Genomic DNA, 56,456 nt, shown 5'->3' on the forward strand with positions numbered 1-56,456 from the left:
ACCTCTTTCTGATTCAGCAGTCTTTTAAGGTTATCCTGCCATACTGCCATGGATCAACATCTCCATCATATCCTTCTCATGCGACTTTCTGGAAGCCTCTTTGCTTTTTTCTCCTTTAAGGCTGGTTTATTCCTGGGTCCTCCCTGGTTCCCTTCGAATTTTGTCCGGATACCATATTCCTGGAGTTTCTCTGAGAATTTGTCGAACTGTTCATAGCAGGCTCCATCTTCAGCTGAAAATGGTGATTCAACATCTATTCTGTCCATGGTAAGTGAAAAGCGCATCTTTCCCGCGGAATATGATTTCAGCTCATATATGAGGGGGCTGGATGGGTCCTTATCATCCTCAAGGTATGGTTCTGAAACTTCCTTCCAGCCCATCCTTTCAGCGACCTCTTTAACGGAAGAGAGGACATGCCTGCGCATCCTGTCGTTTGATTCGAGTTTCTCGGCTTCCTCGATGAGGTCTCTCAGTTCATCTTCAAGACCTGGAATCCTGGTTTCGGCCCCGCTGAAGTCCTCTCCTTTCACGGCCTCCATGGCCTTCTCAATCTTCTCCCTGAACCTCTCTGAATCCGAAGACTTCCACTTCTCAAGGAGTTCCCCTGCGCCCTTAAATGCTGCATCGATACTCTCAAGTTCTGAAATTAACTTTGCTTCCTTTGAAAGGGTCTCGGCTTCTTTAATGAGACTCTTTAATTCATGTTCAAGATCAGCGGCCCTGATTTCGCCCCCGCTGAAGTCTCCCCTTTTCACGGCCTCCATGGCCTTCTCAATCTTCTCCCTGAACCTCTCTGAATCTGAAGATTTCCACTTCTCAAGAAGGTCCTTTTTCCAATTAAATCCTGCATTGATACTCTCAAGTTTTAACATGACCCTCCTTTTCCTTCTGGCCTTAACCTTTATATCGACCACGGTCCCCAGCAGTTCCCTGGCCATCTTCTCAGTACGTTTGAGGTCACTCTCAATTTTCTGGAGTTCGTTGCTGTTCATCGTGCTGTCGATATATACATCCGTGGCCCCATTAATCCAGGATTTCACCCCTGCAATTTCAGGAGACCTCTTCCATGCCCCATCAGGAATTTCATCCAGGTTTCTCAGTATCTCCGACTTCAGACCCTCAATCCTGGTCCTTGAACTGGCTATACCCGATAATGCCATCTCCCTTGCCTGAATCTCCCTTTCAAACTCAACCGGCGAGAATTTAAGTCCACTCATAGAATCACCATAAATTAACTGAACCACATTATGGTATGATTATACTTTAATTGTTTTTAACTTTATTTATAAAATGATGATTAGTTAACTTTATTAGATGAATGAAATTTAATCTAATCATCACACTGTAAAAGTTGAGGGTGGTGTCTATGGAAGGAGAGGATACCTGCGCTGGTTGTCTATTTCTGATTGTAATCCTTTTTGTATCCTATCTAATAATATCATGGATAGGTGTGTGGGGTTATCTGGCCCTGATAGCCATCATTGTTCTCTTATTGTTCTTGGTAGGTATTTCAGGCTCCTCTGATCAGCAGGAGCCTTCCGGGACCCATGCTTCCGGTAAAACAGTGCCGCCCATAAGTGGTGATATGATCGCCCTGAATGGCTTGAGGGACGGGCTTGACCCTGAGAGCCCTGAATACGGGGATGTAATTAAAAAGATTACCGGATACCTCAGGGACTCCTCTGATCCAGAGGTGAGGGCCAGGGCCGCTGATTACCTTGGAGAGACAGGGGACGCCGTGGTCCTTGATGCACTGAGGGAAGCCCTCAACGACCCCCATGAAACTGTCAGGGTAGCTGCCAGGAGGGCCATCGAGAGACTGAAGAAGGCTCAGAGGCCCCTGAAGGATAATTACGGGACACTGATATGCGGGAGGGACCTCTTCAGACCAAAGAAGATCCGCACCCGGGAGGGCCAGTTCGTGGTCTGCCGTGTCTGCGGTCACTCAAAGTTCCTTGAGGATGGTGTAAAGGAGGTTGTGGGTATAATCGGTGATGCTGAATACTCATGGAGACAGGAAGACAGGTTATTCATCAGCATGTGGGATGAGAAAACAAAAAATGCGAGAAACGCAGACATCGACACCCTCTGGATCACCGAGGCAGATGACCTTAACTATGGCTGGGCCATAGATGCTGTATATCAGAAACTCCAAAATGATGTGACAAGGGCAAAGCCAATCAGCGAAATACCTGTGATCATAAAGGGTGTCCCTGAACTATCTGAAGAAGAAATTGAAATCCTCCAGAACTTTGGAGGAATAAAAAATGGGATCTGATGAGATTCAGGATCCCTACACGGGTGTCCTATCAGCTGTTTCTGATACCTTCTGGATTGGCTAGCATCTGCAGATGTAACGCCCTCCTTCCTGGCCATCTGATTCTTCAGGGTCTCAAAGTCCCTGCGGTAATAAGCTGATGGTGCGGTGATCTCTGCAGAAGCTCCATAGGCTGCAGCATCCCCTGAGATCCCGGTTTCTGGTGAAGGCACTCCCTGCATGACAAGATTTATATACTGTGTGGTACAATGTACTGTGTGCAGCACATAGATGTGCCATATCATGTGAGGGATCATCCAATGAGCAGTGTCTGTGAAAGATTTGAAAGGGAGCTGAGGCGTGGCGCAATACAGCTTGCAGTGATCTGTCTACTTGAAAATGAGAGATACGGATACGAAATTGTTAAAAAACTCAAAGAATCCGGATTTCGCGTCGAGGAAGGAACCCTATACCCCCTCCTTAGAAGACTTGAAGGGGAGGGGATCCTCAGCAGCAGGTGGAGCACAGACGACACACGACCAAGGAAATACTATACTGTGACAGATTACGGGAAGAGAGTCAGAAAAAAGTGGCTTGAACTCTTCAGATCAATAAACAGGTCCCTTGAAGACCTTACGGAGGTTGATCAATGAATAAGGTTGATGAATTCATAGCAGCTGTGACCAGAAGGATGCCCCCTGAGGAGAGGGAGGAGGTTGCACGTGAACTGGAAACACATATACTTGACAGCGCAGAGGCGATAGCAGCCAGCAGAAAAACCGGCGTGAATGAGGATGTGATCCTGGAGGCCATTTCACGTATGGGATCCCCCGAAAAACTTGCGAGAATGTACCCATCAATCAGGAAATGGAGACTGGAGGGAATCGTCGATGGTGGGATCTGTGCAAGGTGCGGGACCTGTGCAGTGATATGTCCCAACAACATCCTGACATTCAATGGCAGACCCGAACTAACAGATGAATGCCTGAGAAATGGTCACGGGATGTGTTTCGAGGTATGCCCCCGGGTGTCATCAGGCAAATACCAGATAGGGATACGGGAAAACTTCAGGGAGGAGATCCTCTACGGGAGGGGCACTGCCAGGGGGCAGGACGGTGGAGTGGTAACCTCCTTCCTGAGGTACCTCATGGAGAATGACCGGATAGACGGCGCCATAGTTGTGGGTCATGAAAAATGGAAACCAGTATCGCTGGTTGTCCAGAGCGCAGATGACCTCGAAGCAACGAGCGGTTCAAAGTACAGCATATCAACCCTTGAAGCACTTAAAACAGCATCAGAACTTGGCCTTGAGAGTGTGGCGGTTGTTGCGCTGCCATGCCAGATCAATGGACTGCGTAAGCTTCAGTACTTCCCATACCTTGCAAAGCATGACCCTGAACTTGGAAGGAGCGGCAGACCCGTGAAGCTCCCCGAGATAAGGTACCTCATAGGCCTCTTCTGCACAGAGAAATTCGAATACACTGACCTAAGGGAGGCACTCGTGGATGAGGGCATTGATATCAGCGACGTCAAAAAGTTCGACATCAGGAGGGGTGAAATGGTTGTCCATCTCGATGGAGGCGAACTCACCATTGAACTCAGCAGGATAGGGCTCTGTGATGGCTGCAGGCTCTGCAGGGACTTCGATGCTGAACTTGCAGACGTCTCCATAGGCTCTGCCGGAAGCCCTGATGGGTACTCAACCGTCATAATAAGGACAGATAGGGGTGCTGAAATCAGGGAGGCCCTGGATCTGCTGGAGGGCGCAGACCGGGAGGCCATCGAAAGGCTGAGGAAACTGAAGCTAAAAAGATTCAGAAGGGAAATTGAGAAAAGAAGAGAAAACGGTGATTACATATCCTTCTACTGGACCTCAGATCACCCCGGGGTCTCAGAGAGGGCTGATGGAACATACTTCATAAGGATAAGGGCACATCCAGCCGGATGGTACAGCCCCGACAGAATCAGGGACATCGTTCAGGTGGCAGAGAAATACGGTGCAAGGATCAAAATCACCAACAGGGGATCCTATGAACTCCACGGGATAAATGGCTTTGACGTTGAAGACGCCGTCAATGAACTGAACTCCGCAGGGCTCCTCACAGGTTCAGAGGGCCCCCTTGTAAGGGCAACCCTCGCATGTCCGGGTAAGGAGAACTGTGGAAGCGGGATCATAGACACAGAGGAGATCTGCACCGCAATCGAGGAAAGGTTCAGGGAGAGACCAGCCCCCTACAAATTCAAGATAGCTGTAAGCGGATGTCCTAACAAGTGCATGAGGCCCCAGATACATGACATTGGAGTGGTGGGTGTCGAATTTCCCGTAACCTCTGAGGATCTCTGCAATGGCTGCGGAAGATGTGAAGAGGTCTGCAAGGTTGAGGCAGTCAGCGTAAGGGGGGAGACATCCTACACCAGCTATGACCTCTGTGTGGGCTGCGGGAAGTGCATAAGATCATGTCCGCACAGCGCAAGGGAGGTTAAGGATAAGGGTTATGTGCTCTACATTGGCGGTAAAGCTGGAAGAGAACTCAGGGAGGGTCTGAGCATGCGCATTGATGATCCCGGTGAAATACTTGACTGCATAGATGCCGTCCTGGATGTGTACGGGAGGTACGCAGATAAGCCCCAGAGGGAGAGGCTTGCAGCCACAATGAAACGTCTGGGGGAGAATGAATTCATGTCGGAGGTCATGATGGTACTGAAACGGAAAAAATAAAAGAGAGGGTTTATGTTATCCTGACACTGCTGAGTATGGCCTCAAGGGTTGCAGTATCAGATAGTGGGCCCTCATACATGAAGGCATAGCCACTGGTCCTGCTGAGCTTCATGTAAACGAAGGTGGTGCGCGTTGTTGAGTCCGTGGCTGTTACCACTGCAGCGTTACGCCCTGCTATACTGCGTATCTCTGCAGATGTAACACCCTCATTTTTAGCCATCTGATTTTTTACTGTCTCGACGTCCTTGAGGTAGTAACCTGATCGTGCCGTGACCTTTGCAGCGGCAAAATCATGACTGCTGTTACCCACATAGACTATAACATCCTTTGAAATTCCGGGTTCCTTTGTGAAGGCACTCTGGGCATTCTCAGGGTTAAATGTCTCCCATGCCGCAGGATAGGTGAAGTTCAGTGTTCCGTCAGAGAAACTCTTATACTGGGGTTCCTCACTCACACAACCCTATACAAGCACCGTTGCGGCCACAAGAACCAGAAATAAAATCTTCTTCATGATTAACCTCCTTGATAATTAAGTTGTCAGTGACTGGATTTATAATTTTCGCGCAGGTTAACACGAGTGCTCCCATGTCCTATCAAGGCAGTAGCTGATGCCGGTCCCCCAATCAGAGACATGACATATCCCAATCAGAGACATGACATATAAACATAGGATGAGGCAGTTCCCGCAAACAGAGCCATAACATATAAACATATAAATACTCCTCCAGTGAAAGATTAGGAACTATAAAGGGTTAACCCCAAAGTATAAGCAACCCCATGATAAAAGATTCATGATCTGAAGAATTGATTTTAGGTTGATAACCATGAAGGTTAAGGAATGGTGTATGTTCTGTGGGGAATGTGCAGGTGTATGCCCACGGAACCTCATAGAGGTTAGGGAGACATCCCTCAAATTCAGAGAGGATGAGTGCATGGAATGCAACATATGCATACAGGTGTGCCCGGTCAGGGCCCTTGAGAGGTGATCATCATGGTGACTGAAGTGGATGTACTTGTAATCGGAGCCGGGCCAGCCGGTTCAACCGCAGCAAAACATGCAGCCCTTGGAGGAGCCGATGTGCTCCTTATAGACAAGAAATCAGAGATAGGAGCCCCGAAGAGGTGTGCTGAGGGTGTGTCCATAGGGGGCCTTGAGTCCCTGGGTATAGAGCCAAACCCCCGCTGGATCACAAAGAAACTTGACGGTGTCCGCATGGTTTCACCAAACGGCACCGATGTATGGTTAACATCCGATAAGGTCGAGCTCCCTGAGGCAGGTTACATCCTTGAGAGGAAGGTCTTCGACAAATTCATGGCCATGGACGCTGCAAGGGCCGGCTCCAGGATAATGGTGAAGACCATTGCAACCGGCATGGAGAGGACCGATGACGGCTACCTTGTAAGTGCCGAGTGCATGGGAGAGAAATTTGAGATAAAGGCCAGGATAGTCATCGCTGCAGATGGACCCGAATCAAGGGTTGCAAGGTGGGCCGGCCTCAACACAGCCACAAGGCCGAAGGATATGGAGTCAGCGGCCCAGTTTGAGATGGTCGGTGTTGAGATGGAGGACAACAACTGTATAGAGTTCTACTTTGGAAGCGTTGCTCCTGGCGGTTATGCCTGGATATTCCCGAAGGGCGATGACATCGCCAATGTTGGTCTTGGGGTTCTTTCAACAGAGACCGATAAGAGCGCCTATGAGCACCTCCTTGAGTTCGTTGAATCATGCCCTGCCACCAGGAATGCGCAGCCGGTTGAACTCAACATTGGAGGTGACCCGGTTGGTGGCATGCCAAAGAAACTGGTGGCCGACAGCCTCATGGTTGTGGGTGACGCCGCAGGTCAGGTCAACCCCCTCACAGGTGGAGGTATAATAAGCGGTATGAAGGGGGGTATGCTCGCAGGCCAGGTTGCAGCTGCAGCTGTCTCTGAGGGTGATGTAACTGCCAGGCGGCTCGGTGAGTATGAGAGGCTCTGCCGTGAAGAGATTGGGGATGAGATATCAAAGTATCTCAAGGTCAAGGAGTACCTGCTTACACTCAGTGACAGTGAGCTCGACTCAATTGCAGAGGCCTTCCAGGACGTTGAATTTGAGAAGGTGAGCACCACCGAGCTTGTGAAGAAGCTCATAAAGGTTTCGCCAAAGGCTCTGCTCAAACTCGGAAAACTCTTCTAATAAAATTCTAATTTTCTTCATTTAATGACAGGAACATGAGCTGCTGTTAGTATTTCGCTGGCTGATAAACTGATCGGTTCCATACCCCCATACCCATGAGGACCAGTTTTCATGAATCCGTTTTTTAAGATCCTGGGATCTCCTGTGAGATGAAAACTGCAGATATTAAATAATAGGAAATAGAGAATATTACTATTAACAATAAAGGGGGTGATTGAAGATGGCATTTATCATGGAACCGGTGCTTACCATTAATTTTATATTCTGCATGATAATCCTGGTAATGGGATACCTGGGCTTCAGGAAACTTGAAAGTCCGCTGCTCCTTTACATCGGAATAGCCTTCGGGTTATTTGGAGTATCACACCTGGCCCAGCTGGCAGGATACCCAAGTGGTGCGGTGGCACTTATAATAATCCGGATCATAGCTTACCTGCTGGTCATTTTCGGCATTTTTCAGGCAATAAAAAGTTGATTGAGCCGGGAATCTCAAAGGTTTAATAAGAGTGAGTTGCAGGGTTCCTCCAGACACCCGCATGCAAATTCTGCTGGGGGATCCTCAAGGAAATTTTCAGAGCGCATTTCACTGAATGAAGGGTTCTGAACTCTTCCAAATATTAGTTTTTTTGCATATCTGGCTGCAGATGAATTTCATCACCTCTCCAGAAAAATCAGGACCTTCCTGAATAGAGGGCTGGAGAGATAACCTTTAACGCCCACAACCCTGAAAATCCTGAATGATAATGAGGATCACCTCAGGAAGAGGAGCACCAGTATGCATATTATGTATATGGTCACAAGAACCCTGTGATAGATCACATCGGCCACCTCAACCATGCGCTCCCTGTCCCGGAAGTTTGAGAGATAGAGGGGTACCGTTGCAAGGAATGGTGGTACTATGACCAGGAGAATCTGGAGGATGCTGATATACCCCGAGAGGTAAGAGAGGGCGAGTAAAATGCAGAATGCCGTGGACACCAGAGTTGTGAGGCCACGCATCTCCTTGTACATGAGGTATGTCCCCATACCCGCCAGGTACATGAGCACATATACTGGTACAGGTACCATCAGGAGACCCCCTAGGAGTACAGCGGCAGATGCAAGTCTCAGGACGGTGTTTGTTGCGGTGCTTGCAAGGGGGGCGATGACAGTATCCTTAAGCCTTACAGGTGGCAGTGTGTACAGGAACTGGTTCAGGACCATCAGAAGGAGTATCAGACAGAATACCCTGTCCAGGAGACAGGCACCAGCAAGGGACACCAGAAGGAGGATGCCCACAAAGAGCAGCACCTTCCGGGGATCAACATGGTTCTCTATGAAGGGCCTCTTCCTCTTCATCCTGTCCCTTCTATCATTATCAATGTCTGTGAGGTCATTCAGTGAGTAAAGGGCCCCCCAGAGTAATGTGACAAGGAGTAGCCCGGCAAGGAATCTGAAGGGGTCTGCAGCCGATGCATAGGTGAGTGCAAGGAGGTACATGTGGATGTTCTTGGCGCCCCAGCTCATCCTTGTTGAACGAAGGAGTGTCCTCAGCATGATCTCAGCTTCTCCAGTATGATCCTTGGTCTGCAGCCGTAGAGGTCAATCAGTCTCTGGATCTCAGATTCATCAGCATCAAGGTGGGCCCTTATAATATTTAAGGTTTCCTTTCTGCTGTAATCTATTTTCACCGCCCTGAAGGGGATTGAAAGTGTATGAAACAGGAGAGAAGAAATAACCGGGATATCAGTGAAGAGGTCATACTTTTTACCCCTGAAGTAAAACCTCCATGCTGTCTGAAAGATGATGTTGACCTCCGCAAGGATCCTCCTGTTTTTGAGGTACTCCCCCGCACATTTAAGGTAAAACCTGAGTGGCTCCAGGCCCCCATTTCTGGTCCACTGGCTGAAACCGGAGAAGCTGGAGAATTCATGGCTGTCATGGAACCTGTCAGCGAAGAGCACGGCATCAAATTCCTTTAACCTCCTGTAGAGATCAGCCCCGGTATCTGCACCCAGCTCCTCCTTCATCCCCTCCATCACATGATGGAAAACGTCATCTGCACTCAGATCCGGGGATTCAAGTTTGCATGGAACCTCATATACGTGCAGCTCTGCCTCCCTTATGGCCCTGTAAATGTTGGCCGACTTACCTGTCCCCGGCGCCCCCACAACGTGGAGTATCTCACCCCGCACATCCTTCATTTGCCTGATGATCTCCAGGAGGCGCCGGTATGGTTCCGTCTCTATGAATATATTATTATCATCTGCCGAGTTAACCTTGTAATCCATAATAATAATTAACCCCCTCAAACATATAACTGTACGGTGATGGTATGAACCTCAAGACCCATGCATTCAATGACCGTGGAAGGATACCCTCAAGGTACACCTGCGATGGCGAAAACATTTCCCCACCCCTATCCTGGGATGGGGTTCCAGGGGAGGCCAAATCCCTTGCACTGATATGTGACGACCCGGATGCACCGTCAAAGGTCTGGACCCACTGGGTCATATTCAACATTCCCCCTGACTCCACCGGCCTGGAGGAGAATGTCCCGGATGCTGGAAGGCTCCCTGATGGTTCAGTCCAGGGCTACAATGATTCAGGGACCCTCGGATACAGGGGGCCGTGCCCGCCTTCAGGTGTTCACAGGTACTTCTTCAGGTTATACGCCCTTGATACCGTCCTTGACCTGGAGCCCGGGGCCAGTAAGGAGGATGTCCTGGAGGCCATGGAGGGCCATGTGCTGGGTGAGGCGAAGCTCATAGGGCTCTACCGGCGTGGTTAAATGGAGTTTCAGGTTAATCTGCAGAGAGACGGTGGCTGTAGATACAAGGAGTCCAAGACCTGTTTCAGTACTGCAGATGAACCTTAAAATAGAATCCAGAGTAAACATTTCTTTTTACTGAAGAACCATCAGCTCTAAATAGTTCATTTAATGGGCTGATGGTATCGAATCACAGGCCTCAGATGTTATTGGGGACCCTCAGCTTCGCCGGGAGGGCCTTTATACGTGCAGGTGCACCTATTGCAAGGGACCATGGTGGGACGTTTCTTGTTACCACCGCTCCAGCAGCCACCATGGCGCCCTCACCGACCTCAATCCTTGACAGGAAGGTGGAGTTCGCACCTATGGATGCACCCTGCCTTATTATTGGGCCCCTCAGCTTGTACTTGACCCTTATGGGGTAGCGGTCGTTGGTGAAGCATGCGCAGGGGCCTATGAACACATTGTCCTCTATGTAACTGTTCTTGGGCAGGTAAACATTCGACTGTATACTCACATTGCTACCTATCTTGGAATGACCCTCGATGACCGTGTTTGTACCTATGAGAACATCATCGCCTATGGTCGTTTTCTCCCTTATGAGGACATTGTGCCCCGTCCTGAGGTTATCGCCTATGGTGACATCATTGTATATGACGGTGTTTGAGCGGAGCAGGGGGTTCTTGCCTATAACAGGGGGTTTGCTGAACTTCTTATAGCCATAACCCACAATTATATTCTCACTTTCCCTTTTATAGCCCCATTCCTCTTCCTGGTCACCAAAAAGAAGACTTCTTATGTTTGGCATCTCAGCATTCATCCCCCGACGAGATTTTTCAGGTTGATCCGCTGCCTCAGTGGCAGTTTTTTCTTTACCAGCCGACATCCGGGTTTCCAGTCACTTACTGCACAATCCCTATATTAATATTGACAGCGCCCATAATATATTTTGTGTTGAACTGGAATCCTCCAGCTGATACTGTTAATGCGGGAAGTATGCTCATGGATGCAGATGAACTTGCAGGGATGATAAGGGATATCAGGAAGGATATAGGGCATGGAGATGCGGATATACGCATAGTGGATGTTGTCCTCGATGAGAAGAGAGACAGCCTCCTGATCGTTGCACCTGATCGCTCTGACAAGTCGGCCATAATAGGTAAGGGCGGCTGGGTGGCCGGTAGGCTGAGGGAGAAACTGGGAGTAGGGAGGGTCCATGTTGAAGCAGAGACCGACATCATCATAAGGAGACACAGGGTCGGCCTTGCCCTTGAGAGGATCAGTGAACTTGAAGGATCCTTCAGGGTCCTGAAAATACTTGAGGAAGCCCTTAAAATGCGCATGGAGTATCCATCAGGCCTTGAATTTCTCCTTGAGCTTTCCAGATCAGGTGCCGATGGTCCCGAGGTGGCTGTGGCACTATCGGGTGGGGTGGACAGTTCATTCTCCCTCATAGCCGCGGTTAAACTTGGACTGAGACCCTTTGCCCTCACAGTTGACCCCGGCACCATAATACTGCCAGGTCACGTCAGGAGGTCTCTTGAGGAACTCTGCAGCCTCCTCGGTGTGAGACACGAGTACATAGGTGCAGAGCTGGGCGATATCCAGAGCGGGGCCCTCGATGGGAGGTTCCACCCATGTGGGCGCTGTTCAGGACTGATTGAGAGTACTGTTATGGATAAAATAAGAAATATGGAAATTGACACCGTAATATTCGGTGACCTTCTCTCCACTGGCTATCAGTCGGTCAATGTGGACGATGGCATTCTTAGGGTCAATCTGCCGGCCCTCTTCGCGGCTTCAAAGCAGGAGGTTAGATCAGTGGCATCTCTTCATGGTGTGAGGTCCTCAATGAACTTCGGCTGTCCACTACTGGGGGAGGTTCACCGCAGGCACCCCCATCTCAGGCGCTACTCCATACAGAGGGTCCTGCGGGAGACAAGGGCAGGTGTCCTTGAACCGGGCGAGGCCCTTGACCTTATCTGGAGCATCTGCAGTCCCTGAATACGCTCACCCTCAGCCAAATATCTTGAGTACCCCGTAGATTATGAGGAAGATGCCAACGAGGTAGCCAACCAGCTGGGGGTAGATTATCATCAGTATACCTATCAGCACTGCAAGAAGTCCCACTATTCTGTTTTCGTTTTCAGATTCCATGTAATAATTATTTATCAAAAAGGATATATAAAAATTTCTGGGAAACTGTCAGGAAATTCCCTTAACCCCAATTTACGGGAACCTCCAGGAAAGGTCAATAACCTGCCTGAAAGTGCGGGGAGCATGAAAAAGAGTTATTTAATCCCGTCAGGGAAACTTCCTCATTTCCTCTCAGATTCAATGAAGGACTTCATCTCCTCAACCGCAACCCTGACCATCTCAGGGGCGGGTCCTCCAGGTATCCTCCTCATCCTGACGTTCTCAAGGGGATCAAGGGCCTTCTCAACAAGTTCAGGGTCAAGTTCAAGTTTCCGTCCGGTGACCTCCAGGCTGACCTCGTCAAGGTAAACTGAATCCACGTCACCGGGTGCGAGGCCGTCCTCAATGGCCCTTGTAACAAGCCTTCCCACTATCCTGTGGGCCACCCTGAAGGGTATCCCCCGCTCACGTACTATGATGTCTGCAAGGTCTGTGGCTGTTGCGAAGTTGGCACCTGCAAGTTCAAGGGCCCGGTCCCTGTTAACCCTGATGCCGAGGAGCATTCCCCTGACAACCCTGATCATTGAGAGTACCGTGTCGACGGCCCTCCAGAGGTGGGGTGTTACCTCCTGCAGGTCCCTGTTGTAGGTGTAGGGGAGTGCCTTCATGATTCCAAGGATGGTTACAAGTTCTCCCTGGACGGTGGATGTCTTTGCACGGGCTATCTCAGCCACATCAGGGTTCTTCTTCTGGGGCATGATGGATGATGTTGATGAGAATTCATCAGGTATCTCCACGATACCGAACTCGTGGGTGCTCCAGAGTATCATCTCCTCTGAGATCCTGCTGAGGTTCACTGCCAGCATTGAGAGGTCGAATACCGTCTCTGCTATGAAGTCCCTTGCACTGACGGCGTCCATGGAATTTTTCATGTAATCTGAGAACCCGAGGAGCCGGGTCGTGAGTTCCCTGTTTATGGGGAAGCTGGTTGTTGTCATGGCAGCGGATCCCAGGGGGTTCTGGTCAACCCTCTTAAGGGTATCCTGGAGCCTCTCATAGTCCCTCCTGAGGGAGCTGGCGTAGGCCATGAGGTGGTGGCCTAGGGTTGTTGGCTGGGCATGCTGAAGGTGGGTGTAGCCCACCATGACGGTTTCGGTGTGATCGAGGGCAAGGTCTGAGATACTGTCAATAAAATCAAGGAGTTCACGGCTTATTGTCCTTATCCTCTCCCTGAGGGCCAGTCTGAGATCGGTTGCGACCTGATCGTTCCTGGATTTGCCTGTGTGCATGAACCCTGCTTCCTCTCCGATCCTGGCCGTTACATAGTTCTCAACGGCCATATGGATATCCTCCACTGATGGGTCCATGTCAAGGGCCTCTATACCCTCCTCCCTGAGGCTTTCAAGGGCATCTATGATTTTAGCGGCCACTTCCTCAGGGATTATGCCCTCATGGGCCAGCATGCGTGTATGTGCCATGTTACACTCAATGTCGGCCTCAAATATGTGGTGATCAAATGTGAGGGATGATGTGAACTCCGCGGCCTCATCCTCCATCCCGCTATTCAATCTGCCAGCCCTCAGGTTCAAGTTTCCACCTATTCCCTGTTTTTCCATTCGGTGTATCCGCATTTACCGCAGGCGTACCTGTCCCCATGGTCTGCCATGAAGACACCGTTTGAGCACCTGACACAGAAGGGGTTCTTCCTGACGAGTTTACCGTCCTTGACCTCGTAGAGCTCAAATTTCTTCATCTATTCCTCCTCCTCTTCCTCTGATGCCTCAGTGTTCTTCTTTATCACGTGTTCGGGTTCTATCTCGGTGAGTTTCTCAGCTGACTCATAGATCTTGGCATAGCCGGTCGCCCTTGGCTCACCGAAACCCTGGTCAATTTTGTCAACCACGAGAAGATCCTTATCAGCGTCAAGCATTGCAACGAGTTTGTTCTTAACTTCAAGGACCTTTGGGGTTGATTCGCCCTCGTATAAGCATTCAAACCTTATCTCCTTCCTGTTTAAGAGTGGGTTTTCCTTTTCCTCGATTATGTTAATCTCCATTTTATGCCTCCTCAAATTTTTTCATGAGTTCTTCAGCCTTACTGGATGTTTCACTGGCCCTCACCAGCACAACGCCCTCATCTGGCTGTCCGTAGAGGATCACTGTGTCAGGTGGGGCGAGAAGTATTGATGGTAAAACGGCGAGGTCCTCCTCACCGTCAACAACTATCATGAAGCGCTCTCCTCTCTCTGTGGCGCCCTCTATGGCCTCTTCGATGGATTTCCAGAGGCTCTCTGTTACTGTGCCTGGCGGGTTCCTGGATCTGAGAATGGTTGCTGTGTCCCTGAATTCATGGTCAGAGTCCCTTCTCTGGATCCTGTTATCTATTATGCTGACATCGGGTTTAAGGCCATGCTCCAGTGCATTGCGGGTTGTGACGTCACCAACCGTTATGAGGAATGAGTTCCCCACATCAACGTCACTGAATGACCTGTGGAGCTCTCCAAGTGGCCTTTTGAGCTCCGCCCTCAGTTCCTCCGGCAGTATGTACACTATCTGACCCTCAGCGCGTATTCACCAGGCAGTGTTATGTTGAGCTCCCTGGCTATATCTGATTTATCCGGATCTATTATTATGAGGAGTCCGCTCCAGTTGGTGGATGCCGGGACATTGCAGACCGGGCATCTTTCGTCACTGGTGATTCTCTTACACCTTGTGCATGCCTTCTCAGTCATTTTTTACTCTTCCTCTTCTCTTCTTCAATCCATTCGAATTTTCCAAGGCCGGGCTGCCTCATGGTGAGGCCCACCTTTACGCCCTCTCTTCGGCCCTTGAGGCTGAGTGCGACTATCCTTGCCCTTACAAGGTCGCCCTCGTCGAGGCGTCTGCCTGACTCCTTACCTGTGAGGGAGCCCTTCTTGGGGTCGTAGGTTATGTAGTCGTCGGTTACCTGTGAAACGTGCACCAGGCCATCCACCGGACCTATGCGCACGAAGGCTCCGAACTCTGCTATCTCTATAACCTCACCCTCAACGATTTCATGTAGTTCAGGTTTGAAGAAGAGGGCTGTGAAGGTCACCTCATGGTAGGCGGCACCGTCACCCATTATAACCTTTCCTATCCCTATATCCTCTATCTCTTTGACGGTTATCAGCTGCCCGAGGTTCTTATCCATCCTTCCAACGTAGGTCTCGTTTAGAACCTCGACGGCGACCTCCTCCAGTGGCTCTTCAAAGCGGTCTGGAGGTATTCTGACGGTATCAACAATCTTTGTTACATAATACAATGGGATCCCCCATTAAAGAATTACTCCATATATTTTTTCCTGTAGAGTTCTATGGAGTGGTTGACTGCTTCAAATGCCTTTTCAGCACCCTCCCATCCGAGTGTCTCTGTTTTTTTACCTTCAAGTTTCTTGTAGGTTTCAAAGAAGTTTGCTATCTCCTTAAGGTTGTGCTCTGGTATGTCTGAGATGTCCTTTACATCGGCGAAGTGCGGGTCTGCCACAGGCACCGCCAGGATCTTGTCGTCCTGGTCGCCACCATCGATCATCCTTAAAAGGCCTATGGGTCTTGATTCTATGATGCAGCCCGGGAATGTTGGTTCATCCATGAGTACGAGGATGTCCATGGGGTCTCCGTCATCGTAGAGTGTCCTTGGTATTATACCGTACTCTGCAGGGTAGAATACTGCTGAGTAGAGTACCCTGTCAAGGGCGAATGCCTGAAGGTCCTTGTGGTATTCGTACTTGTTCCTTGAACCCTTTGGTATTTCAACAACCGCATAGACAACCTCGGGTACTGATGGTCCCGGTTCAATATCCTTCCACAGATTCATGAGTAAACCTCCTACTCCAATATATGCCCATCCACTCCAAGATATCTTTTCTGTCTCAGGTAGACAACGGGTATTCCCTTCGACCTTGCCCTTCTTCTGAGTTCCCGGTCGCTGGTGCAGAGGACATCTGAGATCCGGAGAAGCGCGTCGTCAACGGTTTCACCTTCAAGGAGTTTCTCCTCAAAAATCCTGAAGGGGGGTTTCTTTGCGAGTGCGAGTCCAATGGACGCGGCTATCCTCGCATCACCGCCTGAATGTCTCTTTATGCCTTCAAGTTCCCCTATGACGAAGGATGGGACAAGAAGGTCGTTTTTTGGGAAGAGTCTCCGGAGCTCGGATACGATGTCGACCCGGAACTGGTAGGGTATCATAAAAAATTGGTGTCTATGACCACCCTATTTGATGATACCATATCCTATCAGCCTCCATCTTGCACCGACACGCCTGGAGAGGGCTATCCTCTGACCCTCCTCTGCGCATGCAGGGAGTTTGAGGACCACGTCGGCATCATCTGCCCTGGCAGATTTGACAACACCCACCGTGGTTGTGGTACCGACGTTTATCATCAGGGGTTCCCCTGTCTTTATGGGTTCGACCTTGGTCTCCTCCTTGGTACCGACAACCCTCTCCAGGAGGTGTGTCTCCATGGTGAATGAGTGCCTTACAGGTGGCAGTGTGCCTGGTTCCCCGGCAACTGACCCTGAAAGTGAGTCCGCCTTGGTGAGGGCTGGATCCAGGAGTGTCCCGACACCGACGAGTCCGCCGGGTCCAACCTCTTCCATCTCCTCTCCACCGGCCACCAGGCCCGTGATTGTGGAGTGCAGACTCATCCAGGTCTGCTTACCGTCCTTTTTGACCTGTATGCCCGGTCTTATCTCTATCTCGTCTCCAACCCTGAGCCTGCCCTGGACCAGTGAGCCCCCTATAACTCCTCCTGCGAGGTGTTCGGGGTCTGCGCCGGGTTTGTTTATGTCAAAGGACCTGGCCACGTACATCCTGGCAGGTTTATCAACGTCCCTCTTGGGGGTTTTGATTCTCTCCTCAATGGTTTCAATGAGGATATCAATGTTGGCGCCCTGTTGAGCAGATACCGGTATTATAGGTGCATCCTCAGCGCAGGTACCCTTCACGAACTCCTTGATCTCCCTGTAGCTTTCAAGCGCCCTCTCCTTCGAAACGATATCTATCTTGTTCTGGACGACGATGACATCCTTCACCCCTATAACATCAAGGGCCATGAGGTGCTCCTTTGTCTGGGGCTGGGGGCATGGTTCGTTTGCAGCTATCACGAGTATGGCGCCGTCCATGAGGGCTGCTCCAGAGAGCATGGTAGCCATGAGGGTTTCATGGCCCGGGGCATCCACAAAGGAAACCTTCCTGAGGAGCTCTGTCTCTGTGCCGCACCTCTCACATATCTCTGCCGTTGTATAGCACATTGGGGCTTCGCACTGCGGGCACTTCCTGAAGGTTATGTCGGCATAGCCCAGACGTATGGAGATGCCCCTCTTGGTTTCCTCACTGTGTGTGTCGGTCCAGACACCTGAAAGTGCCTTTGTAAGGGTTGTTTTACCATGGTCCACGTGCCCCACAAGACCAATGTTTATTTCGGATTGATTTTTCACAGATTACACCTATAAACGCTTTTATTATTCCTCATCGGCGCCAAGGAGTTCTTCGAGTGGTTTCTCACCCTTCTCAATGACAACGGTGTTTATCTGGACTATGTCATCAGATATTGTGTTTCCCCTGAAGGTTTTTCTTCTTCTTTCGCCATCGCGTCTGGGTTTATAGCCCACACCGCCTGATACAAGGCTCCTTATCCTCCTTGCACCTGGCACTGTCTTCTTCATCGGGAAACCGTTCTTATCGCTTCCACCTGTGATCTTCAGTTTGTATCCGCTGAGGCCTATTATTGATCCATCGAATTCGTCGCCTATGGTGAGGCCAATGAGGCCCCTGGACTCTGATGGGTCGACCTCCATCTGGACGCTCTTCTCCTTGTCTGAAATCACAACCTTAAATGCCAATATATCTCCTCCTTATATTTTAAAATGGTGCCTTCATTCCCCAGTCAGGATTCTTCTTCCTCTTGATTTCAGCTATCTTATCCATGAGATCAAGTTCCTCGTCTGTCAGATCCCCTGAGAGCTGTTCTTTAAGGATGTGGTAGTGGTTTTCGGGTATGTCAACGTAGAGTGTATCTCCCTCATGGATCGTCTTACCATAAACAGCATCCTTTATGGCCATTGCAACCTTCTGGCCGCGTGATGCTGATTTGAGGTTTTCACCCTTGTCCTGCATGCTCTCCACGGTACCCACCGTCTCCCCATCATCATTCATGAGGGGGTAGCCCTGCCTGATGACGCCTGTGAGGACCTCAACTCCTCCAATGGCTGGCTTGCTCTGTCTGAAGACCAGTTTGGGTATGAGTCTTATGCTTGCAGGTTTTATGATGGCTTCCATCCATTTCTTTTTCTTCTCTTCCTCAATGCCCCTGACCCATTCCTCATATTCCTCCATGAGCCTGTAGATGACGTTGCCCTGGAAGAGCTTTATGTCTGAGTTTTTGAGTTCCTGGGCTGCTGAGGGTATCACCTTAACATTGAAGGCTATTATGGCCCCATAGACCCTGTCCTCCTGGAGGGCTATACCTGCATTCACCACGTCCCTCCTTGAGACGTCACCTATGTCTGCCACCTTTATGGGGACATCCATGTCCCTGAGGATCTTGACCACCGCCTCCAGTGATCCGAGGGTGTCTGCCTTCACAACGACGCCTGCCTCATCGGTGTCTATCTTGATGTCCTCGATTTCGCTGAGTATCTCCTCCCTCACCTTCTCGGGGTCTGTTACAACCCTGAGGGGTGAGCCGGCCATGACGTCATCGATGCCCGGTGCCACGATCTTTATACCGGCTGCTGCAACGACCTCATCGACCTTCTGGAACTTCTTCCTGGATTCCCTCATCTCCTCGAGGGGCCTTGGTTTGAGGAGTGATCTTATCCTGGTGGATATGACATCCTTTGATGTCATCATGGCTATGGTGTCGTCCTTTCTGAGTATTCCATCATATATTACAGCGTCTATGGTCATGCCGAGGCCTGTCTCCTCCTTGACCTCCAGGATGGTGCCCCTGGCAGGGGAATCCTCCTCGATTTTGAGCTGCTCCCTGAGGTACTGCTGTGCCAGTCCCATGAGCATTGTGAGGAGTTCAGGTATACCCTCGCCTGTTATGGCACTTATGGGTATTATGCTGACCTGTGAGGCGAAGTCTGTGACCCTGTCGAATCTCTCTGATTCAAAGCCCTCCTCATGGAGTTTGCCCACAAGTTCATAGACCTTTGTGTCCAGTTTCTGCTGGACCTGGATGTCCTGTTTGCTGAAGGTCTCCATGAAGGGGCGTCCCTCGTGGACCCTCCATCCATGGATCCTGTCTATCTTGTTTGCAGCCACCACGAAGGGTGTCCTGTACATCCTGAGGATGTTGAGGGCCTCCTGTGTCTGGGGCTTGAATCCCTCATTTATATCGACTATGAGTATTGCAAGATCCGCAAGGGCCCCTCCACGTTTTCTGAGGGTTGTGAACGCCTCATGTCCTGGTGTATCAATGAAGAAGAGTCCTGGTAGTGTTTCCCTGATCGAGAATTTTTTGAGGAAGTCTCCGCAGATCCCCTCAATGACATCCATGGGTATCTCTGTGGCCCCTATGTGCTGGGTTATACCACCTGCCTCCCTTGAGGCAACTGCGCTGCCCCTTATATGGTCAAGAAGTGTGGTTTTCCCGTGATCCACGTGTCCGAGTACTGAGACGATGGGTGATCTGATCTTCATTGGAATCTCCGCGTTTATTCCTCGTATATCATTTCTCTATCAGGCATCTCGTAACTGCAAATTTCCGATTCATCAAAGAAAAGTTTAATCTCCCTTTCGGCTGATTCTGGAGAATCTGAAGCGTGTATTATGTTTCTACCTGTTTCAAGGGCGAAGTCTCCCCTGATTGTCCCGAGGTCTGCCTCTGCAGGGTTGGTTGCGCCAACCATCTTCCTTATGAGGGATATGCAGTCCTTACCCTCAATGACCATTGCAATGACAGGTGCTGATGTTATGTAGTCCACCAGGTCCCTGAAGAAGGGCTTTTCCCTGTGTTCCTGGTAGTGCTCCATTGCAAGGTCTTCCGGGATCTGCAGCATCTTAAAGGCGACTATCTTGAGTCCCCTGTCCTCGAACCTGGCTATTATCCTTCCTGCGAGGCGCCTTTTTACTGCGTCAGGTTTTAACATTACAAAGCTTTTTTCCATCATTTTTTGACCCATTTAACTTTTCTTGGAACCCTTCCCAGTTTTATCATGTTTTTCTCGCATTTGCTGCTGCAGAAGAAATAGATTGTACCGTCCCTTTTGACGTACATCTTGCCGGTGCCTGGCTCTATTTCTTCATGGCAGAATGAACAGACTCTCATTGGTAAACACCTGCCTGATTATGGGGTCCTTATCTCCTTTGCCTCTCGGATGGTGTCGAGGAGCATCAGGATGTCGCCTTCCCTTATGGGACCCATAACGTTCCTTGTCAGTATCCTTCCCTTATCTCTTCCATCAAGGATCCTGCATTTAACCTGCATTACCTCTCCAGTCATCCCGGTTCTCTTGAGAACCTCAATAACCTCTGCTGGAGTTGCGTCATCCATTAAATCACCTTTATTAAATTGAAATTGAAAGGCTTTTAGTGCCTTTCATCTATTTCTTAAGTTCTTCGACCTTTTCTATTATCTCTTTTATGAGGTCCTCGGCGTCGCCTGCCTCAACGATGGCTGATGATGCTGTTCCAACGTTCAGACCTGCGGCTGCACCCAGTTCATCCTTTGTTGGGATGTATATGTATGGTATTTCCTTTTCCTCTGCGAGGAGTGGAAGGTGAGCAACGATCTCTGCAGGTTCAACGTCCTCAGCTATTAATACGAGCTGGGCAACTCCCCTCTCGACAGCCTTGGTAACCTCATTTGTACCCTTGGATACCTTACCTGTCTCCCTGGCTATTTCAAGTGCCTCTGCGGCCTTGTCAGCCAGTTCCTTTGGTACATCAAATTTCACGTATATTGCTTTTGCCATGCTGTTTACCTCCTTTTTCATCTGGTTTTTCTACCATCCATCGGTAATTACACCAATCTGGATCAATAATCCAAGTTATGGATTAACATGAAGTGGGTGAGTACCTTTATATGTTCTCGGTATATAAAACTTGCTGGATACAGATTTTCATGAGAAATCGTATTCTGAATTATCCCGGATCATCCAGTGAGACGCCCAGGAAAACAAGGATTAATAGAAATTAAAGCTTCATCACATATAAAGTTTTGCTGCCAATTAAAAAGGGAAGGAATAATGGATGCAGATGAGAGTTACATCCTTTTAACTGCCAGTTCAATGTCTGAGGCTTTAACCGTCTTCCTTCCAGCGTGTTTTGCAAGTTTAACGGCGTTTTCAGCTATTTCTTCACCTTTTGCTTCAAGGACCTTTGCAAGGGCTTCCCTTGCATCATCACTTACTCTTTCTGCACCGGCATTCTTTATTATTCTTCCAATTGGAGCTATTGGCAATTCCATAATTAACCACCTCATTTTATGTGATATTATCTATTCATATAATCCTATATAAATATATCGCTAATTTTAAGGTTTTTCTGAGCCATCGGTTGGTTCATGGGGCACCTTCAACCCAGCAGTATATCCACGAGTGCTTGGAGGGTGAGAAATTAACTTCAAGTTGTCCAATGAAAAATAGAAAAGCTTAAAAAAGAGAAAGGTGTCTTCAAGAAGTCAGGGGGCTAGGAGGACCCCGTACCCCTTATAATGGATCTTAACTGGTTTATATCAGGTTCTACCTCAACTGGTTCCGTTGATGCCTTTATGGCGGTGTCAGGGTCCTTGAGCACATGGCCAGTGACAACACAGACCACACGTTCACCCCTGTCAACAACACCCTCATCAACGAGTTTGATGAGACCCGCTATGGACGCCGCTGATGCGGGCTCAACACCTATACCCTCCCTCCTTGCAAGGAGTTTCTGGGCAGAGAGTATCTCCTCATCGGTCACGGATTCAGCATAACCATCTGACTCATATATGGCCCGGAGGGCCTTGAGATAGCTAACAGGGGCCCCTATCCTTATGGCCGTTGCAACCGTTTCAGGATCCCTGACCGGTTCAATCTCGGTTCTGCCCTTCCTGAAGGCTTCTACCACCGGTGAAGCGCCCTCGGCCTGTATACCGGTCATCATCGGCCTCTCATCTATGAATCCAGCCCTGTAAAACTCTGATATACCCTTCCAGATGGCTGAGATATTACCTGCATTCCCCACAGGCAGTATGATGCGGTCAGGGGACTCCCAGCCGAGGTCATCCACTATCTCAAAGCCTATTGACTTCTGACCCTCAAGCCTGAAGGGGTTCACGGAGTTGAGGAGGTAGAGTTCACCCATCAGTGCAAGTTCCGTGACAGCCTCAAGGGCCTCGTCAAAGTTTCCCCTCACCGAGAGGACCCTGGCGCCATGGAACATAGCCTGGGCAAGTTTACCGAGGGCGACCTTACCTGATGGGAGTAGAACGACGCAGCCCAGCCCAGCCCTGGCTGCGTAGGCTGCAAGGGAGGCTGAGGTGTTACCGGTTGAGGCGCACCCCACAGTATCAACGCCAAGTTCAAGGGCCTTTGTGATCCCCACGCTCATCCCCCTGTCCTTGAAGCTCCCTGTGGGGTTGGAGCCCTCCACCTTCACATAGAGCTCAATACCAAGTTCAGATCCTATGGTGTCACACCTGACAAAGGGTGTTCCCCCCTCATCGAGGCTGACTATCCTTGAGGGGTCAACAGGCATGAACTCCCTGTACCTCCACATGTTCTGCCTTCTGCCCCTGAAGACGTCCCTTGAGACCTCCACGTCACATTCAACTTCAAGTACCGACCCGCACTCCCTGCAGGTGTATATGATCTCCTCCAGGTCATACTCTCGACCACATGATATGCACCTTATCACAGATTCACCATCCATTTTACCGGTAAGAATAAAGTTTCTGATTCACCTTATCAATATGTACCTGAATTAACCAGGGAAATAAACGGGGTCTAGATGGACCCCTTTATGTAGCTGTAAATTCCCAGTGTGAGGTTCGCCTCCACAAATGCTGCCACCACCAGGAAGACCACGCCCACCCCCAGGAGGAGCAGGGACTCCACAAGCTCATCCTGGTTCCTGCCAAGGAAGTGGACAACCCTCTCAGTGAAGGAACCGTACCATGACTCTGTCAGGAGATCACTGAAGAAGTGATAGATGAAGCTTGCAAGCCTGAAACCAGCAGCTCCAGCGATTATGAGACCAGGGATCTCAAATATTCCGTGGGGCAGTGTAAGAAAGACGAAATCGTCCAGTGGAACCTGGGATGCAAAGAATCCTATGAAGAGGCCGTTCACAATAAGGAAGAGGGCCGTGAAAACACCCAGAAGCAAACCCCCACCATATATCAGAAGAGCTGCCTGAAGGTTGTGAATGAATATGGATGCCGTTGAGAGCTTGATCTCACCTTCAGCCACGCTCCTCCGAAACTCATCCATGAGAGGCCTTATAAGGTCTCCGATGGATCCTGAGAACAGATACCCTCCAAAGAGGGATATGAGGAAGAGGAAGGTTGATGCCAGGAGGAAGGTTTCATTGTTCCTTATGATGTAACTCAGTGTGCCCTCATATTTCTCCTTCCTTCTCATCTTCGAACCCCCATCAGAATCCATCTGACCTTCTTATTTCTCATTTTTATCCCTCAAGAATCCTTCTGGCAGCAGGAAGGGCCTTCTCCCTTTTCACCGAAAGTTCCTCGAAGAACTTCCTGATAAACTCTGCAGTATTATTTTTGCACTCACCGCACATAAGTGTACCGTTTCTGCATGATTCATATATCTCCTCAAGCCTGGAGTCTGAACCTGACATGTGGTAGAGGAGTGTCTCATATATTATGCACTCCTCCGGCACTCCTCCAAGTTCCCTCTGCTCCTTCAGGGTCTCCCTCCCCCCGGTCTTGGCGTTCCTTATCTTCGCCTCTGCCTCCTCAGGTGTGTCGCTCAGGAATATGGCGGATTTGGGCCTGCTGCTTGACATCTTACCCCCGGTGAGGCCGCCCATGAATCTGTGGTATGTTGATGAGGGGAGGATGAAGCCATACCTGTCCCTGAACCTGGCTGCTATATCCCGTGTCAGCCTTATATGGGGGTCCTGGTCCGGGCCCACAGGGACAATTACGGGTCTGGGGCCCCCCAGTTCATCCAGCTGGGGGTGCAGGATGTCTGAGACCTGTATTATGGGGGCGTACATGTGGGCCATGCTCGTGGATCCTGTGAAACCATAGATCGCCCTGAGCTCATTGAAGTTGACCTTCCCTGCAAGGACATAGGCGAGGTCCTCCACCATGAGGTTCTCTGACTGGAGGTAGACGTGTATGTTATCCTTCTCAAGGTCAAGTCCGAGGGCAATGTACCCTGCGATGTACTCCTCAATGGCTATCCTCCTTGAGTCCTCGAAGTCCACCCCCCTGGCTGAGTAGGCCTCCATGTCTGCTATGGGTATGAATATCTCGGCCCCCATCCTGTCGTACCATCTGAGCTGGTCCACGATCATCTTGTGGCCTATATGCATCCTTCCGCTTGGCATCATCCCTGTTACAACCGCGAAGTCCTCACCCTTCTTCATGGCACTGATTATCCTCTCATAGTCCCTGTGTCCGAAGATTATGCCCCGCCTCATGAGCCAGCTGGGTTCGGGTACTTCGTCAAGGACCTCACTGAAGGGTCTGACGCCGAAGTTCTCAATAAGATCCTGGTATTCAAGCTTTGCTGATCCCCAAGGGTCTATCAATCATATCACCGTTATTAAGTCATTTCTGTTGCTTAAGCCGTCATAGTAGCCAGATCATGGCCTTATCCAGTCGACAAGGTAGTAGGTTATGTCCTCCTCATCGTCGAGGAAGGCCATGAGGAGCTTCTTGTTAACCCCATGGGCCACCCTCACATAACTTGAAAAGTCAAGGGCGTGGATGGTGTCATTCTCTGAGATCACCCTCACAAGGTAGGCTGAGTGGGTCCTGCCGGGAGCCCCTCCCCTCTCATATAGTCTGAACTCTGCACCATACTTGAAACCTGTTTTAACTATGTATCCCCTGTTCCTGAGATCCCTGTAGACAAGATACTTGCTGTAGAGTCCCCGTTCACCGAGGAGGGATATGAATTCCTCAGGGGACACCTCATCATCGTCCTTCATGAGTTTGAGCTTACCCCTCTCCATGAGGTAGGCCGCCTCAATAAGTGAAAGCTGAAGTCTGTCCTCATACATCTTACCGTAGTGGCTCTTTCCATGAAGCCTCCTTGCGATGGATGTGGCCTTTATGGTGACCACCTCATCTCCGAGCTGTCCCTCCACTCTCAAACCTCCCGTGAGTGCTGGTTGAGCTACTCGATTATGGCGTGCCTCTCCTTGAGGTCCTTCTCCCTCTTTCCAAGGATTGACATGAACTCGGCTATGAGGCCGTCCAGGAAGAGGTGGGTGCTGTCCTCAAAGAGGGTCCCCATGGGTGTGAGGTCATCATATTCTCCCCTGAGGACACCTGAGGTGTAGTACTTCCAGGGCTCCTTTGTCTTGCTCGGGATGCATATAACCACGTCACTGTAACCCGTGAGGGTCGATTCAGGGGTTGCTGTCACAGCCACCACCGTTGCACCCACAGACCTTGATGTCTCAGCTGCCAGTGTGACAGTCTTGGTTTCACCGGATCCTGAGATTGCTATCAGGCAGTCCTCGTCCCTTATGGCTGGAGTTGTAACGTCACCAACCACGTGGACCTTGAATCCAAGGTGCATAAGCCTCATTGCAAAGGCCTTTCCTATCAGCTCGGACCTGCCGGTTCCAACTATGAAAACTGAGCTTGCATCCATTATCTTTGAGATCATCATCTCAAGTTCAGCTTCATCGACCTTATCTATTGCCTCAATGGCGTGCTTAGCTATCTTCTGAACAGTATTCCTCAGTATCTCCATTTCAATCAACTTTAATCAGTACTTGTGTATGGCTGCATCTGTTAAAGGGGTCTTCCATGGATGACTGCAGCGATTACTCTTGCTCTGGAAGGTTCGTGATCCTTATGCCCGCATTCCTCACCCTGTTCCTTATGTTGAGGTTTATGAGTAGCGGGGTTATCTTCTCAATGATCCTTGCATTCTCAAGGCCGCCGCATTCAATGGCCCGGACACCATCTATCTTCTCTGCAAGTTCAGCTGCAACTTCAAGGGCGTCCCTGTGGTCTGATGCCACCAGACAGTCACAGTCCACTGGCTCAGATACTTCAAGGAGGGCGGAGGCGCTTATGTTGTTGAAGGCTGCTGCAACCCTTGTGCCCTGCTCCCTGAGGAACCTTGCAGCCCTCTCAGCCGCTGAACCCTCCCAGAGGTCAATGTATCTGACTGCTGAGCCGCCGATGCAGCTGTCGATGGGTACCGTGGCATCTATGAGGACCTTGTCCCTCACCTGATCCCTTATTGAGGCCAGTGTGACCATCTGGGCCTGGAGGGGAACCGTCAGCACCACCACATCGGCAGAGGCTGCCGCATCAGGGTTGGTGGCACCCTCAACACTGATGTCATCCCTTCCAGCTATCTCAAGGACCTTTGAGGCTGCTTTAGATGCCTTCTCAGCGTCTCTTGAACCTATAATTACTTCCTCACCTGCTACTGCAAATCTCAGGGCCAGTCCAAGGCCCTGGTCTCCTGTTCCACCAATAACTGCTATCTTCATAACCATCACCTTAATCAATAAAATTATCTCAAACCCTGACCCTCCAGGGGAAATCCTTCAGGGCGCTGACACCCCAGATAGAGTTCCCTGGAAAACCAGCACCCCTCCAGCGGAATATTCCCCAGGAACACGGAAGGCCTCCCGGGCATCACGGGACCCGGGGCCCCTCAAGGTATAATATTCCTCAGGAACTCAACACTCTGTCTGACCTCATCAGGTGTCTTGACCTCCACTGTGAGGACTCCAGTGTAGCCTGCGCCCCTCAAACCATCCAGGAGCGCCTGGAAGTCCAGTGAACCCTCGCCCAGGGCGTCGTGACTGTCAACCTCACCCGTGTTGTCAGAGAGGTGGACGTGCCCCACATGGGCTGATACCATCTCCTCCGTGGAGTAACCCATGGTGGCTGCGTGGGCCGCGTCAAGGGTCACCATGACACCGAGCTCCTCTGCAACACCCCAGAGCTCCTCAAGTTCCCGGAGAAGTGGCCCCTCCAGGCGGGGCATGTTCTCAGGGTATACGCCGACACCCCTGTCAGATGCGTATTCTGATATTGCTGCAAGGGATTCCAGGTTCCTCTCGGCTATAAGGTCCCTGTAGGGTCTCCCCAGGAAGGGTACTGTGCCGGGGTGGACCACCACCACGTCGGAGTCAAGTTCAACTGCAAGGTCCACTGCAGATTCAACCTCCCTGATGGAGGCCTCCCTCACAGTGTCATTGAGGGACGCTATGTTGATATCTGATATTGGGGCGTGTACCGTGAATTCCAGGCTGTGGGAGTCTGTGACCTCCACCTCAGAGAGGGGGTGCTCATATATGATTTCACAGCACTCGGCCCCAAGGGCCTCGATGTACTCCAGCATCTCCCCCAGTGGGGACGGTGTGAGTGCAAGGGTTGAGACACCTATCCTCATCACACCACCCTCAAGCCTCTGGCCTGACCCTGGCCCTCACAGGTATGCTGTTCTTCACGGCCTCCATTATGATGTCAGCCAGCTCTATGTCCCTTCTGAGCTTTATGGTCCCCTTCTTTCCTACAGTGGCTGTGAAGAGGTACTCATCATCCACAAGTATGTCAAAGGACACCCCCACAGCGTCCTTGCCAAAGTTTAGAACCACATAATTCCCTGCAAGTTCAACGGGGACCTCAAGGGTCTCCTCGATTTCCCTCTCCTCCAGGGGCTCCACACCTATGCTTATGCCTATGCTGTTCTCGATCTCCTCAATGGTCTTACCCTTCTTACCTATAACCTGGGGTATGTACTTCTCATCTATCCAGACCCTGGCACGTTCATCAGATTCAAGTTCAACCCTGACCCGGGCACCCGGGATCCTCCTGCGGAACTCCCTCTCGATCTCCCTCTCAGCTATCCTGTGGGCTGACGGTTTGCGCCCTGAAGGGGCTGCCTTTGAGACGTCCATGACTATTGTCTGCTCACCGTAGGTGTATATCTCATGCATGAGTTCCCCTGATTCAAGGTCCCTGATCTCGATGACCGGCCTTGCAAGGTCAGCCTCCTGCATGCCCGTGGGCACCTTCACGGTGAGGGAGACATCGTAGACAGCCTTAACCTCCCCATCCTCGATGAATATTGTTGTATCAACAACTGAGGGTATGACGCCGAGCTCAACCCTTCCAAGGATCCTCTGTATGGCGTCTATGGGCCTTGTGGCGTGGACCACACCAACCATACCCACACCCGCGAGCCTCATATCCGCAAATATCCTGAAGTCACGGGTCTTTCTGAGTTCATCGTAGATGGTGTAGTCGGGCCTCACGAGGAGGAGTATGTCTGCCGTCTTCTGCATGTCCCTCTCAATGGGTGCATACTGTGTTATCTCATCACCAACCTGGAGGTCCCTGGGTGACTCCATGGTCTTGACAACCGCCTTCATATCCCTGCTGTAGAACTCTGCCACTGCCTGGGCAAAGGTACTCTTACCTGCCCCGGGGGAACCTGCAATGAGCACCCCCTTGGCAGTATCCCTCAGCCTCTCCACGAGCCTGTCTGAGAGCCTGTAGTCCTCCAGTGAAACCCTCGCCACCGGCCTGACCGCGGTTATCTCAAAGGCCTCTGAGAATGGTGGTCTTGCAATGGATATCCTGTACTCCCGGAACTGTACGACCGTGGCGCCCTCCATTTCGATCTCTATAAAGCTCTTGAAGTCACTCTTGGCCCTCTCCACGATCTCACGGGCCATCCTGCTTATATCTGAATGTTTAAGCGGTCTTTTACCTATCTCAACCAGCTGGATTTCCCCTGGCCGGCCCTTCTTGGCCATCGGAACGACATTCTCCTTGAGGTGGACCGACATGGTGTTCTCATCGAAGTACTTGCTTATCTCCAGCTCCTCGTACTCCAGGACCTCTGGTTTGATGTAGAAGACATCGAGGCCCTGGGCCTTCCCGACCTCGGCCTGGACCCGGTCACTTGTTATAAGGAGGGCATCATATTCCCTTGCCGTGGACCTTATCATGGCATCTATCTCACCACCCCTTGAGAGGGATATCTCATCCACTGTGGGGCGGCGCCCGACGAATATCATGGATATTATATTCTCCTTGTGGAGCTTCTGGAGGTTCTTCAGTTCCTCGAGGCCATTGAAACCTGTCTCCCTTCCACGGTTGGCCTGGTATTCGAGTTCAGATACAACTGCCTCGGGCACGATCACCTCGCTGCCCCTGAACTCGTCCTCCTGGACTATCCCGGTGATCCTGCCGTCAACAATAACACTTGTATCTGGAACAATCTTCATCTAACCATCTCCATATATCTCTTCAGGGTCAAAGACCTTCACGGCGTCCTCCCTGACTTTGAGTTCATCTCCATCAATACTCCGGTAGAAGCAGGACCTGTAACCTGTATGGCAGGCCCCGCCCTCCTGTTCAACCTTCAGCACAACCGCATCACCGTCACAGTCCACAAGAACGTCCTTCACGCGCTGAACATGGCCTGAGCTTTCACCCTTCAGCCACAGCTTACCCCGGGACGTGCTCCAGTAGTGGGCAGTGCCTGTTTCAAGGGTCCTCCTGAGGGCCTCACGGTTCATGTAGGCCACCATGAGGACCTCACCTGTCTCGTGGTCCTGTGCAACTGCAATTATGAGGTCTTCGCCATTAATATTATGTCTGAAATTAAGTAAAATGTTAACATCTCCCTTTGATTTTATCAACCATCTCATCCCTTGGCAGGGTCTCCTGGGAGTTCCTCTCCATATCCTTTACCGTCACCTTACCATCCTGGATTTCCCTCTCACCTGTCAGAACTGCGAACCTGGCTCCAAGGTTGTCAGCGTGTGAGAGGGCCTTCCTGAGCTTCCTGCCAGAGACTTCGAGGTCAGCGGATACCCCTGCAGCCCTGAGCTCCTGGGTGATCCTTATGGCCTCAGGGACAGTGGAGTCCTGTATGGGTATCACGAAGACATCAACCATCCTCATGTTCTCCTCATCCATCCCCAGGGCGTTCATGAGCCTGTCAAAGCCGAAGGCGAATCCCGTTGATTCGACCCGCTCCCCACCGAATGTTTCAACCAGGTTGTAGGTCCCTCCGCCACATATCTGTTTCTGGGCCCCCAGTTCCGGCACGTAGATCTCGAATACTATCCCTGTGTAGTAGTCAAGGCCCCTTGCTATCCCCAGGTTCACATGGTAGTCATCCACGCCAAAGTAGTGGAGGGTCTCAACGAGTTCCCTGAACTCTTCAAGGGCCTCCAGGGATTCACTGTAGCCCCCCAGGTATTCTTCAACATCGTCCAGAACCTCCGGGCCCCCCTGTGTACCTATGAGCTTCATGAGGAGTTCCCGGCTTTCTCCAGATACCTCAACCTCCCCTAGGAGTGCTTCAAGTTCTTCCACGTCGCCCTTGTCTATGACACCCATTATCCTGTCCTGGAGTTCAGATGGGATTTCCTCCCTGCCGAGGATCCCGCGGAGTATGCCCAGGTGGCCTATGTGGACCTCGAATCCGTCAAGGCCGAGTTCATGGAGGGATTCAGATGCTAGGGATATCACCTCAGCCTCTGCCAGGGGCGATCTTCCACCTATGAGTTCGCATCCGAACTGCCAGAACTGTCTGAAGCGCCCGGCCTGCGGCCTCTCATACCTGAAGCAGCTCCCGAAGTAGTACATCTTTATTGGCTTCGGTTTTTTCTGCATCTCATTCATGTAGAGCCTTGCCACGGGTGCTGTGAGTTCAGGTCTCAGGGCCAGTTCCCGGCCGCCCTTATCGGTGAAGTGGTAGATCTGGTTCACCACCTCCTCACCGGATTTGACTGTGAAGAGTTTGAGTTCCTCAAATATTGGTGTCTTGATCTCATGGTAGCCATAGGTCTCGAATGTCCTTCTGAGTACACCTTCAACCTCTTTCCTGTTCCTCATTTCAGCGAAAAGGAAGTCCCTTGTTCCTCTCGGTCTTGATATATCCATGACAGCAATTCCTCCAGTAAAAATGATAAAGGGGATGATGAGAGGTTCATCATTCATAATATTTAAGGTATTCCTTGAGCATCTTGGGGAAGGATGTGGCATTGAGGAACCTCAGACCCAGTCGCTCAGCCCAGACCCTTATACCATCATCGGCCGCCACGACCCCTGCCCCCAGTTCCTTGGCAAGGAGCAGCACATCAAGGTCGGGGGCACTGTCAAGGGTTCCCTTGCGGAGGGCTGATCTGTATTTCTTCCTGAGGTCCTTTATGGCCTTTCCAAGCACCTCGCTCTCGATCTCTGTCTTCTTGACGTCACGGGAGGCCATTATGATGGACTGTATGCCTGCCTCCCAGAGCAGGGTCTCTGAGATCCTGAGGCCCTTGTTCATCCTCTCCCGTATATCATGGACGTATTCATAGAATATCTGGGAGGGTATCTGTGTGTCGTAGCGGTTGGGTGTCTTCTTAACTATCCATGTCTCGGCCTTTATAAGGGTCTCCTCCGGGCAGTCGTAGCGTGTCATGTAATCTGTGAACTCCTTGTAGGTGATGGGAGGCATGTGACAGCTTATGTTGAGTTTTATCCTGCTTCTCGCTATGAGGTCAAGCATCCTGTCAACCGAGAGGTTGAGGTCGCCATCACCCAGCAGTTCTCGCAGCTGGTTATCTGTAAATGCCGTTGTATCAAGTACGAATCTCTGCTTTGCAAGCATGTCACACTCTCCCCTGGATTATAGGTAACCTATGGCAACAATATTTATCGCTGATGGTAAATAAATATTGTAAGTACCATGAGAAAAAAAATCAGATTCTATACTGACCGGTGCAGCATCTAAACCCGAAGAGATTCTTTGCCTGTAATGCCGGGGTGATAAACTGATAACTGGAAAAACACATGTAACCGGAATCATGGGCCATCCCCTGGGGCACAGCCTCTCGCCCATAATGCACAACGCGGCGTTCAGGAGCCTTGGTATGGACTGGATATACGTACCATTCCCTGTGAAGCCAGAGAACCTGAAAGCAGCGGTTGAGGGCCTGAGGGCCCTTGGGGTTGAGGGTGTGAATGTGACAATACCCCACAAGGAGGCCGTCCTGGAGTACATTGATGATATCCATGGGACAGCGGCCCTGATAGGTGCCGTTAACACTCTGAAATTCGATGACGGGACCGTCAGGGGATACAATACCGATGCCTCAGGGTGCTTAAGGGCCCTTGAAGAGGTGACATCCGTTGAGGGTTCATCCGTCCTTATACTGGGGGCGGGTGGGGCTGCAAGGGCCTGTGCATTCCAGCTTGCAGAGAAGGGGGCCTCGGATATAACCATACTGAACAGGACCCCTGAAAAGGCCCGCCTCCTTGCAGAGGATATGGCTGATAAACTGGGCTTTGAGGCATCATACGGGGGCTATGAACTTATCCAGGGGTCTGTGAAATCGGCTGATATCCTCATAGACACCACGCCGGTGGGCATGCATCCCCACACAGATGACAGGCCACTGGTGGGGGCTGAACTCATGCATGAGGGTCTGGTGGTCCATGACCTCGTGTACAACCCTCAAAGGACGGTCCTCCTGAGAGAGGCTGAGAGGGCGTCAGCCATCCCGGTTTCAGGGATCCGTATGCTCCTCTATCAGGGCGTTGAGGCCTTCAGGATCTGGACCGGGAGGGACCCGCCCCTGGATGTCATGGAAGACGCCCTGAAAAGGGTCCTTAACAGGGATTAAGGTCCCCATGATAATTAACTATATTGATGGATGACAGAACTATACCGGTCCAGTCCATGAAAAATAAACACCGTTGATGGATCCGCCGGTCCATGGACAGTGAAAACTCCATTAAACCTTATCGGTGATCATTATGAACGGACCTTGGGTAGAGAAGTACAGACCACAGAAACTTGATGATATAGTAGGCCAGGAACACATAATACCACGTCTAAAGCGGTACGTCGAAGAGAAAAGCATGCCAAACCTCATGTTCACGGGTCCAGCTGGTGTCGGTAAAACAACAGCAGCCCTTGCCCTTGCAAGGGAGATCCTCGGTGAGTACTGGAGGCAGAACTTCCTTGAACTCAACGCATCAGACGCCAGGGGTATAGACACCGTGAGGACCAGCATAAAGAACTTCTGCCGCCTAAAACCCGTGGGCGCCCCCTTCAGGATAATATTCCTCGACGAAGTGGACAACATGACAAAGGACGCCCAGCACGCCCTCAGGAGGGAGATGGAGATGTACACAAAGACATCCTCCTTCATACTCTCCTGTAACTACTCCTCAAAGATAATAGATCCGATCCAGTCAAGGTGCGCCATATTCAGGTTCCTCCCCCTCAAGGGCCACCAGATAATCAAACGCCTGGAGTACATTGCAGAGAAGGAGAACCTTGAATACGAGGCCCATGCCCTTGAGACAATAGTCTACTTCGCTGAGGGGGATCTCAGGAAGGCCATAAACCTCCTCCAGTCAGCCGCATCCCTCGGTGAGAAGATAACAGAGTCAAGCATCTACGATGTCGTGTCAAGGGCCCGGCCAAAGGATGTGAGGAAGATGATAAAGACCATCCTTGATGGTAAGTTCATGGAGGCCAGGGACATGCTGAGGGAGATCATGGTTCTCCAGGGTATAAGCGGGGAGGACATGGTCACCCAGATCTATCAGGAGCTCTCAAGGCTGGCAATGGAGGGCGAGGTTGATGGTGATAGGTACGTGGGCCTCATCGATGCCATCGGCGAATACGACTTCAGGATAAGGGAGGGCGCCAATCCCAGGATACAGCTTGAGGCCCTCCTTGCAAGGTTCCTTGAACACGCCTAAAGAGGTACAGTAAATGTCATGGACAGAGAAATACCGGCCAGGGAGCTTCGATGAGGTGGTCGGGAACCAGAAGGTCATAGCTGAGATAAAGGAGTGGATCAAAGCCTGGAAGGCAGGGAAGCCCCAGAAGCCGCTCCTCCTGGTTGGACCCCCCGGGACCGGGAAGACAACCCTCGCCCACATCATAGGAAAGGAGTTCTCTGATACCCTTGAACTCAACGCCAGTGACAGGCGCTCCCAGGACGCCCTTATGAGGAGCGCCGGTGAGGCATCAGCGACCCGCTCCCTCTTCAACCATGACCTGAAGCTCATCATCCTTGATGAGGTTGATGGGATCCACGGGAATGAGGACCGTGGAGGTGTCCAGGCAATAAACAGGATCATAAAGGAGAGCAGACATCCCATGGTCCTCACAGCAAACGACCCCTACAGCAAGAGGCTGCAGAGCATAAAGCCCAGATGCAGGGTCTTAAACCTCAGAAAGGTCCACACATCATCCATAGCAGCAGCCCTCAGGAGGATATGCCGTGCTGAGGGTATAGAGTGCCCCGATGATGTGCTCAGGGAACTGGCAAAAAGGTCCCGTGGTGACCTGCGTTCAGCCATCAACGACCTTGAGGCCATGGCAGAGGGTGAGGAGCGCATCGGTGAGGAGCTCCTGAAGATGGGAGAAAAGGATGCCACCTCAAACCTCTTTGATGCCGTCAGGGCCGTCCTCAAGAGCCGTGACGTCTCAAAGGTCAGGGAGGCCATGAGGGTGGATGATGACCCCACCCTTGTACTTGAATTCATCGCAGAGAACGTTCCCAGGGAATATGAGAAGCCAAATGAGATCAGCAGGGCCTATGATATGCTCTCACGTGCAGACATATTCTTCGGGCGAGCCGTGAGAACCAGGAACTACACCTACTGGCGCTACGCCTCCGAACTCATGGGGCCAGGGGTTGCCCTTGCAAAGGATAAGACCTACCGGAAGTTCGTCCGCTACACAGGTTCATCATCCTTCAGGATACTCGGGAAAACCCGGAAACAGAGGAGCCTCAGGGACAGTGTCGCGGCCAAGATGGCTGGAAAGATGCACATCTCACCGAAGGTCGCAATCTCAATGTTCCCATACATGGAGATCCTATTTGAGAATGATGAAATGGCCTATGATATAAGTGAATTCCTGGAGCTTAGAGACGAGGAGATCAAACTGTTCCGGAAGAGAAAGATAAAGGCGCCTAAAAGGAAGAAAACCCCCAGGAAAGCTGAAATTAAAGTGGGGCCCCTTTACAGTCAGAAGAAAGATAAGGGCGCAGATAAATCCATAAATGATAAAGCCACAGATAAATCCGCAAAGACACCCATTAAATCCTCTAAAAAGGATGATAGACCCAGGGATGAATCATCCAGCAGTTCAGATGATAAGAAGCCTAAAGAAAAACAGACGTCACTCTTCCAGTTCTCATAGTCCCATAAAGATAACCATTTTTTATTCACGGTCTCTGAGGGTAAACTAGGTATCAGCCATCAGGATAGCTGGCACTGCCAGCAGTCAGTGAGCTCCATGAGGACTCCGGATGGGGGGATCTAGTAAGGGGATTGTGGTCCACCCCCGGCCTCAGCAAGCTCCCCGAGATATTCGAGGGATCTCTTCATCTTATCCCTGAACTGGGGGATGTTCCCATCAAAGAATTCAAGAAACTCCTTAACCAGTGGATTTCCTGTTACCTCGATCCTGGTGCCCCGCCAGGCCTCAATCCACTCTGCAGGGACCCCTGATAGAGGGTATATTTGCAGGGGTGTTGACCTCAGGTGATACCCTATCCTTTCACCTGAGAGCATATCCTCGATTGCAGCTGCAATGGAGTGGTCAAGGGTCCCCGGGAGCACCCTCACATCACCTTCACCGATCCCTATACCGTACTTCCTCGTGTAGGGCTCAAGTATGATGTGGAGTACGGTGGCCATCTCACCCTCTGCATCGATCCTCACCTCTGAGCGTGGTCTGAGGTTCGAGGAGAGTACCCTGGAGGCCCTTGAACATATCTTCTGGAACACCTTGGACCTCACAACATCCACATCAGGGAACCTCTCCCTGAATAGCTCCTCCCTCCTCCTGGAGAACCTGGAGAACCTCAGGTTGTTTATGAGGACCTCGCCCGGCGTTACACTCACAAACCTTGTATCAACGCCAAGTTCTGAGAGGAAACTGAGTAATTCACTCCTTTCAGGCAACATATCATCTCCCGAGATCCACAAAGAGAACATCCACCGGAAAATTATCCCAGCGCCTCTTCCTGGAATACCACACAGAAATATTTATGGGAGATGTATTTATCAGTTGGGGTGGAAATCTGATAATGGAGGTGCATATATGTTCGGATTCCTTGGCAGAAGGAGGGATGAAAGGGAAGTTATTGAGATCGAACCCGACGGTCCGGTTGACTGCATAGCTGATTTTACCTACAACTTCTACTGGCAGCACCGTGGTGAAAAGCTGGACCCTGATGAGAGGATTCCAGGAACCAGCCACACCTTCCGGGAGGTTGTTGAACACCTCAAGGATGGAGGAGAGGTCATTGTGAGGGGTGACGCCGGACACAGGCTGGCCTCCAGCATGGGCGCCGACCTCGCCTACTTCGGGGGCGGCGGAGGTGTGATGGATGCAGGGGTTGTTACCGTGGAGGGGGACGTTGACACCAGGATGGGCATAAGCATGGTCTCAGGCACCATATACGTGAAGGGTGCAGTCAGGGACCCCATAGGAAACATCATTGAGGTCAGATCCGACAGGAGGGGCTACAAAAAGTTCATGTCAGTCACGGACATCCTCATGAATGGTCTCAGAGCTGAACCCGTGAATGTGACCCTTGAACCTGGACGCATGGTCATAGATGACGGTCATGTGCGGGACACCCTGGGGGCCCGGCTGGATGCTGATGTGGAGATAATCCACCACGGTAACGTTGATCTCTCAACCGGGATACTCATGAGGCGCGGAACCGTCCGTGTTATGGGTGATGCAGGTAAGAATACCGGGGCGCTCCTGAGTGGAGGTACCGTCATCATCCAGGGGGACTGTGACGATTTCTCGGGTATAGACATGAGGGATGGTTATCTCATAGTGGACGGCGATGCCGGGAAGTTCCTGGGGGCCCAGAGGCGTGGTGGTGTCATCCTTGCAAGGAGGGGTAAACCAGTACCACCTACCAGTGAATCAGACTTAACAGAGGACGACAGACGGGTGCTGATGGAGGCAGGTCTCAGGCCGCATCTTTTCAGAAGGTTCTCCTAATTCAGTGTAATTTAGGTAAACCACCAAAAGTCTTTACCTAGAAGATTCAGAGCTAGTACACTTATTAGGTAAGTCACATAATGCGTAAGAATTAGTTCGGTTCTTAGAGCCAAAAAATAAAAAGGAATAGAATTTATTTTCTCATGGGACCGAAGTAGTAGCCCACTCCGAGGAGACAGAATAGCCCGATTATGCCTGCAATGGCGTATAGCTGGGTGCCTGATGATTTCGCAGCCGTGGGTGTTGATATCTCATAGGAGCGTCCTGCCCTCTCCTGTCCCTCACCCGGAGAAGCTGATGCTGCTCCGCTGGACTGTGAATCCATGGATATGGCACCTGATACACCTGGAGATAGCCCTGGGGACCCAGTGCCTGTTCTTCCGCCTGATGTGGCTGAACCGCCGGTTGTACCGCCATGTGGTGTTGTGGTGGTTCCCTGGTCATTTCCATCAGAGCCGGATTTCTCACCGAGCATCTCTGAGATGGCTACAAGTTCCTCCTGTGAAAGGGATACAAGACCCCTGGTATGGGCCTGCCTCACATACCTTGCAATCATCTGGAGGGCTGATGGATCAAACTGTGACCTTACAGAGCTGTCAAAGAGGAAAGTGTCTGCTATTCTCCTCCAGACATCAGGGGATGCCACATCCACCAGGGCGTCGCTGGTGAACAGGTCCCTCACCTGCAGTGCTATTGAAGCACTTCCAGATGGCCCCTCACGGAGTTTGCCCTGTACCCAGACCGGGTTGAGCAGTGTCACCGCAAGGTCATCGTAGGTTGACTCCTGCAGTGTCCTTATCAGGGGTGTACCGTAGGCTGTCCTTGCAATGTAGCTGTTTATGTTCCTCCCTGTGAGGTAGTTCACCATGAAGTTCACGGTGACTGAGACCCTGTAGAGGCAGGTGCCCTCACCGGGTGCCCTGTAGGGCATTATGACCATGGTGGTGTCAACTGTGCGCAGGAGTGACTCCAGGAGTTTCGGGCTCTGGACTCCATTTAAATCTCTTCCATAGGCATAGGAGTAGTAGCTGAGGTATGTCTCAGCAAGCTGCTCTGGAGTCCAGTCGTCCCTTGACCAGAGTATCCTGTCAACACCTGCTCCATGGGGGTCGGCACCGGGTGGAAGTCCGAAGATCCTTGTCCTTGCAAGTCTATCCGCATTTGCATCCGCTTCGGAAGTGTTCATCCCTGCTGCGACAAGTTCAGCGTAGATGCCTGCTTTCATTGCGAGGTAGTGCTTCCTCACATAGTTCATCTCAGATGACTCGTTGAGGTTCACTATCCTCTTTATTGTATTGTCGATTACGTCCATGGTGGCAGGGATTGCTCCACGGAAGTTGTGGAAGTCACTTATCACAACGTCTATCCTCGGTCTTCCAAGTTCACTGAGGGGTATGATCTCTGTACCTATGAGGGCTCCGCTCTCATAGATGGGTCTGACTCCCAGGAAGTAGAATATCGCTGCTATGCTCTGACCGCCAGTTGATATCACATCACCTATATCCACGGCCACTGTCTCAGGGTACCTTCCACCGCTGGAATTCCTGTAGCGCTTCAGCATCTCCTCGGCAGCCCTTGATCCTATGACCACTGCTGCGGGGTCAGGGATTGATGAGGGGTCAAAGGTGTACATGTTGCGGCCCGTTGGAAGGGTCTCCAGGTTGATGACCGGGCTTCTTGCTGATACTGGCTGTATGAATTCACCGTTAAGTGCCCTCAGGAGTGAGTTCATCTCATTACTGGCGCTCATAATCAGAAGGTTCCTTATCTCATCCCTTCTGGCTGTCCTGTTTGCAGGGTCGAAGGATATTATTGCGTCTATGAATTTCTCAAGGGTTTCACTGTCTGGCAGTTCTCCGAAGGTGTGAAGGCCGTAGGGTGTCAGTATCCCTGAAAGTTCCTCGAGGTACTCATGGAGCCTGTCTCTGAGGACACTGAAGGCTGTGGAGCTGTTCACACCGAGCCTTACCTCAAGTCCGGCCCTCGTCACACCATCCCTGATGAGGGACTCCAGGCTGTTCATTCTGTCAGTGTCTCCTGATGCCTCTGCTGTGCTGTAGGATCCCATGAGATCTGAGAGTTCCTGGTAGACACCGTAAAGCTCTGTCCTCATGACCGGTGGGATGAGGTAGGAGATCGTGACAGCATATGCCCTTCTCTTGGTGGGGTTTATGACCGCCTCCAGAGGGTCCTCCATTTTGAGCAGGTGTATGTTTGGAATCGAACCGATCAGGGTGTTTGGCCAGTCGTCCTCTGTCATTGCATTCACGTGTCCCGGAAGGAGTTCCAGTGTCCCGTGCTGTCCTATGTGGACGACGGCGTCAGCCCCGAATCCCTTCTGCAGGTAGAGGTAGAAGGCTATGAACTGGTGTGTCGGTGGCAGTGTGCCGTTGTTGAGTGTACCGTTCCACTTCCAGACCGGCTGGGGCGCCAAGAGTATGTTGCCCATCATGATGCCGGGGATGACTATGCTGTTATTGTATATCATGATGTTTCCTGGTGCGGGTCCCCAGAGTGCTTCCACCTGTCCTCTGAGTGATGCTGGCAGTCCAGAATACCATTTGAGGTACTCTGATACCGGTATGGTTATGCAGCCTGCATCCACGAGTTTTCTGAGTTCTGTCTGTGTCATGTTCCTGGGGTTCCTGCCTGCCCTGTTTATGAGTTCATAGATGTATTCCTCGGTCAGGTTTCCGTTGCCGGTGCTGTAGCCTGCGGCCCTCATGGCGAGGAGTATGTTGCTGAGACTCCTGTAGAGGTTGAGGCCGTTGGTTGCAGGCATTCCCTCATCATGGGTGCTGTCAAAGTAGACCATAGCCAGCTTCTTGTCACTGTTCGCCTTCTTCCTGAGGTTCACCCAGGCGAGTGTGCGGTTAACGAGCTGGTCTATACCCGGTTCATAGGCCACGTACTCCTTGATGGTGACACCTGTCAGTGGATCAGGACCTGATATGCGGCTTCCGCCTATGAGGATGGGCTCTATACGTCCCTGCATCTCAAACATTGAAAGCCAGTAGTATTCAAGGCCCCTGAGTCCCTGCTGTCGTGTGCTGTTTATGTAATCGTCGAGGGATGTCTGGAGGAAGACAGGGAGTGGTCCCTGTACCGGTACGTTGAGGTCCGTGAAGAAGGTTATGGTCTGGTTGTCTGGCCAGTACCCGAACTGGACACATGCAACAAGCGCATCGATGACTGAAGTGTTGTTGACCATGAAGAAGCGCCTTGATGCCCCGATGGGGTCTGAGCAGTAGAAGTAGGGTATCACGTTGAGTCCACGGGATTCAAGCTTCTGGATGAGGGTCTCATAGACGTCCATGTTGCCAGACAGGTAGTACCGGTTCAGTATTGCCACACCCACCCATGGGGCCCCTGGCCTGTAGAGGGTGGTGTTCATGTACCAGTCCATGTAGGGTGCCCTGTCTGTGTAGACCTGCGGTGCCAGCGGATGGTAGAGGAAGTCCTGCATCCCGGGCACAAGTTTTGTATCATTAGCCGTCAGGTTCACGGCTCCGCTGAGCCTGAGAACCTCAAGGAGCGTCCTCTTTATGTTCTCACGGGAGAGTGCAGGCGCAGCCACCGGCCCGTAGGCTGGAAGGTTCGTCACGTTAACACCCGTGATATTGGGTTTCACAGGTCCCAGGACGAATATCCGCGCTCCTGGTTTTAGGCTGGCTGCGATGGCCTGCAGGTCAACCAGAGCATCGAATTCTGTCCCGTAACTCATACCGGTCGTTGGATACCCGGGTCTTGTGAAGATAAAGAATATGTCCACAGTTTTAAGGTCGTTTTTGAACTGGGTGGATGCCGTTGAGTTGATGTTGAAGGTGTCCATGGTGTAGATCTTCAGTGTGAAGTTGTAGCCAGCGGGCAGGAGGTCATTACGGTAGGCTTCATTCATTATGGGGTCGACCGTGCCCACAACGCAGCCTGTCAGTAGCACAACCATCTCAGTATCCTTCAGCATCTTTGATTCTGTGGTGTTGGATGTTGTGTTGTTGTCTGCTGCAGATACCGATGGGACTGAAATCAGTAGCAGGATCAATGCAATTAACAGAAACCTCTTCATGTTTTCACCTCCTTGACTTTTATCATAATTCACTGATGTAAAATCGTAAAGAATTTAGAGTGCCCGATATTTAAATCTTAATTAAAAGATTAAAAGTATGAACAACTTTAAAAATTAGCTGTTAGAATGTAATACCTGGGTGTTCTGGAAAGCTCGGATGGATCAGGGCCACCCATAAAATAATAGTTTTTTTACTCGAGGACTATCTTCTCAAAGTATTCATCATATGCCAGGTGGAAATGGGGGAGTCTCATCATGAGTTCATCCTCAAGTTCAAGTATCCTCCTGAATTCATCCCTGTCTGCAAAGCCTATGAGTTTCCTCTCCCAGGCCTCCTGGCACCTGAGGCTGCATGGTATGAAACCCGATGGCATTATGATGGCACATTTACCCTCAGGGATATCAAGTTCACTGACCTCTGCAAGATGTTCCCCATCGATTGCGTACCGGGTATTCTCTGAGAAACTCCTGATGCAGCATTCAGGGTATCCCAGGAGTCTACCTATGTTCTCATCATCGCCACGATAGACACCGAGCTCCGTTGATATCATTGGGTCCAGGGCGGGCCTCACCGGTGGACTGTACCTTGATGTTATCTCGACCTGAAGCTCAAGCCTTGACATGAGCTGGTTGAACTGAAAATCATCCATCCTGCAGACAACCTTCAGGCATTCCCTGCAGCCCTCTTCCCTGATCCTTACTATCCTCTCATATATGTCCTCGAGCATGAAAACCACGTCTAACCTTTTACAGTGTATTCCACTATGAGGTCCTCACCCAGGGTGTAGGACCGTTTAAGTTCAAGTCTTATGGCATCTGCCATCTCATCTATACCCTCACCATCCACAAGGGTCCTGGCATCCCTGCCCCCGACTATCATCGGTGCTATGCAGACCCGGACCTCATCCACCAGGCCACCGGTCAGCATGGAGTAGTTGAGTGTCGATCCGCCCTCCAGCATAAGTCTCTCTATCCCCATACCATGCAGCCGTTCAAGTAAAAGATGGAGATCGACCCGCCGGGTCCCTGCAACAACCACTTCAGCCCTTTTTCTGAGCTCAGCAACCCTCTCAGGCGGGGCGCTCTCTGAAACACCTATCACCGTCGGGGCCTCATCGTTAAGTACCCTGAAATGGGGGGGTGTCCTGGCCATGCTGTCAACCACAACCCTGACCGGATTATCCCCGGGGGCTGCATCTACCCTGTGGACTGTGAGGCGCGGGTCATCCGCCAGCACCGTGTTTATGCCCACCATTATGGCGTCACACTCCCTTCTGAGTTCATGGACCCTCCTGAGATCCTCCTCACCAGATATCTCAGAGCTCCCTGTTGCCGTTGCAATCTTACCATCAAGTGTCATGGCTGCGTTGAGTATAACGTAGGGTCTCATGGCCTTCCTCCTCCGACCTATTTATAGATGTCATCCTATAAATTAATGTGGAATTTTAAGTCGAAGAATGATGAAACCAGTGGAGGTTGAACCATGGAGAGGTACAGGAGGGGAATGGAGATACTCAACAGAATGAACAGGAAATCCTACACCGCCATCAGGGATGAACTTGAGGATGTTGCACCGGACCTTGCACGCTTTGTTGCTGAATTTGCATACGGAGATGTCTACTCCAGGGGCGTGCTTGACCTTAAAACAAGGGAACTTTTGACCCTTGCCGCCCTCACAGTACTGAGGGCCGATGATCAGCTGAAGAGCCATGTGCGGGGAGCCCTAAATGCTGGCTGCAGTAAGGATGAGATCATAGAGGTCATGATACAGATGGCCGTATACGCGGGTTTCCCTGCAGCCATAAATGCTGTGCTTGCAGCGAAGGAGGTTTTCACGGAGAATGACCCTGCTGAAGTTTGAAAATAGACTCAAAGCTGATGAACTCTAAAAGAGAAAAAATAATGGGACTCTCAGCCCCGGGAGTCCTATAAACCAAACACTCTTTCTGCATTTGCTGTTGTGATACTGTCAACATCCTCAAGGTCCATGTCCTTGATTCTGGCTATCGCCCTGACAGCTTCCTCCACGAAGGCTGGCTCGTTACGTTTTCCCCTGAAGGGTGAAAGGTAGGGGCTGTCTGTCTCCGTTAACATGCCCTCAAGGGGGATTGCCCTCACAAGTTCCATGTGGTGCTCTGAAAATGCCACAAGTGTCGAGATGGATATGTAATATCCCTCATCCAGTATCCTGCGGGCTGTTTCAATGCTTCCACCATAGCAGTGAAAGATTACCTCGGGTACCCTGTATTCAAGGACAGTTTCAAGGGCCCTCTCCTCAGCGTCCCTTGCATGGACCACCAGGGGCATTTCATGTTCAGCTGCGAGTTCCACAAATACCCTGAAGGTCTCCTCCTGCCTTCTTCTACCCTCCTCATCACGGGTGTGGTGGAAGTCCATGCCTGTCTCCCCAACTGCAACTATAAGGTCAATATTTGATTCTATCTGCGAGACAACCTCCCCTATAAGGTCCTGTCTTGCCTTTGATGCATCAACCGGGTGGAACCCCATTGTAGGGTATATGAAACCTGGGTTGAGGGATGCAAGTTCAAGGGCCCTCCTGTTACCCCCGAGACCAACCCCTGAATCTATAACAGCCCTCAATTTACTCCTGGCCCTTTCGATGACCTCTTCACGGTTCCTGTTGAAGTCCTTGAAGTCAAGGTGACAGTGAACGTCTATAATGATGATACCTCCCATAATCAGTGATTGATATGGATAACGTCTACATACCTCCCATGAATCAAGGGGCTGTGCTAGACGCCGAACCTTCTCTCACGCTGCTGATATGACCTTATGGCCCTTAAAAAGTCTACCTTCCTGAGTTCAGGCCACAGGCTGTCGCAGAAGTAGAGTTCAGAGTAGGATGACTGCCAGAGCAGGAAGCCACTGAGTCTTTCCTCGCCACTGGTCCTTATTATCAGGTGCGGGTCCTCCAGACCTGCAGTGTAGAGGTTTCTGTTTATCATGTCCTCGTCTATGTCCTCCGGGTCTATCAAACCCGCCTTAACATCCTCTGCAATCTTTCTTGTGGCGTCAACTATCTCCTGCCTTCCATCATATCCTATGGCTATGTTCACAAGGCGGTCTGAGTACTGCTCTGTTGACTTCTCAGCGATCTCTATGGCCCTTCTGACGTCCTCCGGGAGGAGTTCAAGTTTTCCGACTGCTCTGACCCTGACCCTGTTCTTATGTATCTTCTCATTGCTTGCTATGGCCTCGAAGTTTTCCCTGAAGAGCTTCATGAGACCCTTAACCTCCTTTTCTGGTCTCTTGAAGTTCTCTGTTGAGAAGGCGTACGCCGTTACTATTTCTATCCCGAGGTCCACGCACCAGTCCAGGACCTTCTCGAGGGTTTCTATGCCCTTCTTATGGCCTTCTATGGGGTTCATACTGCCCTGCAGCTTTGAGTATCTCCTGTTACCATCCATGATGATGGCAACATGTCTTGGCATTCTGTCCCTTCTGAGGTTGCGCGATATGTACCATTCGTACAGCTTGTAAAGGGGCTTTAATGGTGACATTTCAAATCTACCTGATCATAATTTTTGTTCATCCGGTCAGTTAATATTAATTTAATTAATACGATTAACGGTCCTATTATTCATTATCTTCATTCCATCCTCTGGCAAGCCAGTGGGCGAATTTCAGCGCCCTGAGATAGCCTTCGGCTGTCTGTGACCTTGATGTGTCAACAAAAATTCCGTCAAATCCCAGAGCAACTGCACCGTAACTCCTGGCGGTGCCAACCAGAACCAGTGATCTGAATATGAGGTTGCCTGTTATACCATCGGGTGCTATGATGACGTTACAGCCATCAGCCACGGCTTCCTCTATCAGTATATGGTAGTGCCTCACCCTATATTTATCCTTTATCATTGATGTGAGGAATTCGCCTTCATGGATTGACCTGTCAACCTCTGGTGACCTTCCAAGGTCCCCCCTCCTTCCCCCTGATATCACGCCGACTCTGGGCTCTTCTCCGGTTTTCCGGAGAAATTCAGAGGCTGAAACAGCGATTTTGAATCTATCATCCACTGTCCTTCCCTCATCTATACCCACGGGGGCGAGCAGAAATCCATTAGCACCCACCTCTATCCATGAAGCCCTGTTCAGTGGCCCGCCTTTTTTGAGTTCTGCCATTATATTTGCGGCTGGCAGTGACCCCCTCACGTAGGCAGCAGCACCCCTTCTGAGTTCCTCTATGAATTCCTCCTCTGAGTGGACCAGGTCAACCTCAAAGTCCGCGAGGGATGCAGCCCTCTCCATGTTCCTGTTCTCACCGACACCAGCCACTATCCTCATGGCTCCACCCTCACTTCCATACATTTCACAGGCTTATCTCCATATTCCATGATCAGGTCTTAGAGAGTTACGGCGCAGGCAGCAAGATTAATATATGGTCATGAGTATTATAAGATTCAGCTTTTTAATAGATGACGGCGAATAAATATATAAATGTCTTCTGCATAAGAAAATTTAGGTTAACGGAAAAATAATATAAACATGAAATTTTTTAATTAGTGATCCTGCTGACACACATTAAAGACACACATTAAAAAAATCACTGAAGGAAGGTAGAACCATGGATACCAAGAATAAGATAATAATCGGCCTTTTCATCGTAATCCTCGGACTTTCCGTTGTGACGTATGAGAATTACATCACAAACTCCCAGAACGTTTTTGTGGGAGAGAAGCATGTGCTGCTGCTCTGTGCGGATCCCGGTGAACCAAGGCCCGGCATAGGTGCCGTTGACATGGCCTTCATAATAACCATGAATGAGGGTAACATAACCAATGTGACGGCTGTGTACCCACACAACATGGCCCACCCCACGGCACAGTCCCCTGCATCCCTAAGGGCCCACGGCGTCAGCAGGTGGCTCCTGCATGATGCCCTCTGGGAGAATGACACCGAAAGGGGTGCCAGACTCGCACAGGAAATAGTGGAATACAATACAGGCATAAAAACGGATATAGTGGTCATAGTAACTCCCCAGGCTGTTGACGGCATACTGCAGTCCATAGGACCCGTCTACGTTGAGGGTCAGGGTTATGTTTCAGGAAACAGCATACAGTTCCTCAGGGAGGAACAGCAGCAGGGCTCATCCAGGGGTGTGGCAATTCAGTCACTCATGAGGGCCATATTCAACGCAACAAAGGACCGCTCAAAGTACCTTGCAATGGTGAATGCCGGTCTACAGCAGTACCAGCAGGGAAACATCGTCGTTGTGCCTGAGGGCGCTGTTGTGCAGTTCCTAATATCAACGGGTCTTGAAAGGGTGGGCAACTGATTAACCCCCCTCTTTTTTTCCATTTAATATTAATGGTCCTCAATGAATTTCATTGAATGATACACAAAACTTAATTATTATAATGTAAATAGTAGTGTTGGGGGATACAGTTGTCCAATGAGAACACTGCAAAAACCAGGGGCTACCTCATATGTACAGAATGCGGGGGTTACTATCATCTCCAGGAGGGAGAGAGTCCAGCTGATTTTTCGTCCTGTGAATGTGGGGGTTCACTTGAATACTATGATACACTCGAGAAGTTCTATGAGGAACCGGAAGCTACCGAAAGTGAAATCAAGGATGAAGATAAAAGGATTAGACTCCTTGAGGATCTTTCAAGGAGCATAGAAAATGAGGAGAGAACCCCCAAAGAGATAAAAACCGGGAAATGGTCCCTCATGGAATTCGTTGCTGAGAAGAGAATAATCGATGATGTGAGGGAACAGAAGGAGATAGTTAACGAGCTCCTTGATGAGGAGATCATTGACAGCAACCTGGTGACCGGTGGAGGTGTGGAGGCAGAGAGCTTCATATCGCAGGTGCGTGAGCAGAGGGAGTTCCTGGCTGAACGTGAGGGGAACGCCCTTAACAGCAGATTCCTGAAGACAGCTGTCATGGCACTCCTGATATTTGTTGTGATATGCTTCCTCTACTTCTTCATAGCAGTAAAATTCACCTGATTCTGAAAATTTCAGTCAAAAAAATTAATTAATTTTTAAGGCCGCTGAGAACCTCCTCGGCAGCTTCAAGGGTCGCCTCTATGTGCTCTGATTCATGGGCAGCCGATATGAAGCAGCACTCAAACTGGGACGGTGGTATGAATACCCCCCTCTCAAGCAGGCCATGGAAGTACTCCATGAAGAGCACTGTATCGGATTTTTTAGCATCCCCATAGTTCCTGACCTCCTCCCCTGTGAAGTATAACTGGAACATTGATGCTGGCCCGGTGACCTGGTATTCAAGGTCCAGGTCAGAGAGGAGGTCCCTGAGACCAGCCCTCAGCGTCGACCCCTTCCTCTCAAGGTCAGAATACATCCTCCCATCAAGGAGTCTGAGGGTCTCACGACCTGCAGTTACAGATACAGGGTTCCCGTTGAAGGTACCTGCCTGGTAGACGTTACCTGCAGGTGATATATTTTCCATTATCTCCCTTCTGCCTGCCAGTGCCCCCATTGGGAAGCCGCCTCCAACTATCTTTCCAAGGGTTACAAGGTCGGGTTCAACCCTGTAGTACTCCTGGGCACCCCCTGGTGCAAGCCTGAATCCGGTTATCACCTCATCAAATATGAGGATGATATCATTTTCACGTGTTATGTCCCTCAGGAACTGCAGGTAACCATTTTCAGGTTCTATGCACCCTATGTTTCCCATGACAGGTTCCACCAGTATGCACGCTATATCCTCACCCGCCCCCTCGATGAGTTCAGCCATTGCCTCCTCATGGTTGAATGGTACCGTCAGGGTGTTTCTGACAGTATCCACTGGTATTCCAGGTGAATCAGGTGCTGTGGCCGCCCCTGAACCCGGCCTCACAAGGACGTAGTCGTGGGCACCGTGATAGGATCCCTCAAATTTAACTATCCTGTCCCTCCCTGTGAAGGCCCTGGCAAGCCTCACAGCGGCCATGGTGGCCTCAGTCCCTGAATTTGTGAACCTCACCATCTCAGCGCATGGCACCCTCTCGATGATGGCCTCTGCAAGTTCTATCTCCCCCTCTGTGGGAACACCGTAGGTTGTCCCCCTTTTTATCTGCTCATTCACAGCCTCAACTACACGTGGGTGGGCGTGTCCCAGTATGAGGGGGCCATAGGCCAGACAGTAGTCAATGTAGCTTTCACCATCCACGCTTTCAAGCAGGCATCCGCTGCCCCCCGCTGCAAAGAATGGGTGGGGGTCGAACCTCCTCACAGGTGAACTCACACCCCCCGGGAGGACGTTACTGGCCCTTCTGAAGAGTTCCTCTGACTTCATTTTTAAAACCTCTAAACCTCTTTATCCTTGGATAATGCTATGAGTGCGTTTGCAGCCGCCACTGCGACTGGTGTGCCCCCCTTGGGACCCCTGGTTATCATATGAGGTATTTCTGTACCTCTGAGGGCCTCTTTAGACTCTGCAGCACCTACAAAGCCCACAGGCACACCTATAACGGCCCTGGCATCCATCAGGCCTTCAAGGGTTAGTTCAATCACCTTCATGAGGGCTGTCGGTGCGTTGCCTATGACAACGATCCCCCGGAATCCCTGGCTGGCGGCGTACTCCATTGAAGCAGCGGCCCTTGTGATGTCCCTTTTCTCTGCAAGCTCCCTCACAGCGGGTTCCCTTATGTAGCACCGGGAGGGATGTGATATGCCTGCGCGGACCATTTCAATGTCTGTGAGTATCCCGCCTGAACTCCTGAGGGATCTGAGTGCCTCATCAACAAAGCCCTGGCTGAATTCTGTTATACGTGCATATTCCGGGTCGGCGGTGGAGTGGACTATCCTTTCAACTATGGCCACCTCAGCGGGACCCAGCGAGGATATATCCTCGGAGATGAGTTCCCTCACTATCTCCCTGCTCTTCCTTGCTATTTCATAGCCCTGGCCTGTGGATGCTCCCATCAAATTATCACCTACGGCGTGAGCCTCCTCCTGTCCCTCGGGAAGAGGACCGTCTCCCTTATGTTTTTAAGTCCTGTGAGGGTCATGTTGAACCTCTCAGCACCGAGTCCCCATCCTGCGTGGGGTGGCATGCCGTACTCAAAGGCTGAAAGGTAGCTCTCAAATGAATCAGGGTTAAGACCCTGTCTTTTTATCTTCTCAACAAGGAGGTCATGCTGGTGTACCCTCATGGCCCCTGAGGATATCTCAAGGTCCCTGTACATGAGGTCAAATGCATGACTCCTCTCAGGGTCATCCTCGTCTGGCATGACATAGAATGGTTTTATGGCGGTTGGCCAGGATGTTATGAAGTAGTAGCCATCCATGATCTCACCCAGGGCCTTCTCAGCGGCTCTTGGGAGGTCTTCTCCATGTTTCATCGGAACTCCCTTTGAGTTAACCATTTCAACGGCCTCATCATACTCCAGGCGCTCGAATGGTGTTTCAGGCACCTCCAGTGTCCTTCCAAGGGTTTCCAGGGCATCAGTGCAGTGCTCATTCACGTCTTCAATGACCCTCACCACGAGGTTTTCAAGTATCTTCATCACGTCCTCGTGGTCAACAAAGGATGCCTCGATGTCGATTGATATGACCTCGTTGAGGTGCCTGAGGGTGTCGTGTTCCTCTGCCCTGAATATTGGGGCGATTTCGTACACACGGTCCAGGCCCGTTGACATCATGATCTGCTTGTACAGCTGTGGGCTCTGGCCGAGGAAGGCCTCCCTCTCAAAGTAGGTTATGGGGAAAAGCTCTGTACCTCCCTCTGTTGCAGATGCAACTAACTTTGGGGTGTTTATCTCGAGGAATCCCTGTTCTTCAAGGAATACCCTGACTGAATGCAGCATTCTGCTTTTTATCTTGAATATTGCGCTTACGGATGGTTTTCTGAGGTCAAGGAATCTTGCGTCGAGTCTTGTGTCTATCTCAGCCTTAACCTTCTCTGTTGGGTCCAGTGGGAGGGGCTGCTTTGATATGTTAAGTACCTTGAGGAAGGAGGGTATTATCTCAAATCCGCCCGGTGCCTTGCCTGACTCCTGCACAGTACCACCAAAGGCGACCACGGATTCCTTTTTGAGCTTCCTTATGGATTTGAAGAGGTCCTTTTCAATCTTTTTACTGGGGGCTGTTATCTGTATGAGCCCGTCACGGTCCCTTAGGAGTACGAATATTATCCCTCCAAGGTCCCTTATTTCATGGACCCAGCCCATAACCGTGACTTCATCTCCATCCATCTCCGGTTCTATGTCCTTTGAGTAATGAGTCCTTCTAAGATCTCCAAGTAACAATCAAATCACCTCTAACAGTTTAAAGTGAATATTTAAGGTCTCTGATGAAACCATGCATTATCAGAGTTCAGCAGATTAATCTGCCTTCATCAATCAGTCCCTCAGCCTCCTCCTGAAGGATTCAGCATGGGCATGGAGGCCCTCGTACTCTGCAAGTTTCAGGACGGTGCCCTGGAGGTTTCTGAGGCCCTCCTTGGTTATCCTCTGGACTGTTGGTTTTTTGATGAAGGATTCTGTGGAGAGACCCGAGTACATCCTTGCGCATCCCGAGGTTGGCAGCACATGGTTTGTGCCTGAACCGTAATCCCCTGCAGCCACAGGGGACAGTTCCCCCAGGAATATGGATCCCGCGTTACGGATGCCCTCCAATGTTTCTTCTGGAGAATCCGTCATTATAACAAGGTGCTCGGGGGCGTATGCATTGCTGAAGTCCACAGCCTCATCAATATCAGCTGTTAAAACTATCATCCCGTACCTTTCAAGGGACTCCCTTATGATATTGGCCCTTTCCATGTATTTAATGTTTTCATGGACCATCTCCTTCACCTCAAGGGCAAGGTCCCTGGAGTCTGTGACAAGGACGCTTGCAGCCTGGGGGTCGTGTTCTGCCTGTGCAAGTATTTCGAGGGCGATGTACTCTGGACTGGCAGTTTCATCGGCGATTATAAGGACCTCTGAGGGTCCTGCAGGGAAGTCTATGTCCACTTCACCGTAGACCAGTTTCTTTGCAGCGGTTACAAATATGTTGCCAGGTCCAACGATTTTATCAACGGGCCTGATGGTCTCTGTGCCGTAGGCCATCGCTGCAACGGCCTGTGCTCCCCCAACACGGTATATTTCACTGGCCCCTGCCATGTCGGCTGCCACAAGAACCGCGTCGGGTACCGAGCCGTCCTGTGCCGGCGGGGTGCAGCATACTATCCTCTCAACACCTGCTATCCTTGCAGGTATTACGGTCATGAGTATCGTTGAGGGGTACACAGCCCTTCCACCCGGTATGTAGCAGCCCACACTGTCAATGGGGCGCACCAGCTGGCCGGCCATGACCCCGGGTCTAACCTCAGACATCCAGCCTGAGGGCATCTGCATCCTGTGGAATTCCTCAATGTTGCTGGCGGCTTCCCTGAGTGCCTCCTTCACCCCGGGTTCAAGGTTTTTGTGGGCCTCCTCTATCTCCTCCCTGCTGACCCTGAAGTTCTCAACGGTCACTCCATCGAATCTCCCTGTGAGTTCCCTGAGGGCATCGTCACCTCCATCCCTCACCATGGATATGATGTCTGCCACGGGTCCAAGGACATCATCGACGTCAAGCCTTGCTCTTTCAACGAGTTCAGAAATCCGTCTGTAATCAAATTCTGTTATCTTCATCAGCATCCTCCAGTGAAAAAGTTAGGGCGAATGGTTAGTTTTATGGAGCCATTCCCTTTTAAGAATTTAGGGGGCACACCGGATCATTTAATAATTTGAAGAATTCCAGTAATATAAACATTTATTTATATGCTTTCACTTAAACATTGGTTGATGGTTGGAATTCATCCCATGGATATGACTACCATTTGCAATTTTTATATTAATCTGTGGTCATTCCTTAATTTGGATTAGGGGGCATCTAATGGACCAAAATTTTTAAATAATAAGTTTAATACACACTTATAAGGAGACTGAGGCTGGTAACCATGTATAAGGATGAAATGATACAACTGCACCAATTTCTGGTATATGTTCTGAAGTACCTTGAGAATGGATATGATATAAAGGATGAATGCGAGGAGTACTTCTCCCTGAACATCAGCCCCCACCACATCCACCGTACCAAGGCCGAACATAAGTACGCTATTTTTGTGCTCTCAAGCGCCATCTCAGAGATCCTCGCCAGGAAAGAAGGTAACAATCTTCCACCAAATGTTGTGAATGGCCTCTCAGAACTTGCAAGGAGATCAAGGAAAGAAGTCGTCAAGATGGAGGCCAGGCTCGAGGCAAAATAAAATAACCTCCTACATGCCAGCAAGAACCGCCAGTTCCAGTTAGTCAGCAGTGGTGCCAGCCACATATTTATTACTTATACCCGTATTATTCTTATCAGTACTTGCCGCCTATTTTTAATAGCACCAATCCCATATCTATAACAGAGTTATTTATAACAGGTGTTTGTTTATGAAGGCCACAGAAACCATGATCTGTCTTGTTGATGGAGAGCACTACCTGCCTGTGACAAGAGCAGCAGTTGAAACCCTTGACTCAATGGAGCACATTGATGTGAAGGCCCTGATCTTTATTGGTGGGACAGAGAAGCTCAGGACATCCTCCCCTGAGGAATACACTGAAATAATGGGCAGACCGGTCCACTTCGGGGATGACCCCCACAGGATCCCCTACAAACTCATAGGAGAACTCATAAGAAAGTATGGTGCAGATACCGTCATGGACCTCAGTGATGAACCTGTCCTTGACTACTCCAAGAGGTTCAGGATAGCCTCAGTTGTCCTGGGTGAGGGTGCAGTCTACAGGGGCCCGGACTTCGAATTCCAGCCCCTGACAGAGTATGACATACTTGAGAAACCCTCACTCAAGATACTGGGCACGGGTAAGAGGATAGGTAAAACTGCAGTATCCGCCTATGCCGCCCGACTGATCCACGAACGCCAGTACAACCCCTGTGTCGTTGCTATGGGCCGTGGGGGTCCCGAGGAACCCGAGATCGTCCATGGCGACCGGATCGAAATAACCCCCGAGTTTCTCATGGAGCAGTCAGATAAGGGTGTGCATGCAGCCTCTGACCACTGGGAGGATGCACTCATGAGCAGGATACTCACCGTTGGCTGCAGAAGATGCGGGGGAGGTATGGTGGGAGATGTCTTCATAACAAACATGAAGCGTGGCGCTGAAACCGCCAACAGACTGGACGCAGACTTTGTTATCCTTGAGGGCAGCGGTGCAGCCATCCCTCCGGTGAAATCAAACCGCCACATAGTACTTGTCGGTGCAAACCAGCCACTTATAAACATAAAGAACTTCTTCGGACCCTTCAGGATTGGACTTGCGGACCTTGTGATAGTCACCATGTGCGAGGAGCCCATGGCAGGGGATGAAAAGGTCAGGGAGATAGTCGATTTCATTGAATCCATAAACCCCGAAGCTGAGGTTATAACAACTGTCTTCAGACCAAAGCCCTTGGGTGAGATTGAGGGTAAGAATGTGCTCTTTGCAACAACAGCCCCTGACTCAGTGAAGGACCTCCTGGTTGAATATCTTGAATCAGAGTACAGCTGCAGGGTTGTGGGCACCACACCACACCTCTCAAACAGGCCACTGCTTCAGAGGGACATTGAAAGGTACATAGAGGACGCTGATGTGATGCTAACTGAACTCAAGGCCGCTGCAGTTGACGTTGCAACGAAGGACGCCCTTGAGGCTGGACTCGAGGTCATATACTGCGACAACATCCCGGTTGTGAGGGATGGTGCCCAGGATGAACTTGATGATGCAATAATCTCCGTGGTGGAAAGGGCGATAGCCGACTTCAACCTCAGAAAGACGCCCTGAATTCAGTGAACCCCCAGAGTAGAGGCAGAGAACGCCCGGAATGGTGATAACTTGGACGATGCTGACCTGAAGAAACTCCTCAGGTTCACCATTACTGAGAAGAGGGTTATCGAGAAACTCCAGATACCCCCCGACGCCTTCCTCCCCCTTCTTTTCTCCATAAGATTCGGTGGGGACTGGAGTCTGAGGAAGAACTCCAGCCGGTTCATGGCCATCAAGGAGAAGGTCACCCGCTTTGATGAGGATGAGATGATCGGCCGTACCCTTGAGATAGTGTACCTTTTTCTGAATCCCAGGATAATCAGTGAGGAGGGAACCGTTTACCGCTTTGAGAAGTGCGGTTCCAGGAACGAGCGAGAGCTTGTGAGCAGGCCCTACCGTGTTGTTGTGGATGGTGACTACATTTTGAGGGCCGTGCTTGACCCCCTTGACCTTAAGATCCGGCTAAAGAGACTGGAAAAACCCCTCCGGTTCACGGGTTCAGGTGCCTATGGAGTTGCCCATGAGATGGAACACCTCGAGGGTGAGGAATCAGAGGGCACCCCCTTCTGGGAATTTGAGTACGAGATAGAGGAGTGAACCGGGCAAACATTCATACGGATAGTGAAAACACATGGACACTATATCCATAAATATAAATATGAACATCCATTCATATGTAAACTGAGGTGATTAAATGGAGGAAAATAACTGCTGTGGAGATGCACAGAACACCATCAGTGGCTGCAGCTGCAGCTGTGGATTTCTTGAGTACCCTGACCAGTCAGAGGTCCCTGAACCTGAAACACCATCCACCACAGCCAGCAGAGAATTCCTTAGCAGACTTGAGGATTACGCACGTTCACTTGGCATAGCCAGCATGGGTTATGCGTCCATAACCCCAGAGGTTATCCTTGCAGGTGATTTTAAGTATAAGAACGCCGTGGTACTCACATTGAAGATGGATGATGAACTTATAGGCACTCCTCCAAGGGAGGAGGCCCAGGCCATGAATGACAGACTCTACGATGAACTTGCCGATTTAACCTTCAGGGTTTCAGATTACCTCAGAGAGAATGGGTACGGTGCCGTGGCCATCCATCCCATGAGTGGACTCCTGGATCTCACATCCCTGGCCCAGAATGCAGGTATTGGTTTTAAGGGGACTAACGGCCTTCTCATAGGTCCGGAGACAGGGCCGGCCCAGAAAGTATCTGCAGTGCTCACGAGCATATCCAACCTTCCTCAGAAGGCCAGTGAGCATTCATGGATCCCTGAGTACTGTGCAAGGTGCGGTAAATGCATAAAGGCCTGTCCTGAGGATGCCCTGGTGGAGGTGGATACCTGCTGTGGATCCACAGTCTTGCTCCTTGAGGATAGATGCCTTGGGTGCAGTGAGGGATGCACCTACTGCATAGAGAGCTGTCCATTCTACAGTAAGGGCTATGAAACGGTCCGATCAAAATTCATGAAGTTAAGGCAGAAGCTGGAAGAAAGGGGGAAGCTCTAAACTATTTTTTTTAATTAATAAACATCTGAATGCACATCACATCATATTTACTGGCAGACTAGTTGTCTGCTACAAAAATTCGTTCTTCTGGCATAAAGAAAGAGAACATGACCCATTCCAGCCTGAAAAATCAGCACCACAAATTGTATAATCACCCCCCCCCCCAAAATCAGCACCACCTCACCCCATAAAATTGTATAATTTAATAATGAAGTTCAACATACAGTAAGTTGGTGTTTAATATGAAGGCTGATGCAGTAAAAATTGCGGATGGTGTCTACTGGGTTGGTGTGATGGACTGGGACATAAGGAGCTACCATGGTTACACCCTTGGAGGCACAACCTACAATACCTACCTCATATTTGGGGATGAACGGGTGGCCCTTGTTGACAACACTTACCCCGGAACCTCTTCACAGATGTTTGGAAGGATAACCGACGCCTTTGAAAGGGAAGGAAGGGATGAAAAGATTGACCTCATAATACAGAACCACATTGAAAGGGATCACAGCGGTTCCATCACCGAGGTCCTCAAAAGGTACGGTTCAGAGATAATCTGCACCGCAAAGGCAGCTGAGGGCCTCAGGCAGCACTATTCCATACCCCAGGATACCCCGATGCAGACCGTTAAAACAGGGGACAGCACTGACCTCGGGGGAAAGACCCTCACATTCCTTGAGGCCCCAATGCTCCACTGGCCAGACAGCATGTTCACCCTCCTCGAGGAGGAAGGTATTCTCTTCTCAAATGATGCCTTCGGACAGCACCTCTGCATCAGCAAACGCTTTGATAAGGACGTCCCTGAAGCTGTACTGATGGATGCTGCCATGAAATTCTATGCAAACCTTTTAACACCACTCTCCCCCCTTGTACTCAGGAAGTTCAGTGAGGTTAAGGAACTGGGCCTCCTTGAGAAGATAGGGATGATA

The 56,456-nt window shown here is 50.6% G+C and carries 65 protein-coding genes (2 of these 65 running past the window's edge); 20 read left to right on the top strand and 45 right to left on the bottom strand.

All coding sequences use genetic code 11. The features are described 5' to 3' along the window. Together C7452_RS05300 and C7452_RS05305 are read right to left on the bottom strand one after the other, a co-directional pair. Window positions 1-50: the 5' portion of an AAA family ATPase gene (locus C7452_RS05300; RefSeq protein WP_115892464.1), read on the bottom strand. It extends 1,801 nt beyond the left edge of the window; 50 of the gene's 1,851 nt are visible here — the first part of the coding sequence; the start codon lies at window positions 48-50; its stop codon lies beyond the left edge, outside the window. Between the two features lie 15 nt (window positions 51-65). Continuing rightward, complete coding sequence (locus C7452_RS05305) at window positions 66-1,217, bottom strand: hypothetical protein (RefSeq protein ID WP_115892465.1); 1,152 nt, start codon at window positions 1,215-1,217, stop codon at window positions 66-68. Between the two features lie 368 nt (window positions 1,218-1,585). On the opposite strand from C7452_RS05305, the gene C7452_RS05310 reads away from it, so the two are divergent. The 3 genes from C7452_RS05310 to C7452_RS05320 all read left to right on the top strand — a co-directional run bounded on the left by C7452_RS05310 (window position 1,586) and on the right by C7452_RS05320 (window position 4,976). Then, a complete protein-coding gene (locus C7452_RS05310; RefSeq protein WP_170130299.1) occupies window positions 1,586-2,278 on the top strand; it encodes a HEAT repeat domain-containing protein in 693 nt (230 codons plus the stop codon). Between the two features lie 248 nt (window positions 2,279-2,526). Next, entirely contained in the window at window positions 2,527-2,910 is a 384-nt protein-coding gene (locus C7452_RS05315; protein WP_245942854.1) for a PadR family transcriptional regulator, read from the top strand. Further along, window positions 2,907-4,976 (top strand): Coenzyme F420 hydrogenase/dehydrogenase, beta subunit C-terminal domain, encoded by a 2,070-nt coding sequence (locus C7452_RS05320; protein WP_115892467.1) that lies wholly within the window; start codon window positions 2,907-2,909, stop codon window positions 4,974-4,976. The genes C7452_RS05315 and C7452_RS05320 overlap by 4 nt, the downstream gene beginning before the upstream one ends. A gap of 10 nt (window positions 4,977-4,986) precedes the next feature. On the opposite strand, the gene C7452_RS05325 is transcribed toward C7452_RS05320, so the two are convergent. After that, entirely contained in the window at window positions 4,987-5,430 is a 444-nt protein-coding gene (locus C7452_RS05325; RefSeq protein ID WP_115892468.1) for a hypothetical protein, read from the bottom strand. 370 nt (window positions 5,431-5,800) lie between these two features. Here C7452_RS05325 and C7452_RS05330 point away from each other — a divergent pair, with 370 nt between their 5' ends. The 3 genes from C7452_RS05330 to C7452_RS05340 all read left to right on the top strand — a co-directional run bounded on the left by C7452_RS05330 (window position 5,801) and on the right by C7452_RS05340 (window position 7,627). Further along, window positions 5,801-5,962 (top strand): 4Fe-4S binding protein, encoded by a 162-nt coding sequence (locus C7452_RS05330; protein ID WP_115892540.1) that lies wholly within the window; start codon window positions 5,801-5,803, stop codon window positions 5,960-5,962. An 8-nt stretch (window positions 5,963-5,970) separates the two neighbouring features. Next, window positions 5,971-7,152: an NAD(P)/FAD-dependent oxidoreductase gene (locus C7452_RS05335; RefSeq protein ID WP_115892539.1), complete on the top strand. Its 1,182-nt coding sequence runs from the start codon at window positions 5,971-5,973 to the stop codon at window positions 7,150-7,152. A 220-nt stretch (window positions 7,153-7,372) separates the two neighbouring features. Beyond that, entirely contained in the window at window positions 7,373-7,627 is a 255-nt protein-coding gene (locus C7452_RS05340) for a hypothetical protein (protein ID WP_115892469.1), read from the top strand. Window positions 7,628-7,902: 275 nt separating this feature from the next. Here the strand turns inward: C7452_RS05340 and C7452_RS05345 are convergent, their stop codons facing one another. After that, window positions 7,903-8,688 (bottom strand): UbiA family prenyltransferase, encoded by a 786-nt coding sequence (locus C7452_RS05345; protein WP_115892470.1) that lies wholly within the window; start codon window positions 8,686-8,688, stop codon window positions 7,903-7,905. After that, window positions 8,682-9,422, bottom strand: coding sequence for an ATP-binding protein (locus C7452_RS05350; protein ID WP_245942855.1), 741 nt, complete (start codon window positions 9,420-9,422; stop codon window positions 8,682-8,684). Before C7452_RS05350 ends, C7452_RS05345 begins: the two co-directional genes overlap by 7 nt. 44 nt (window positions 9,423-9,466) lie before the next feature. Here C7452_RS05350 and C7452_RS05355 point away from each other — a divergent pair, with 44 nt between their 5' ends. After that, entirely contained in the window at window positions 9,467-9,922 is a 456-nt protein-coding gene (locus C7452_RS05355; RefSeq protein ID WP_010875912.1) for a YbhB/YbcL family Raf kinase inhibitor-like protein, read from the top strand. 178 nt (window positions 9,923-10,100) lie between these two features. Here C7452_RS05355 and C7452_RS05360 read toward each other — a convergent pair whose 3' ends face one another. Next, on the bottom strand, window positions 10,101-10,709 hold the full coding sequence (locus C7452_RS05360) for an acyltransferase (RefSeq protein WP_245942856.1): 609 nt from the start codon (window positions 10,707-10,709) through the stop codon (window positions 10,101-10,103). A 146-nt stretch (window positions 10,710-10,855) separates the two neighbouring features. On the opposite strand from C7452_RS05360, the gene C7452_RS05365 reads away from it, so the two are divergent. Then, window positions 10,856-11,905 (top strand): ATPase, encoded by a 1,050-nt coding sequence (locus C7452_RS05365; RefSeq protein WP_245942857.1) that lies wholly within the window; start codon window positions 10,856-10,858, stop codon window positions 11,903-11,905. Window positions 11,906-11,917: 12 nt separating this feature from the next. Here C7452_RS05365 and C7452_RS05370 read toward each other — a convergent pair whose 3' ends face one another. From C7452_RS05370 to C7452_RS05505, 28 genes are all read right to left on the bottom strand, one after another. After that, on the bottom strand, window positions 11,918-12,058 hold the full coding sequence (locus C7452_RS05370) for a DUF3096 domain-containing protein (protein ID WP_162828722.1): 141 nt from the start codon (window positions 12,056-12,058) through the stop codon (window positions 11,918-11,920). Between the two features lie 161 nt (window positions 12,059-12,219). Continuing rightward, window positions 12,220-13,626: an argininosuccinate lyase gene (gene argH / locus C7452_RS05375; RefSeq protein ID WP_115892474.1), complete on the bottom strand. Its 1,407-nt coding sequence runs from the start codon at window positions 13,624-13,626 to the stop codon at window positions 12,220-12,222. 8 nt (window positions 13,627-13,634) lie between these two features. Continuing rightward, window positions 13,635-13,790 carry a 30S ribosomal protein S27ae gene (locus C7452_RS05380; protein ID WP_010875907.1) on the bottom strand — a complete coding sequence of 52 codons (156 nt, stop codon included), beginning with the start codon at window positions 13,788-13,790 and terminating at the stop codon, window positions 13,635-13,637. Beyond that, the gene (locus C7452_RS05385; RefSeq protein ID WP_010875906.1) at window positions 13,791-14,093 is read right to left on the bottom strand and encodes a 30S ribosomal protein S24e; all 303 of its coding nucleotides are present in this window, start codon (window positions 14,091-14,093) and stop codon (window positions 13,791-13,793) included. It abuts the gene before it with no gap. Window position 14,094: 1 nt separating this feature from the next. Then, window positions 14,095-14,586 carry a GTP-dependent dephospho-CoA kinase family protein gene (locus tag C7452_RS05390; protein WP_010875905.1) on the bottom strand — a complete coding sequence of 164 codons (492 nt, stop codon included), beginning with the start codon at window positions 14,584-14,586 and terminating at the stop codon, window positions 14,095-14,097. Continuing rightward, entirely contained in the window at window positions 14,586-14,768 is a 183-nt protein-coding gene (gene spt4 / locus C7452_RS05395; protein WP_010875904.1) for a transcription elongation factor subunit Spt4, read from the bottom strand. Before spt4 ends, C7452_RS05390 begins: the two co-directional genes overlap by 1 nt. Continuing rightward, complete coding sequence (gene rpoE, locus C7452_RS05400; protein WP_010875903.1) at window positions 14,765-15,319, bottom strand: DNA-directed RNA polymerase; 555 nt, start codon at window positions 15,317-15,319, stop codon at window positions 14,765-14,767. Before rpoE ends, spt4 begins: the two co-directional genes overlap by 4 nt. 20 nt (window positions 15,320-15,339) lie before the next feature. Then, window positions 15,340-15,870, bottom strand: a complete 531-nt coding sequence (locus C7452_RS05405; RefSeq protein ID WP_010875902.1) for an inorganic diphosphatase — start codon at window positions 15,868-15,870, stop codon at window positions 15,340-15,342. Between the two features lie 11 nt (window positions 15,871-15,881). After that, window positions 15,882-16,241 (bottom strand): type II toxin-antitoxin system VapC family toxin, encoded by a 360-nt coding sequence (locus C7452_RS05410; RefSeq protein ID WP_115892475.1) that lies wholly within the window; start codon window positions 16,239-16,241, stop codon window positions 15,882-15,884. 24 nt (window positions 16,242-16,265) lie between these two features. Then, window positions 16,266-17,492 carry a translation initiation factor IF-2 subunit gamma gene (eif2g, locus tag C7452_RS05415; RefSeq protein WP_010875900.1) on the bottom strand — a complete coding sequence of 409 codons (1,227 nt, stop codon included), beginning with the start codon at window positions 17,490-17,492 and terminating at the stop codon, window positions 16,266-16,268. Window positions 17,493-17,516: 24 nt separating this feature from the next. Further along, window positions 17,517-17,897, bottom strand: coding sequence for a 30S ribosomal protein S6e (locus tag C7452_RS05420; RefSeq protein WP_010875899.1), 381 nt, complete (start codon window positions 17,895-17,897; stop codon window positions 17,517-17,519). A gap of 19 nt (window positions 17,898-17,916) precedes the next feature. Continuing rightward, on the bottom strand, window positions 17,917-19,701 hold the full coding sequence (gene infB / locus C7452_RS05425; protein WP_115892476.1) for a translation initiation factor IF-2: 1,785 nt from the start codon (window positions 19,699-19,701) through the stop codon (window positions 17,917-17,919). 14 nt (window positions 19,702-19,715) lie between these two features. Continuing rightward, window positions 19,716-20,171 (bottom strand): nucleoside-diphosphate kinase, encoded by a 456-nt coding sequence (gene ndk, locus C7452_RS05430; protein ID WP_010875897.1) that lies wholly within the window; start codon window positions 20,169-20,171, stop codon window positions 19,716-19,718. Then, window positions 20,168-20,329: a 50S ribosomal protein L24e gene (locus tag C7452_RS05435; RefSeq protein ID WP_010875896.1), complete on the bottom strand. Its 162-nt coding sequence runs from the start codon at window positions 20,327-20,329 to the stop codon at window positions 20,168-20,170. Before C7452_RS05435 ends, ndk begins: the two co-directional genes overlap by 4 nt. 18 nt (window positions 20,330-20,347) lie before the next feature. Next, window positions 20,348-20,554: a 30S ribosomal protein S28e gene (locus C7452_RS05440; protein ID WP_010875895.1), complete on the bottom strand. Its 207-nt coding sequence runs from the start codon at window positions 20,552-20,554 to the stop codon at window positions 20,348-20,350. A gap of 49 nt (window positions 20,555-20,603) precedes the next feature. Continuing rightward, the gene (rpl7ae, locus tag C7452_RS05445; protein WP_048061194.1) at window positions 20,604-20,975 is read right to left on the bottom strand and encodes a 50S ribosomal protein L7Ae; all 372 of its coding nucleotides are present in this window, start codon (window positions 20,973-20,975) and stop codon (window positions 20,604-20,606) included. A 290-nt stretch (window positions 20,976-21,265) separates the two neighbouring features. After that, window positions 21,266-21,469 (bottom strand): histone HmtB, encoded by a 204-nt coding sequence (gene hmtB / locus C7452_RS05450; protein ID WP_115892477.1) that lies wholly within the window; start codon window positions 21,467-21,469, stop codon window positions 21,266-21,268. 221 nt (window positions 21,470-21,690) lie between these two features. Beyond that, window positions 21,691-22,896 carry a threonine synthase gene (gene thrC / locus C7452_RS05455; RefSeq protein WP_048061193.1) on the bottom strand — a complete coding sequence of 402 codons (1,206 nt, stop codon included), beginning with the start codon at window positions 22,894-22,896 and terminating at the stop codon, window positions 21,691-21,693. A gap of 89 nt (window positions 22,897-22,985) precedes the next feature. Further along, window positions 22,986-23,621 carry a stage II sporulation protein M gene (locus tag C7452_RS05460; protein WP_115892541.1) on the bottom strand — a complete coding sequence of 212 codons (636 nt, stop codon included), beginning with the start codon at window positions 23,619-23,621 and terminating at the stop codon, window positions 22,986-22,988. 46 nt (window positions 23,622-23,667) lie between these two features. Then, window positions 23,668-24,762: a tryptophan--tRNA ligase gene (locus C7452_RS05465; protein WP_115892478.1), complete on the bottom strand. Its 1,095-nt coding sequence runs from the start codon at window positions 24,760-24,762 to the stop codon at window positions 23,668-23,670. 54 nt (window positions 24,763-24,816) lie between these two features. Continuing rightward, complete coding sequence (gene endA, locus C7452_RS05470) at window positions 24,817-25,323, bottom strand: tRNA-intron lyase (RefSeq protein ID WP_048060780.1); 507 nt, start codon at window positions 25,321-25,323, stop codon at window positions 24,817-24,819. 29 nt (window positions 25,324-25,352) lie between these two features. After that, window positions 25,353-25,937, bottom strand: coding sequence for a 6-phospho-3-hexuloisomerase (gene hxlB, locus C7452_RS05475; RefSeq protein WP_048061192.1), 585 nt, complete (start codon window positions 25,935-25,937; stop codon window positions 25,353-25,355). A gap of 73 nt (window positions 25,938-26,010) precedes the next feature. Then, window positions 26,011-26,691 carry an NADPH-dependent F420 reductase gene (gene npdG, locus C7452_RS05480; protein ID WP_048060779.1) on the bottom strand — a complete coding sequence of 227 codons (681 nt, stop codon included), beginning with the start codon at window positions 26,689-26,691 and terminating at the stop codon, window positions 26,011-26,013. A gap of 167 nt (window positions 26,692-26,858) precedes the next feature. After that, the gene (locus tag C7452_RS05485) at window positions 26,859-27,602 is read right to left on the bottom strand and encodes a sugar phosphate isomerase/epimerase family protein (RefSeq protein ID WP_170130300.1); all 744 of its coding nucleotides are present in this window, start codon (window positions 27,600-27,602) and stop codon (window positions 26,859-26,861) included. 10 nt (window positions 27,603-27,612) lie between these two features. After that, on the bottom strand, window positions 27,613-29,445 hold the full coding sequence (locus tag C7452_RS05490; RefSeq protein ID WP_115892480.1) for a PINc/VapC family ATPase: 1,833 nt from the start codon (window positions 29,443-29,445) through the stop codon (window positions 27,613-27,615). Beyond that, complete coding sequence (hisI, locus tag C7452_RS05495; RefSeq protein ID WP_048061191.1) at window positions 29,446-29,835, bottom strand: phosphoribosyl-AMP cyclohydrolase; 390 nt, start codon at window positions 29,833-29,835, stop codon at window positions 29,446-29,448. A gap of 1 nt (window position 29,836) precedes the next feature. Continuing rightward, a complete protein-coding gene (hisS, locus tag C7452_RS05500) occupies window positions 29,837-31,114 on the bottom strand; it encodes a histidine--tRNA ligase (RefSeq protein ID WP_048061190.1) in 1,278 nt (425 codons plus the stop codon). A gap of 49 nt (window positions 31,115-31,163) precedes the next feature. Further along, window positions 31,164-31,826, bottom strand: coding sequence for an RNA ligase partner protein (locus tag C7452_RS05505; RefSeq protein WP_010875882.1), 663 nt, complete (start codon window positions 31,824-31,826; stop codon window positions 31,164-31,166). 163 nt (window positions 31,827-31,989) lie between these two features. Here C7452_RS05505 and C7452_RS05510 point away from each other — a divergent pair, with 163 nt between their 5' ends. From C7452_RS05510 to C7452_RS05520, 3 genes are all read left to right on the top strand, one after another. After that, on the top strand, window positions 31,990-32,841 hold the full coding sequence (locus tag C7452_RS05510; protein ID WP_115892481.1) for a shikimate dehydrogenase: 852 nt from the start codon (window positions 31,990-31,992) through the stop codon (window positions 32,839-32,841). Between the two features lie 133 nt (window positions 32,842-32,974). Continuing rightward, window positions 32,975-33,931, top strand: a complete 957-nt coding sequence (locus tag C7452_RS05515; protein WP_048060778.1) for a replication factor C small subunit — start codon at window positions 32,975-32,977, stop codon at window positions 33,929-33,931. A gap of 13 nt (window positions 33,932-33,944) precedes the next feature. Beyond that, window positions 33,945-35,384 (top strand): replication factor C large subunit, encoded by a 1,440-nt coding sequence (locus C7452_RS05520; RefSeq protein WP_010875879.1) that lies wholly within the window; start codon window positions 33,945-33,947, stop codon window positions 35,382-35,384. A gap of 119 nt (window positions 35,385-35,503) precedes the next feature. Here C7452_RS05520 and C7452_RS05525 read toward each other — a convergent pair whose 3' ends face one another. Then, complete coding sequence (locus C7452_RS05525) at window positions 35,504-36,154, bottom strand: hypothetical protein (RefSeq protein WP_238374221.1); 651 nt, start codon at window positions 36,152-36,154, stop codon at window positions 35,504-35,506. Between the two features lie 136 nt (window positions 36,155-36,290). Between C7452_RS05525 and C7452_RS05530 the strand changes: the two genes are divergently transcribed. Then, a complete protein-coding gene (locus tag C7452_RS05530) occupies window positions 36,291-37,211 on the top strand; it encodes a hypothetical protein (RefSeq protein ID WP_010875877.1) in 921 nt (306 codons plus the stop codon). A gap of 133 nt (window positions 37,212-37,344) precedes the next feature. Here the strand turns inward: C7452_RS05530 and C7452_RS05535 are convergent, their stop codons facing one another. The 3 genes from C7452_RS05535 to C7452_RS05545 all read right to left on the bottom strand — a co-directional run bounded on the left by C7452_RS05535 (window position 37,345) and on the right by C7452_RS05545 (window position 42,667). Continuing rightward, window positions 37,345-41,277 (bottom strand): cobaltochelatase subunit CobN, encoded by a 3,933-nt coding sequence (locus C7452_RS05535; protein ID WP_115892483.1) that lies wholly within the window; start codon window positions 41,275-41,277, stop codon window positions 37,345-37,347. 191 nt (window positions 41,278-41,468) lie between these two features. Beyond that, window positions 41,469-42,005: a DUF483 domain-containing protein gene (locus tag C7452_RS05540; RefSeq protein WP_170130301.1), complete on the bottom strand. Its 537-nt coding sequence runs from the start codon at window positions 42,003-42,005 to the stop codon at window positions 41,469-41,471. Window positions 42,006-42,016: 11 nt separating this feature from the next. Next, window positions 42,017-42,667, bottom strand: coding sequence for a 2,5-diamino-6-(ribosylamino)-4(3H)-pyrimidinone 5'-phosphate reductase (locus C7452_RS05545; RefSeq protein ID WP_010875874.1), 651 nt, complete (start codon window positions 42,665-42,667; stop codon window positions 42,017-42,019). Between the two features lie 93 nt (window positions 42,668-42,760). Between C7452_RS05545 and C7452_RS05550 the strand changes: the two genes are divergently transcribed. Continuing rightward, entirely contained in the window at window positions 42,761-43,138 is a 378-nt protein-coding gene (locus tag C7452_RS05550) for a carboxymuconolactone decarboxylase family protein (RefSeq protein ID WP_010875873.1), read from the top strand. Window positions 43,139-43,203: 65 nt separating this feature from the next. Here the strand turns inward: C7452_RS05550 and C7452_RS05555 are convergent, their stop codons facing one another. The 3 genes from C7452_RS05555 to mtxX form a co-directional block, all read right to left on the bottom strand. Then, window positions 43,204-43,974, bottom strand: a complete 771-nt coding sequence (locus tag C7452_RS05555) for a TatD family hydrolase (RefSeq protein ID WP_115892485.1) — start codon at window positions 43,972-43,974, stop codon at window positions 43,204-43,206. A gap of 56 nt (window positions 43,975-44,030) precedes the next feature. Next, on the bottom strand, window positions 44,031-44,798 hold the full coding sequence (gene uppS / locus C7452_RS05560; RefSeq protein ID WP_010875871.1) for a polyprenyl diphosphate synthase: 768 nt from the start codon (window positions 44,796-44,798) through the stop codon (window positions 44,031-44,033). A gap of 76 nt (window positions 44,799-44,874) precedes the next feature. Then, on the bottom strand, window positions 44,875-45,579 hold the full coding sequence (mtxX, locus tag C7452_RS05565; RefSeq protein ID WP_048061187.1) for a methanogenesis marker protein Mmp4/MtxX: 705 nt from the start codon (window positions 45,577-45,579) through the stop codon (window positions 44,875-44,877). A gap of 280 nt (window positions 45,580-45,859) precedes the next feature. Here mtxX and C7452_RS05570 point away from each other — a divergent pair, with 280 nt between their 5' ends. Beyond that, window positions 45,860-46,570 (top strand): DUF4012 domain-containing protein, encoded by a 711-nt coding sequence (locus tag C7452_RS05570; RefSeq protein ID WP_115892486.1) that lies wholly within the window; start codon window positions 45,860-45,862, stop codon window positions 46,568-46,570. A gap of 110 nt (window positions 46,571-46,680) precedes the next feature. Continuing rightward, window positions 46,681-47,250: a hypothetical protein gene (locus C7452_RS05575; RefSeq protein WP_010875868.1), complete on the top strand. Its 570-nt coding sequence runs from the start codon at window positions 46,681-46,683 to the stop codon at window positions 47,248-47,250. A gap of 28 nt (window positions 47,251-47,278) precedes the next feature. Here the strand turns inward: C7452_RS05575 and hemL are convergent, their stop codons facing one another. From hemL to hisD, 4 genes are all read right to left on the bottom strand, one after another. Then, window positions 47,279-48,541: a glutamate-1-semialdehyde 2,1-aminomutase gene (hemL, locus tag C7452_RS05580; protein ID WP_010875867.1), complete on the bottom strand. Its 1,263-nt coding sequence runs from the start codon at window positions 48,539-48,541 to the stop codon at window positions 47,279-47,281. An 11-nt stretch (window positions 48,542-48,552) separates the two neighbouring features. Further along, entirely contained in the window at window positions 48,553-49,170 is a 618-nt protein-coding gene (locus C7452_RS05585; protein ID WP_048060776.1) for a cobalt-precorrin-8 methylmutase, read from the bottom strand. Window positions 49,171-49,181: 11 nt separating this feature from the next. Beyond that, on the bottom strand, window positions 49,182-50,495 hold the full coding sequence (aspS, locus tag C7452_RS05590) for an aspartate--tRNA(Asn) ligase (protein WP_010875865.1): 1,314 nt from the start codon (window positions 50,493-50,495) through the stop codon (window positions 49,182-49,184). A 93-nt stretch (window positions 50,496-50,588) separates the two neighbouring features. Further along, entirely contained in the window at window positions 50,589-51,863 is a 1,275-nt protein-coding gene (gene hisD / locus C7452_RS05595; protein ID WP_048060775.1) for a histidinol dehydrogenase, read from the bottom strand. A gap of 308 nt (window positions 51,864-52,171) precedes the next feature. Here hisD and C7452_RS05600 point away from each other — a divergent pair, with 308 nt between their 5' ends. The 5 genes from C7452_RS05600 to C7452_RS05620 all read left to right on the top strand — a co-directional run. After that, entirely contained in the window at window positions 52,172-52,480 is a 309-nt protein-coding gene (locus tag C7452_RS05600) for a UPF0058 family protein (RefSeq protein ID WP_010875863.1), read from the top strand. A gap of 169 nt (window positions 52,481-52,649) precedes the next feature. Continuing rightward, window positions 52,650-54,038 carry a cyclic 2,3-diphosphoglycerate synthase gene (locus tag C7452_RS05605; RefSeq protein ID WP_048060774.1) on the top strand — a complete coding sequence of 463 codons (1,389 nt, stop codon included), beginning with the start codon at window positions 52,650-52,652 and terminating at the stop codon, window positions 54,036-54,038. A 51-nt stretch (window positions 54,039-54,089) separates the two neighbouring features. Then, a complete protein-coding gene (locus C7452_RS05610; protein ID WP_010875861.1) occupies window positions 54,090-54,617 on the top strand; it encodes a putative ATP-dependent zinc protease in 528 nt (175 codons plus the stop codon). A 97-nt stretch (window positions 54,618-54,714) separates the two neighbouring features. After that, window positions 54,715-55,527, top strand: a complete 813-nt coding sequence (locus tag C7452_RS05615; RefSeq protein ID WP_010875860.1) for a 4Fe-4S binding protein — start codon at window positions 54,715-54,717, stop codon at window positions 55,525-55,527. A gap of 242 nt (window positions 55,528-55,769) precedes the next feature. Then, on the top strand, window positions 55,770-56,456 hold the 5' portion of the coding sequence (locus C7452_RS05620; protein WP_048060773.1) for an FprA family A-type flavoprotein. It continues 534 nt past the right edge of the window; 687 of the gene's 1,221 nt are visible here — the first part of the coding sequence; its start codon is at window positions 55,770-55,772; the stop codon falls past the right edge of the window.

This window comes from Methanothermobacter defluvii, assembly GCF_003385755.1.
Lineage (GTDB): Archaea > Methanobacteriota > Methanobacteria > Methanobacteriales > Methanothermobacteraceae > Methanothermobacter > Methanothermobacter thermautotrophicus.

Bases quoted from the DNA above. Each gene is read 5' to 3' on its own strand.
- C7452_RS05305 (WP_115892465.1), bottom strand. From the start codon at position 1,217: ATGAGTGGACTTAAATTCTCGCCGGTTGAGTTTGAAAGGGAGATTCAG.
- C7452_RS05310 (WP_170130299.1), top strand. From the start codon at position 1,586: ATGATCGCCCTGAATGGCTTGAGGGACGGGCTTGACCCTGAGAGCCCT.
- C7452_RS05315 (WP_245942854.1), top strand. From the start codon at position 2,527: ATGTACTGTGTGCAGCACATAGATGTGCCATATCATGTGAGGGATCAT.
- C7452_RS05320 (WP_115892467.1), top strand. From the start codon at position 2,907: ATGAATAAGGTTGATGAATTCATAGCAGCTGTGACCAGAAGGATGCCC.
- C7452_RS05330 (WP_115892540.1), top strand. From the start codon at position 5,801: ATGAAGGTTAAGGAATGGTGTATGTTCTGTGGGGAATGTGCAGGTGTA.
- C7452_RS05340 (WP_115892469.1), top strand. From the start codon at position 7,373: ATGGCATTTATCATGGAACCGGTGCTTACCATTAATTTTATATTCTGC.
- C7452_RS05345 (WP_115892470.1), bottom strand. From the start codon at position 8,688: ATGCTGAGGACACTCCTTCGTTCAACAAGGATGAGCTGGGGCGCCAAG.
- C7452_RS05350 (WP_245942855.1), bottom strand. From the start codon at position 9,422: ATGGATTACAAGGTTAACTCGGCAGATGATAATAATATATTCATAGAG.
- C7452_RS05355 (WP_010875912.1), top strand. From the start codon at position 9,467: ATGAACCTCAAGACCCATGCATTCAATGACCGTGGAAGGATACCCTCA.
- C7452_RS05360 (WP_245942856.1), bottom strand. From the start codon at position 10,709: ATGCCAAACATAAGAAGTCTTCTTTTTGGTGACCAGGAAGAGGAATGG.
- C7452_RS05370 (WP_162828722.1), bottom strand. From the start codon at position 12,058: ATGGAATCTGAAAACGAAAACAGAATAGTGGGACTTCTTGCAGTGCTG.
- C7452_RS05380 (WP_010875907.1), bottom strand. From the start codon at position 13,790: ATGAAGAAATTTGAGCTCTACGAGGTCAAGGACGGTAAACTCGTCAGG.
- C7452_RS05385 (WP_010875906.1), bottom strand. From the start codon at position 14,093: ATGGAGATTAACATAATCGAGGAAAAGGAAAACCCACTCTTAAACAGG.
- spt4 (WP_010875904.1), bottom strand. From the start codon at position 14,768: ATGACTGAGAAGGCATGCACAAGGTGTAAGAGAATCACCAGTGACGAA.
- C7452_RS05405 (WP_010875902.1), bottom strand. From the start codon at position 15,870: ATGAATCTGTGGAAGGATATTGAACCGGGACCATCAGTACCCGAGGTT.
- C7452_RS05410 (WP_115892475.1), bottom strand. From the start codon at position 16,241: ATGATACCCTACCAGTTCCGGGTCGACATCGTATCCGAGCTCCGGAGA.
- infB (WP_115892476.1), bottom strand. From the start codon at position 19,701: ATGAAGATCAGATCACCCATCGTCTCAGTACTCGGACACGTGGATCAC.
- ndk (WP_010875897.1), bottom strand. From the start codon at position 20,171: ATGATGGAAAAAAGCTTTGTAATGTTAAAACCTGACGCAGTAAAAAGG.
- C7452_RS05435 (WP_010875896.1), bottom strand. From the start codon at position 20,329: ATGAGAGTCTGTTCATTCTGCCATGAAGAAATAGAGCCAGGCACCGGC.
- C7452_RS05440 (WP_010875895.1), bottom strand. From the start codon at position 20,554: ATGGATGACGCAACTCCAGCAGAGGTTATTGAGGTTCTCAAGAGAACC.
- rpl7ae (WP_048061194.1), bottom strand. From the start codon at position 20,975: ATGGCAAAAGCAATATACGTGAAATTTGATGTACCAAAGGAACTGGCT.
- hmtB (WP_115892477.1), bottom strand. From the start codon at position 21,469: ATGGAATTGCCAATAGCTCCAATTGGAAGAATAATAAAGAATGCCGGT.
- C7452_RS05460 (WP_115892541.1), bottom strand. From the start codon at position 23,621: ATGAGAAGGAAGGAGAAATATGAGGGCACACTGAGTTACATCATAAGG.
- hxlB (WP_048061192.1), bottom strand. From the start codon at position 25,937: ATGGAGATACTGAGGAATACTGTTCAGAAGATAGCTAAGCACGCCATT.
- npdG (WP_048060779.1), bottom strand. From the start codon at position 26,691: ATGAAGATAGCAGTTATTGGTGGAACAGGAGACCAGGGCCTTGGACTG.
- C7452_RS05485 (WP_170130300.1), bottom strand. From the start codon at position 27,602: ATGAGGATAGGTGTCTCAACCCTTGCACTCACACCGTCCCCACTGGGG.
- C7452_RS05490 (WP_115892480.1), bottom strand. From the start codon at position 29,445: ATGAAGATTGTTCCAGATACAAGTGTTATTGTTGACGGCAGGATCACC.
- hisS (WP_048061190.1), bottom strand. From the start codon at position 31,114: ATGGATATATCAAGACCGAGAGGAACAAGGGACTTCCTTTTCGCTGAA.
- C7452_RS05505 (WP_010875882.1), bottom strand. From the start codon at position 31,826: ATGCTTGCAAAGCAGAGATTCGTACTTGATACAACGGCATTTACAGAT.
- C7452_RS05515 (WP_048060778.1), top strand. From the start codon at position 32,975: ATGAACGGACCTTGGGTAGAGAAGTACAGACCACAGAAACTTGATGAT.
- C7452_RS05520 (WP_010875879.1), top strand. From the start codon at position 33,945: ATGTCATGGACAGAGAAATACCGGCCAGGGAGCTTCGATGAGGTGGTC.
- C7452_RS05525 (WP_238374221.1), bottom strand. From the start codon at position 36,154: ATGTTGCCTGAAAGGAGTGAATTACTCAGTTTCCTCTCAGAACTTGGC.
- C7452_RS05530 (WP_010875877.1), top strand. From the start codon at position 36,291: ATGTTCGGATTCCTTGGCAGAAGGAGGGATGAAAGGGAAGTTATTGAG.
- C7452_RS05535 (WP_115892483.1), bottom strand. From the start codon at position 41,277: ATGAAGAGGTTTCTGTTAATTGCATTGATCCTGCTACTGATTTCAGTC.
- C7452_RS05540 (WP_170130301.1), bottom strand. From the start codon at position 42,005: ATGCTCGAGGACATATATGAGAGGATAGTAAGGATCAGGGAAGAGGGC.
- C7452_RS05545 (WP_010875874.1), bottom strand. From the start codon at position 42,667: ATGAGACCCTACGTTATACTCAACGCAGCCATGACACTTGATGGTAAG.
- C7452_RS05550 (WP_010875873.1), top strand. From the start codon at position 42,761: ATGGAGAGGTACAGGAGGGGAATGGAGATACTCAACAGAATGAACAGG.
- C7452_RS05555 (WP_115892485.1), bottom strand. From the start codon at position 43,974: ATGGGAGGTATCATCATTATAGACGTTCACTGTCACCTTGACTTCAAG.
- uppS (WP_010875871.1), bottom strand. From the start codon at position 44,798: ATGTCACCATTAAAGCCCCTTTACAAGCTGTACGAATGGTACATATCG.
- mtxX (WP_048061187.1), bottom strand. From the start codon at position 45,579: ATGAGGATAGTGGCTGGTGTCGGTGAGAACAGGAACATGGAGAGGGCT.
- C7452_RS05570 (WP_115892486.1), top strand. From the start codon at position 45,860: ATGGATACCAAGAATAAGATAATAATCGGCCTTTTCATCGTAATCCTC.
- hemL (WP_010875867.1), bottom strand. From the start codon at position 48,541: ATGAAGTCAGAGGAACTCTTCAGAAGGGCCAGTAACGTCCTCCCGGGG.
- C7452_RS05585 (WP_048060776.1), bottom strand. From the start codon at position 49,170: ATGGGAGCATCCACAGGCCAGGGCTATGAAATAGCAAGGAAGAGCAGG.
- hisD (WP_048060775.1), bottom strand. From the start codon at position 51,863: ATGAAGATAACAGAATTTGATTACAGACGGATTTCTGAACTCGTTGAA.
- C7452_RS05600 (WP_010875863.1), top strand. From the start codon at position 52,172: ATGTATAAGGATGAAATGATACAACTGCACCAATTTCTGGTATATGTT.
- C7452_RS05605 (WP_048060774.1), top strand. From the start codon at position 52,650: ATGAAGGCCACAGAAACCATGATCTGTCTTGTTGATGGAGAGCACTAC.
- C7452_RS05615 (WP_010875860.1), top strand. From the start codon at position 54,715: ATGGAGGAAAATAACTGCTGTGGAGATGCACAGAACACCATCAGTGGC.